The organism is Burkholderia sp. SIMBA_062 (assembly GCF_046534765.1).
GTDB lineage: Bacteria > Pseudomonadota > Gammaproteobacteria > Burkholderiales > Burkholderiaceae > Burkholderia > Burkholderia ambifaria.
In genome coordinates, this window is sequence record NZ_JAWRYD010000002.1 from 1 (window position 1) to 57671 (window position 57671).

Below are 57671 nucleotides of genomic sequence, written 5' to 3' on the forward strand. Positions count from 1 at the left end.
GGCCACCATCCGTCGAATATTCGACGGTGGCGCCCGTTTCGACACCGGTGAGATTCAACGTACCGACATTGGTGATGTGGTCGGTGGCGCTGCTGCCGGAATCGGTGGTGAGCGCGACACCGGGCGCAGCGGCCGAGGTATCGAGCGTGAAGCTGAGCGATGTAGCGGACGATGTGTTGCCCGCGACATCGATCTGTCTAACCTGCACGTCATTCACGCCTTCGACGGCATTGAAGCTGGTGTTCCAGGTATGGCCCCCATCGGTCGAATATTCGACCGTGGCGCCCGTTTCGACACCGGTGAGATTCAACGTACCGACATTGGTGATGTGGTCGGTGGCGCTGCTACCGGAATCGGTGGTGAGCGCGACACCGGGCGCAGCGGCCGAGGTATCGAGCGTGAAACTGAACGACGTGGCCGCCGACGTATTGCCCGCGACATCGATCTGTCTAACCTGCACATTGTTCACGCCTTCGAGGGCACCGAAACTCGTACTCCAATGCGCGCCGTTATCGACGCTGTATTGCACGGTTGCGCCGGTCTCGGTGCCAGTGACGTTCAGTGTGCCGACATTGGTAATGTGGTCCGTGGCGCTGCTACCGGAATCACTTGTGAGCGCAACACCGGGCGCAGCAGCCGACGTGTCGAGCGTGAAACTGAACGACGTGGCCGACGACGTATTACCCGCGACATCGATCTGGCGGACTTGAACGTTGTTCAGCCCTTCGACGGCGCTGAAGCTCGTGTTCCAATGCGCACCGTTGTCGACGCTGTACTGCACAGTGGCGCCGTTTTCGATGCCGGAGAGATTCAACGTACCGACGTTGGTAATGTGATCTGTGGCGTTGCTGCCGGAATCGGTGGTCAACGTAATACCCGGCGACGCGGCCGACGTATCGAGCGTGAAGTTGAGCGATGTGGGAGCCGACGTGTTACCCGCGACATCGGTTTGCCGAACCTGCACGTCGTTCACGCCTTCAACGGCATTGAAACTGGTGTTCCAGGTATGGCCACCATCAGTCGAGTATTCGACAGTCGCGCCCGTTTCGACACCGGTGAGATTCAACGTGCCGACGTTGGTGACGTGGTCGGTAGCGCTATTACCCGAGTCGGTAGTCAGCGCAACACCCGGGGCCGCGGCGGAGGTATCGAGCGTGAAGCTAAACGACGTGGCCGACGACGTATTACCCGCGACATCGATCTGGCGGACTTGAACGTTGTTCAGCCCTTCGACGGCGCTGAAGCTCGTGTTCCAATGCGCACCGTTGTCGACGCTGTACTGCACGGTTGCGCCGGTCTCCACACCAGACACGTTGAGTGTACCGACGTTGGTGATGTGGTCGGTGGCGCTGCTGCCGGAGTCGGTGGTCAACGCAACACCGGGCGCGGCGGCCGAGCTATCGAGCGTGAAGCTGAACGACGTGGCCGCCGACGTGTTGCCCGCGACATCGATCTGGCGGACTTGCACATTGTTCGCGCCTTCCAGCGCACTGAAACTCGTACTCCAATGTGCGCCGTTGTCGACGCTGTACTGCACGGTGGCGCCGGTTTCGATGCCTGAGAGGTTCAGCGTGCCGACGTTGGTGATGTGATCGGTCAAGCTGATGCCGGAATCACTCGTGAGCGCAACACCGGGCGCGGCGGCCGAGCTATCGAGCGTGAAACTGAACGACGTGGCCGACGACGTGTTGCCCGCGACATCGATCTGGCGAACTTGCACATTGTTCACGCCTTCGAGCGCACCGAAACTCGTACTCCAATGGGCACCGTTGTCGACGCTGTATTGGACTGTGGCGCCGGTTTCGATGCCGGAGAGATTCAACGTACCGACATTGGTGACGTGATCGGTGGCGCTGCTACCGGAATCACTCGTGAGCGCAACACCCGGCGCAGCAGCCGACGTATCCAGCGTGAAACTGAACGAGGTCGGGGCCGACGTATTGCCCGCGACATCGACCTGTCGAACCTGCACGTTGTTCAACCCTTCGACGGCACTGAAGCTCGTGTTCCAATGCGCACCGTTATCGACGCTGTATTGCACGGTGGCGCCGGTTTCGATGCCGGAGAGATTCAACGTACCGACATTGGTGACGTGATCGGTGGCGCTGCTACCGGAATCACTCGTGAGCGCAACACCCGGCGCAGCAGCCGACGTATCGAGCGTGAAACTGAACGATGTGGCCGCAGACGTATTGCCCGCGACATCGATCTGCCGAACCTGAACGTTGTTCAGCCCTTCGACGGCACTGAAGCTCGTGTTCCAATGCGCGCCGTTGTCGACGCTGTATTGCACGGTGGCGCCGGTTTCGATGCCTGAGAGGTTCAGCGTGCCGACGTTGGTGATGTGGTCGGTTGAGCTGCTACCTGAATCATTCGTGAGCGCAACACCCGGCGCAGCGGCCGACGTATCCAGCGTGAAACTGACCGAGGTCGGGGCCGACGTATTGCCCGCGACATCGATCTGCCGAACCTGCACGTTGTTCAACCCTTCGACGGCGCTAAAGCTCGTGTTCCAGTGCGCCCCGTTATCGACACTGTACTGAACGGTGGCACCTGTCTCGATACCCGAGAGGTTCAACGTACCGACATTGGTGACGTGATCGGTGGCGCTGCTACCGGAATCCCTCGTGAGCGCAACACCGGGCGCACCAGCCGACGTATCCAGCGTGAAACTGAACGACGTGGCCCCCGACGCATTGCCCGCGACATCGACCTGCCGAACCTGCACGTTGTTCAACCCTTCGACGGCACCGAAACTCGTACTCCAATGCGCCCCGTTATCGACGCTGTACTGTACGGTGGCGCCCGTCTGAACCCCGGTGACATTGAGCGTACCGACATTCGTGACGTGATCCGTCGCGCTACAGCCCGAATCGACCGCCAACGCCACCCCAGGCACCGTCCCGGCAGCCGTATCCAGCGTGAACGTGCACGAAGACACGGCCGACGCATTGCCGGTCACGTCGATCTGCCGCACGAGCACGGTATTCGCTCCTTCGACGGCGCTGAAGCTCGTGTTCCAGTGCGCGCCGTTGTCGGTGCTGTACTGGACTGTCGCGCCGTGCGCCACAGCGCCGACCGACAGCGTCCCGTCCGACGTGATGTTGTCGGTGGCCGACATGCCCGTGTCGTGCGCCAGCGCGACGACAGGAGCGGGCGGCGCAATGTCGACATAGGCGGTCGCCCAGCTCAGCGTACCGTTGCCCAGCCGGATCGCGTATGTGAAGCTGTCCTGAGCGTAGCCGAGCGTATTGAAGCTGTTCGACAACCACGACGCGTCGAGATGGCTCGCGTCATACCCGACCTTGCCGTCGGACGTGATCCAGATGTGCGCGCCGTGCGCGCTGAGATCCGTGCTCACCGATTCCGCCCGGCCCGTGTCCTGCGTGAGCAACGCCGTCTGCTCGAGCGCGACGGTGGTTTCGGTGCCGGAGTCGAGCGAATAGAGCGTCTTGGCCGCGCCGCCGAGATCGTTCGCCATCACGTTCAGGTAGACGGTGGTGAGCGTATTGTCGGTGAGCCCCGTCTGTGCCGACGTAAATACGTCGTTCGTTGCCTGCGGCGTATTGCTGATGGAAACCGCGGTCCCGCTTGAAGTCGTCGCCATGTCGTGCTCCCCATCCTATCTCGTGTTTTGATGTGGGCGCTGCGCCGCCCGATGCGGCGCATGCCCGACGAACTGCAAACCGGTTCTCGTGTCAGCGCTCGCGCAACGCCATTTCCTTGGTCTTGATGACGGGCTTGAGCAGGTAATGCAATACGGTACGGCGCCCGGTGCGGATGTCGACGGTCGCGATCATGCCCGGCACGATGGCGACCGGCTGGCTCCGGCCGCTCGGCTTGCTTTGCCGGGTCCGCACCAGTACGCGGTAGTAGCTGTCCGGTTTCTCGCCGGGACGGTCCGGCACGATCGTGTCGGCGCTGATGTCTTCGACGACGGCGGGAAAGCCGCCATAGATCGAGAAGTCGTACGCGGACAGCTTGACCGTCGCGTCCTGCCCCGGATGCAGGAACGCGATGTCCGCCGGCCGCACACGTGCTTCGATCAACAGCGTGTCGTCGAGCGGCACGATTTCAAGCAGGTCCATCCCCGGCTGGATCACGCCGCCCACGGTGTTGATCTTGATCTGCTTGATCATCCCTTTCAGCGGCGCACGCACCAGCGTGCGCGTGACGCGATCCTCGAGCGCGACGTTGGCCGCACTCAGCGCCGACTGATCGGCGCGCGCGAGATTCAGTTCCTTCATCGCGTCGGCCCGAAAATGCGCGGTCGTTTCGTCGATTTTCTGGCGCGCCTCGCGATAGGCGGCTTCCAGCCGCGGCATCGCGAGCCGCGTCGCATCGAGGTCGCCCTTCATGTCGGTCGCCTGTCGCTCGAGTCGCAGCACCTCGACGTCCGATACCGCGCCTTTTTCCACGAGCGGGCTCGTCAGCGCCAGTTCCTTCGCGACGAGCGCGTAGCTGTGTTGCAACTGCACCTCGCGCGAGCGCTTTTCCGCGAGCTCCTGCCGGTGCTGTTCGGCCTGTTGCCTGAGCACGTCGAGATTGGCCTGCAATTCGCGCTGACGCGACTCGAACAGCGAGCGTTCCTCGTCCAGCAGGCCCGGGTTCGCGCGTGCCAGGGGGGCCGGCACGACGAACGCGGCGCCGTTCGCTTCGGCGCTCAGCCGCGCGATGCGGGCGAGGAGTGCGGCATCCTTCGCCTGTCCTTCCTTGTACGACGACGTGAACCGTGTATCGTCGATGCGCATCAGCGGCTGGCCTTTCTGGACGACCTGGCCGACGCGCACCATGATCTCGGAGACGATCCCGCCCTCCAGGTTCTGCACCACCTGCACGCGGCTGGACGGAATCACCTTGCCTTCCCCGACGGTGACTTCGTCGACTTCGGCGAACGCGGCCCACAGGAGGGCGATGACGATGAACGCGAGCGTCGCCCACAGGATCCAGTGGGTGAAGTAGCGCGGCCCCTCCATCGCGGCCGCGCAGCGTTCGCGCATGAACGCGGTATCGTCGGCGCGCGGCTTCAGCGCGGCGCCGATGCGCCGCCGCAGCGCGTTGAGCGCGGCGATGCGTTGTGTCGTCGGCGCGCCGGCGCCGTCGGGTTCAGCCAGCAGCGACATGGAGCTTTCTCCCTGCAAGCGCCGCGAGGACCTGGTCCTTCGGGCCGTCGGCGACCACGCGGCCCTGATCCATCACGATCAGGCGGTCGACGAGCGTGAGCAGCGACGGGCGGTGCGTGACCAGCAGCAGCGTGCGGCCGGCGAGCTGGACCGACAGACGTGCCTTGAACAGCTCTTCGGAGCGGTTGTCCATCGCGCTGCTGGGCTCGTCGAGCAACAGCACCGGCGGCGACAGCAGCATCGCGCGGGCGATGGCGATGGCCTGGCGCTGCCCGCCGGACAGCGCTTCGCCGCGTTCGCCCACCGCGAGGTCGAAGCCGTTCGGCACACGGTTGACGAAGTCCGCGACGCCGGACACCTGCGCGGCGCGCAACACGGCGTCGTCGTCAGCGCCCGGCGCGCCCAGCACGATGTTGTCGCGCACGGTGCCGTTGAACAGCATCACGTCCTGCGGCACGTGACCGATCCCGCGCCGCAACGCGGCAGGGTCGTACTGACGCAGTTCGACGCCGTCGATCAGCACGTTGCCGGATGAAGGCGGGTAGAGACCGAGGACGAGTTTTTCGATCGTGGTCTTGCCCGAGCCGACGCGCCCGATGATGCCCACGCGCTCGCCCGCGGCGATGCGGAACGACACGCCGTCGAGCGAGACGCCGCTCTGGCCGGGGTAGGCGAAGCCGACGTTGCGGAATTCGATCTCGCCGACGAGTGCCGGCCGATGGACGAAGCGCTGCTCGGCCGGACGCTCGCCGGGCAGGTTCATCACGCCGTCGATCGACGCCAGCGCGCTGCGCGACTGGTGGTAGCGGGTCAGCAGCGACGCCACCTGGCCCATCGGCGCGAGCGCGCGGCCGGTGAAGATCGTGCAGGCGATCAGGCCGCCGGTCGTGAGCCGGTCGTCGCCGATCATGTACACGCCGCACAGGACCACCGCGAGATAGGCCGCCTGCTGCGCGAACATCGCGAAATTGACCGCGCAACCCGACAGCAGGCGCGATTTGAGCCCGAGCCGTGCGATCTCGCCGAGCATTTGCTCCCAGCGCGCCTGCATCGGTCCTTCCGCGCCGTTGACCTTGATCGTCTCGAGGCCGACCAGCGTTTCGATCAGCAGGGCCTGGCGCTGGCTCGCGTGGCGCTGGCTGGCTTGCACGGCCCGCGCGAGCGGCCCCTGCACGGCCACGCCCGCGCCGATCACGAGCGGCAAGGCCAGCAGCGGCAGCCAGCCGAGCCCGCCGCCGACCCAGAACATCGCCACGACGAACACGATCGAAAACGGCAGGTCGATCAGCGCCGCCGCGGTCGCCGACGTGAGGAATTCCCGCACGGCTTCGAATTCCTGGATCTGCGAAGCGAACCCGCCGACGGACGGCGGCCGCGCCGCCATCTGGATGCCGAGTACTTTCTCGTACAGGTTTGCCGACAGGATCACGTCGATCTTCTTGCCGGCCACGTCGATGAAATAGCCGCGCAACGTGCGCATCACCACGTCGAACACGATCACGAGCGCGATGCCGGCCGCCAGCGCCCACAGCGTCTCGAGCGCGCGGTTCGGCACGACGCGGTCGTAGACGTTCATCGTGAACAGCGGCATCGCCAGCGCGAAAAGATTGACCAGCGTCGACGCGAGCATCACTTCCGCATAGATCGGCCACGATTGCGCGACCACACCCCAGAACCAGTGGCGCGGGCGCGGCACGACGCTTTCCGTGTCGCGTGCATCGAATCGGTGGGCCGGGCGCGCGAACAGCACGTGGCCGGCATGGCGTTGCGCGAGTTCGGCCGCGTCGACGGCTTCCTCGCCGATGCCGGTTTCAGGAAGGATCACCTGCAGGGTGCCGCACGCGTTGCGGCGAACCAGCACGCAGGCCTGGCCGTCGTTGAGCAGCAGCACCGCGGGCAGGACCGCATCCGGGATGTCGGGCAACGCGCGCCGGGCCAGTTTGGCCGACAGGCCGGCGCGCGCCGCGGCCCGCACGAACAGGGCCGGGGTGAGGCGCCGGCCGGCGAGCGGCAGGCCGGCCACGAGCGTGTCGACGCCCACCGGCCGGTCGAACAGCCGCGTCAGCACGAGCAGGCAGCCCAGCAACGGATCGTCTTCGATACCCGATCCGTGCGGCAGATTCCAGCCGTGCGCGCCGCACGGCTCCCCGGCCGCGGCAGCGGCTTGTGTGGCGGCGGCCTGCATTACAGCACGCCGCCGGCTTGGTGACGGTCCGACCGGTGCGGCAGCCCACCGCGCGCGCATATTGCCGCCGTCAAGCGCTCCGTCTTGTTCATGCCTCACCCCGATTGTTTATGTGCTGTTGGTCGTTTGTGCGACTGCTTGTGACTGCTTGTGTTTGCGTCGGAGCAACAGCAAGGAGCGGGCCAGATGCGGCGACTGGCGCGCCTGGTGGGGCGGAGGCAGGCATGCGCCGGCCGAGGGTGGTATCCGAATGCCGGTTTGGTTTCAGGGCTGATACGTTGCGCGTGCGCGAGCGCCGTGCGATTCCGTGCCGACGCACCGGCAACGGCGTACTGGAGAAGGCGCGCACGCTACCTCGGATCCGGAAACGCGGTCGGGACGGGGCCGGATCCGGTATCGAAAATGTTTCAGCCGTGAAACGCGTCGGTTAGAGGGGCGTATCGGCGATGTACACATCGGGGCTATGACCCGTCCGTCGGTTCAGCGCCTGGCCACGGTCAATCCACGATCTTGAACACCCGGTTCTTCTCGATCACGCCGGCTTTCGGCAGTTTGCCGTCGTCTTCGGCCTCGGGGCGCAGATGCCGTTCGTCGAGCGTCGGTCCCGTATAGCGGCTGCGCGGCCGGATCACCTTACCCACGCGCAGTTGTTCGATGCAGTGGGCCAGCAGCCCGACGCTGCGCGCGATCGAGAACAGCCCGAAAGCCGCGTCGCGCGGCAACTGAAGCTGCACCGACAGCATCGCGAGCGCGACATCGATGGTCGGCTGCTGGCCGGTGAGTGTCGTCACCTTGTCGATGAAGCGCGCCAGTTCCGCCGGCGGATCGAGCCGCGCGAGCAACGCGGCGGCGCGCGGGTCGCCGTCGGGGTAGAGATGATGACCGAAGCCGGGAATCGGGATCGCGGACTTCAGGTGATGATCGACCACGTGCGCGGCGCCGAGCCGTTGCACGTCGTCGAACACCGCGCGCACGCGTCCTGACGCGTCGCCGTGCAGCGGGCCCGACAGCGTCGCGAGCCCGGTCAGCAGGCACCCCGCGAGCGACGCGCCGGTCGACGCGGTGATGCGCGCGGCGAACGCCGAGCTCGTGATCTCGTGATCGGCGACGAGCACCATCGCGCGACGCAGCAGGTCCGCGCCGCGACCGTCCAGGCCCCAGCCCGCCGCGAGCCGCTGATGGGTCCACGGCAGGCCCGCATCGTCGTGCGCGCCGAACGCGCGCGCGACGATCGCGACGAGTTGCCCGGCCTCGACGTGCAGCGCGCTGTCGAGCCGGCCGAGCGTCGAGTGGCCGTGCGCCGCCAACGTGGCGAGCAGCGTGAACGCGCACTGGCGATCACGCTCGCCGGCCGGCAAGGCAACCGCGGGCGCGTCGAACGTCACGGGCGCGGTGGCTTGCCAGAGCAGCGCGGCCGTTTCCTCGAGCGTGGCGGTATCCGACAGTTGAATGCTGTCGCGACCGCGATACCATGCACGGCCCTTGGCGAAGGTGGTGATGCCACTGGGGATGCACGGCTCGGCGCCGAAGATCGTGCTGGCCGCCAGCGCCGCGCGCTTGCGGCCGACCTGTTTCTTGCGGCACAGCGCGATCACGTCCTCGGTGCGATACAGGCTCTTGCGCGGATCGTCGGGATCCTGCATCACGGCGATGCTGCCGCGGCTCGCATACGCGTAGACGGTCTGCGCCCGCACGCCGAGCCGCCGAGCGGCTTCCGTCAGGGTGATCCAGTTGTGCATGGGGAGTCGTGATGAGGACGCGGCCGGCGCACGGCCGCTTGCGCCGACTATAGACCGGGTTCAGCTCGATGTCATCTCGGCCGGGCGCCGCTCGAGCACCTCGACGAGGATCTCGCCCGGCGCGCGCACAAAGCAGCCGCGCACGCCGGCGCGGATCCGCGTCACCGGCTGGACGATCTCGGCGCCGTGCTCGACCAGGTGTGCGTACGCTGCATCGAGATCCTCGACCAGCACACCGAAGTGATCGATGCCTTGCGCGCGTGCGCCGTCGGGCACGGCGGCCGGGCGCGCGTCGGGCAGGGCCGTGATGAACAGGTTGATGGCGCCGATCCGCAGATCGACGCGGCCGGGGCGCCGCACGATTTCGGCGTTCAGGCAGCGCGCAAACCACGCCGCGGTGGCCTCGGCATCAGCCGAGCAGAGTTGCAGGTGATCCCATTTGAATTCGATCATGATCGTGGGGGATGGGGTTGAGCCGCGGCGGCGGCCGGTCATGGGATGAGACTGCGCTCAGAGCTCGATGCGCGACAGCTTGCCGAGCAGCACGGAGTACGACAGCGTGCCGACGAGGCAGATCGCGCCCATCAGGTTCAGCGCCCAGAAGAAGTTGCCAGTGTGCTGCGTCACGTAGCCGATCATCAGCGGCGTGGTGACGGCCGCGATATTGGCTGCGAGGCTCGTGATGCTGCTGGTGAGCCCGACATAGCGTCTCGGCGCAATCTCGGATACGGCGGCCCAGGACATCGAGCCGATCCCCTGCGCGAAGAACGCGACGGTCAGGATCGCGATCACGAGCGCGTTCGAGTGCACGAAGTTGACCAGCACGATCGACGCGCCGAGGAAAGTGCCGATCACGAGCGGCGCCTTTCGGGACGACGACATCGACACGCCGCGCCGGATGCAAAGATCGGACAAGTAGCCGGCGATCAGAATCCCCAGCGTCGCGCCGACGAACGGCATCGCCTGAAAGAGGCCCACCTTGATCATCGACATGTGCCGTTCCTCCACCAGGTAGGTCATGAACCAGGTTGTGAAGAACACCAGCAGCGTGTTGTTGCAGAACTTGCCGAGACAGATCGCGAGGATCTGCCGATAGCCGAGCAGGCGCAGCGCCATGCGCCAGTCGAAGCGCTCGCGTGCGGTCACGACAGGGCGCCCTTCGGTGATGTACTGAAGCTCGGCCGCGTTGACGCTGCGATGCCGCGACGGATCGCGATAGAGCCGATACCAGACGACACTGAACAGGATCCCGAAGATTCCGGTCGCAAAGAACACCGCGCGCCAGCCGAACGCCGACGAGATCCACAGCAGCAGCCCGGTGAAGAGCGGCGTGCCGATGTACTGACCCATCACATAGACGCTCGTCGCGAAGCCGCGCTCCTGGACCGGGAACCACATCGTTACCGCACGCGCGTTCGACGGAAAGGCCGGCGCCTCCAGCGCGCCCATCGCCAGCCGCGAGCCGAGCAGCATGTGATAGCCGTGCGCGAGCCCCTGCGTCAGTGTCGCCAGCGACCAGCCGACCAGCGACAGCGCATAGGCGACGCGCGAACCGAGCATGTCGGCCAGCACGCCCGCCGGCACCAGCGCGATCGAATAGGCGAGGCCGAACACGGCGAACAGTTCGCCCATCTGCACGCGGGTGAGTGCGAGATCCTTCGACAGCGCCGGTGCGACGATGCCGAGCGCCGAGCGGTCGACGTAGTTGAGGATGGTCGCCACCAGCAGCATCGACAGCACGCCGTAGCGCACGCGCGACCTTCTGGCGACGTCCGCGTGCGAGCCGAACTCGCGCATGACGGAAACCTGTTCTTCTGCGGTTTTCAATGTTGTCTCCTGTCTCCTGATGGGTGGGCCGGCGCGTCGTCGTCATGCGCGCCGGCGGTCGTCCGGTCAGCCGCGCCCGACGTAGGGCATCGCGCTTGCCATGATCGTCATGTTCAGAATGTTGGCTTCGAGCGGAAGGCTCGCCATCTGCACGATGGCGTCCGCCACGTGCGCGACGTCGACGCGCGGCTCGGGCGCGACGCGGCCGTCGGCCTGCGGCACGCCGCTGTTCATGCGCTCGGTCAGCGACGTGGCGGCGTTGCCGATGTCGATCTGGCCGCACGCGATGTTGAATGGCCGGCCGTCGAGCGCGAGCGAGCGGGTGATGCCGAGGACGGCATGCTTGGTGGCCGTGTAGGCAATCGTGTTCGGGCGCGGCGAGTGCGCCGAGATCGAACCGTTGTTGATGATGCGGCCGCCTTGCGGAATCTGGCGCTTCATCTGGCGCCACGCGGCGCGTGCGCACAGGAAGACGCCTGTCAGGTTGGTCGCGACCACGTCGTTCCAGAATCCGAGCGAGTAGTCGTCGAGCGGCACGGCGCCGGCATTGCGGCCGGCGTTGTTGAACAGCACGTCGAGGTGTCCGAACTCGCGTTCGATCCGCGCGAAGCTTTCGTCCACCGACGCCTCGTCGGCGACGTCGGTCGGAATCGCCGCGGCCACCCCGCCGGTTTGCTCGATGATCTCCTTCGTCGCGAGCAGCGGCTCGATGCGCCTGCCGAGCAATGCCACGCCGAATCCGGCTCGCGCCAGCGCGACGGCCGCTGCGTGGCCGATTCCCGTGCCGGCGCCCGTCACTGCCGCGATTTTTTTCCGTACCTGCATTTTCACGACCTCGTCTTCCGTCCGTTGAACATGCAAAAAGCATTGCGCGGCGGCGAATCCCCAGCAATCTTGATTCTTTCAATCAATGTCTACTGCCCCGTCGCGACGGGGCGGCGTCAGGGTTTTCCTGAGTGAGCGGGCACGTCGTGCACGGGCCTGCGCGGGGATGCGCAGCAGGCGATGCAACTGGAACCGGCCCAGGAAGCCGGTAGCGTGATACCCCGCGGACACATTGATTGAATCAATCAATATTGACCCGCGCCGAGCGCGCTTCGTAGGCTGTGCTCCGTTTTCCGACCCAAGGACGAGACCATGCCTGACAACAATCGCCCCCGCCTGCTGGTAGCGCGACGGGTTCCCGCGGCCGTGGCCGCACGTGCCGAAGCCGAATTCCACGCATATGTGACGGACGCCGACATGGATGCGCGTTCCGTCGTCGAATTCTGCAACCGCTACGCGACGCCGGCGGTGCTGATCGGCAAGAAATCCGGGCTGCAGGCCGAGCACATCGCGGCATTGCCGCCGAGCGTGAAGATCATCGCGAACGCGAGCGCCGGCTACGACCACCTGGATGTGGCCGCCGCGCGCGAGCGCGGGATCGTGGTCAGCAATGCGCCCGACGCGCTGACCGATTGCACGGCCGATTTCACGATGCTGCTGATGCTGGCCGCATGCCGGCGTGCCTCGGAGTACGAGCGCATCGTGCGCGCGGGGTGGGGCAAGTCGTTCGGCATGACCGACATGCTCGGCACGCGCGTGAACGGCAAGACGCTCGGGATCGTCGGCTTCGGCCGGATCGGCCGAGCGGTCGCGCAGCGCGCACGCGGCTTCGGGATGAAGATCGTCTATACCGACAGGCAGCCGGCACCGCCCGAGGTCGAGGCGGGCGCCCGCCATTGCGCGGATCTCGACACGCTGCTGCCGCAGTGCGACATCGTCACGCTGCACGTGCCGGGCGGCGGCACGCCGTTGATGACGCGCCGCGCGTTCGGCTTGATGCGCGACGGTGCGGTGTTCGTCAACGCGGCGCGCGGGAGTCTGGTCGACGAGGATGCGCTTTACGACGCGCTGACGTCGCATCGGTTGTTCGGCGCAGGGCTGGACGTCTATCGGAACGAGCCCGATATCGATCCGCGTTTCGCCGCGCTCGACAATGTGTTTCTGTCGCCGCACATGGCCAGCGCGACGATCGAGACGCGCGACCAGATGGGTTTTACCGCGCTCGATAACGTCGCCGCGGTGCTCGACGGAAGGGCGGCGCCAAACGCGCTTTGACGGGCAACGCCTGGGTGTGACGCGCAGCGCGCGCGGAGCATCCATCCCCGATGGTGCGACGCAGCGCTGGGGCTTCCGGTGACCGGAGGCACCCGGCTGTTGGCACGGCGTTACACGGAAGAATCATTTTCCGTCGATGTCGTGGCGCGCCCGCCGAGGTCCGGCCCATGCCGGCCGCGATCGCGCCGGGCCGCGGCGCGCGACGAGTCCCGTGCGACGCCGCGCCAACGGCATCGCATCGTCCGTCGCGACGCTTCCCGGCGGCTCTGTTCCCTTGCGCCACCCGTACGCCGTATCGACGCTGTAACGTTTTTGGCGCGATTTTTCCGTGCGCGGTGCTTGCCATGGCCGCCCGCTGTCCCGGCAGCGTGGTTGCGAGACTGGCACGTTGTTAGCTTGATGCGTTGAGGTGGGAGCGATAGTCACCGTGTTCGTGATCGTCCGACGAATCGATGCGCATGCGTCGCCGGGGACACGTCTGAAACGCGGCCCGTTCGCTCTCCGCCAGCCGATGGCGCCATACGGTCCCACGCCGGCCGCACGATCACGATGTGCGGAACGCGCCGCCAGCAACGTGTTGGACATCGGCAGTCATCACCTCCGCCGGGAGAGCATAATGTTGGCCAAGTCAATTCGAACCCTACGAGCCTTTCTGATCGTCTTCTCCGTTTGCGTGATGACGTTCGCGCCGGGACGGGCAAACGCACTGTCGAACCAGTTGCTGTTGCTGCTGCCGGACAACTTCACGCTGCCTGACCCACGTGTGTCCGCGTGGCTCGATTCCGCGTCGGAGGAGGGGCTGCAGATCTCGCTCATCAGCGATACGCAATTCAAGCAGGGCGGCACGTCGCTGCAGCAGTACCAGGGGCTCATCCTGCCGGACCAGGTGCATACGGTTGCCGACGATACACTCGTGACCGCGATCCAGAACTATGCGCTCAACGGCGGCCGCGTAATGCTCGTCTATGATTTCGGCGTACTGAACGCGGCGGGCTTCTATCCGGCCGGGCAATCGCGATTCAGCTCGATGGCCGGCGTCAACTACGTGCTTTACGACACGCTCGGCGGAAGCATGATCGGCCTCGGCCCGGTGACGGGGATGGGCAGCACGTTGCGCGCGCTGCAGATTCCGCCCGGGAAGTCCATGACATGGTCCGGCTCGACGACCACCGCAACGGCGTTGGCCGCAACCGAGTCGACTGCTTCGACCGGCTCGACGACGAATCAGCCGCTCTTCCTGCAGCCGAGCCCGTCGAACGCTGGCGGGCTCGCCGGTTACAACCATCAGGCCTACTTCACGTACAAGATGAACAACGGCCGCATGAAAGGCGTGCCGCTGGATCTCGGGCGCGTGTGGAAGGGGCACAAGGTCAAATCCGGATCGTATTCGCCGACCTCGACGCAGGTGTCGTCGGTATCGACGGCGGTGAATGGCGCGACGTCGCTCGTGACTGCGTCGCCCTCCGCGACGACGGACGTGCTCGAAGGAATTTCCGGCTACGTATACGGCTTTCTCACCTATCCGAGCTACGTCACGCAAGGCACGTATACCGGCACGACGCTGCTGACCTCGCCGCACTTCGGTCTCGTCGCCGGCTATCAGGCGTATGGAAACGGCGGCGTGATGTTCGTCAACCTGCCGCTCGCGTATCTCGACGGACAAACCGACAGCATGCCGATCCACGGTTTCCTGCGCTACTTCACGACGAACATCGTGCCGATGCCGCACCTGTCGCTGCAGCCGCGCGCACAGGCCGGGATGGTGCTGAACTGGCACTTCTGCGCGCAAGACCAGATCCAGCCGGCGCAGTACCTGAAGAATTTCGGTGTCTGGAACAGCGGCCCGTACTCCATCGTCGTGACGGCCGGCCCGGACGACGTGACGATCGGCGACGGTCTCGGGATCAACCTGACGAACAATACGCAGGCGAAGCAACTGATCTCGTTCCTGCTCAAGCGCGGGCACAAGATCGGCAGCCACGGCGGCTGGGCGCATGACTACTGGGGGGCGAACGCCAGCGAAACGAACGCGAGCACGTTCACGCAATATCTGGTGCTGAATCACAATGCGGTCCAGTCGGTCACGGGCAAGCCGGACGTCGAATGGGCGGCGCCGGAAGGCAACACGCCGACGTGGGCGGTGAACTGGCTCGAATCGAACGGCTATTCGGGCTACTACTTCACCGGCCATACCGGCAATGCGCAAACGCGCGCATATCGCAACGGTTCGCTGCTGAATCCGGGCATCTGGGCGTTTCCGGTCATGCCGTTCGGCAAGTACGCGACGTTCGAAGAGTTCCAGGAGTTCGCGGTGCCGACGGCAGACGTGCAGAACTGGTATCAGTCTCTGATGGATTTCGTCGTCGCGAACCGAACGAGCCGGCTGATCTACATGCACCCGCTGGGCGCGTCGTGGTATCCGAACGTCGTCACGACGTTTCTCAGCCATGCCGCGTCGCTCGCGGCGACCGGGCAGTTCAAGTGGTTCACGATGGACCAGCTCACGCAGTTCGACCGGCGCCGTCTGCTGGTGAACTGGACGGCGACCGATACCGGCACCAGCTGGACATTCAGCGCGACGCATCCGACGAGCCTGCAGGACATGACCTGGCTGTTGCCGAAAAGCACGTACCAGTTGCCGAGCGTGCAAAGCGGCAGCGCGACGGTCGTGAGCACCGATCCGAACAACTGGCTGGTGATCGCGGGCTCGGGCAAGTCGCTGTCGTTCACGAGCGCGAAGGCGCACTGACGCACGTCGGCTTGCTTGCCAACCGGGAAACACCATGAAACGAGCTTCGTTCATGCGTGCGCTGCGCACGCTCGTCTCGGCGAGCGTCGCGCTCACGCTCACGCTCGGCGTGTCGTTCGCGCAGCACGCGCCGCGGGCGCCGCACGCGTTCGCGCGGCCGCCGCTCCATCTGCACGGACCGGCGAAACGGAATCCGGTCGGGCTGTCGCCGCAGCGGATCCGCAGTTTCTACGGGTTCGATCAATTGCCGGCGCGCGGCTACGGCGGCGACGATCAGGTCATCGCGATCGTCGATGCATACGACAACCCGAACGTCGAAGCGGACCTGCGATTGTTCAGCAGCACGTTCGGCCTGTCGCCGTGCGCGTCCCCGCGCTGCTTCACGAAGGTATACGCGACCGCCGACAAGCGTCCGCCGCCGCCCGACGCGCTATGGGCGCTCGAGAGCTCGCTCGACGTGCAGTGGGCGCACGCAATCGCACCGAATGCGCGGATCGTGCTGGTCGAAGCCGCATCGAGTTCGCTCGATGACCTGATGAGCGCGATCGCGCTCGCGACGACGCCGGCTCCCGGCGGCCCCGGTGCGAAAGTCGTGTCGATCAGCTGGGGGAGCCCCGAATTCCTGTCCGAAACGCAATTCGATGGACAGTTCGCCAGCGCGAACGGCGTGTCGTTCGTCGCCGGGTCCGGCGATGGCGGCAATGGTATCGACTACCCGGCCGCGTCGCCGTATGTGTTGAGCGTCGGCGGCACGTCGATCGTGACCGATGCGAGCGGCGCCTATGCCGGCGAAACGGCGTGGGCCGGCAGCGGCGGCGGACAGAGCGCCGTCGAGCCGGAGCCGACGTATCAGTCGAACCTCGGGATACCGTCGGATAGCCTCGGGCTGCGCGGCGTGCCCGACGTCGCCTATCACGGCGACCCGGCATCCGGCTTCGCGGTCTACGATTCGTACGGCTATGCGGGGCAGAGCGGCTGGTTCGTCGTCGGCGGCACGAGCGCGGGCGCACCGCAATGGTCCGCGTTGATCGCGATCGCGAACAGCGTGCGCATCGCGCGCGGCAAGACGACGTTGAACGCGGTGGGCGCGATCCAGACCGTCCTGTACGGGCTCGCGTCGAGCGCCTACGCGACGAACTTCCGCGACATTGTCAGCGGCTCGAACGGCCCGTGCGGCACGCTGTGCACCGCGACAACCGGATACGACTACGTTTCGGGCCTCGGGCGCCCGATAGCCGCCAATCTCGTCCAGGCGCTGATTGCCGCACCTTGAAGCAGACATGCGCGACGATCGCACGATCGCGCGAATAACCGAGTTCTCGGCTTGGGGCAGTCATGGGGTGGGCGCACTGTCCCGATACGAAATCTTGAAGTCCGCATTCCGGCAGCCGGCCGATCAGCCGGCAAACAGGTCGCGTCGTCAATTCAAGCCGTTGCGCTGCACGCCACGGTTTGCGCATGCCGTCCGCCGCTGAATGACCTTGAACCCGTCAGTTCACGCGTCGCCATCGTAATCCGTTCCGTTGCAGCCATCGCCGCTTCCGTCGCGGACACCCGGCGACCGGCTCGCTTGTGCGGCGCGAAAGCGGATATTCCTATAGAACGACTACGCTGTTTCCGGCTTCAGTTTGATTTATATAAAGCCGATAGGGCATACTGCGGAAATCGATCGCTATCGATTGTCGTCAATATCGCGAATATAATGCCGACGGTGTAGTCGACGGCCTTTCGCGTCGACATAAAGGGCTGTTGGGCCACTTCCCACATTTCAAGGAATCCTTTCATATCCATGGCTACCTACCTCGAACTCAAGGCACAGGCAGAAACGCTGGCACAGAAAGCGGAACAAGCGCGGCTCGCCGAACTGGAAAGCCTTATCGCGGCGATGCGTGAGCAGATTGCCGAATATGGCATCACGCCCGATCAACTTTTCGGGCGACGTCGTGCCGCCTCTTCGAGCGCCACCCGCGCGCCGGTCGCACCGAAGTATCGCGATCCGAAAACGGGCGCGACGTGGAGCGGGCGTGGCAAGCCGCCGCATTGGATTGCAGGCGCGAAGAACCGTAACCGGTTTTTGATCGAGCAGTGAAAGGAGTCGACGGTTGAGTCCGGTGCCGTCAACGCTACCCGATGGGAAATACCGGGCGACGTGTCGGGAGCGGACGATCTTTGCGGCCAGGGCGTTGGGGCACGGCGACGTATTTCCGGACGCCGAGTTGATCGTCGAGAATGGATGGGCCATCTTCACCCGGAATGCCGCTGAAGTGTGGAATTGCAGTGCGCGCTACGCCGCTGCTCACTTCGACATTCAGTCCGCCTAGGAAGAGCCGCAAATGAGCGAGCTTGTTCAGATTGCGCCGGGTGTGGTGTTCTCCTCCGATGTGCTTGGCGTCGCGTGGGCGCGCAAGTATCAGCCGGGCGGTGGGGATGCGGCGCGGAATGGAAACATGGAGTCCGCAGACCGACCGGGCCCACCGGCACTGGAAAGCGAACACGGCGCTCGCGCAAGCGTGTCGGGCCAATTGTCGTTGTTGTAGCGAGAACTGCAGGATGGCGGGCATCCTGCGACTGTCTGCCTTTGCATTGCCGCCAACATTTCAACCTCCCGAACGGGTGCCCGACAAGGGCGCCCGTTTCGGGCCGTGAATGCGTGCCGGGCCCGACCCAGTGCCAGTTGCCTCTGCTTCAACGACCAGCCAACCCGAGCCAGTGCGTCGACCCGTTCAACCCGAGTACTGTATTCGACGGATTGCGCCGCATGGTTCGCCGTTGACTCTCACGTTTGCGCACCCGAAGTCCGCAATGCACCGGTCAACTGGAAGGGTTGAACGATCGCGTCGCGCCGTCTGTTCGGATGCTGACGGCGCTTCTGCCCGAGTCGGCGTTGCCGCGTTTGCGTTGAGTGGCCCGCAAACTGCTTCACTGCTCCAGCACGGCCTGCGGTGTATTGCGGAAGCTGATGGCCATACGGTTGTAGGTGTTCATCAGACCGACTGCAATCGTGAGGTCGACGATCTCGCGTTCGTCGAATACGGCGCGCGCTGCATCGTAGGCTTCGTCCGGTACGCCGGTCGCCGCGACCAGCGTGACCGACTCGGCCCATGCCAGCGCGGCACGCTCGCGTTCGTCAAATAGATTGCCGGCTTCCCGCCACGCCTGCACCAGCGCCAGCTTTTCAACCTTCACGCCCTTCTTCAGCAGGTCGCGCGTATGCATGTCAAGGCAGTACGCGCAGTTATTGATCTGCGACACGCGAAGGTAGACGAGGTCGACGAGAACCGGCGACAGCCCGCTCTGCATGACATAACCATACACGCCGCCCAGGGCTTTCGCGCCCGCGGGCGCAATCTGGTTGTAATCGAGACGCTTGCTCATGACGTAACTCCTTGATGAAGGGGATTTACTTGACCGGGGTGGTCAGGACCGTGTCGTTGCTGTCCGCGACGAATACCGCGAGCAATCTGGCGGGCCGCGATTCGCTTGCATTGCGGCTCACGCGATGAACGGCGCCGGGCTCCTCGAAGAAGCTTTCTCCGGCGTGATAGACGCGCTTCGGGCCGTCGTTCACCTGGGACTCGATGTCGCCCGACACGACGTACGCATAGATGAAAGCAGAGCCTGCATGGCGGTGCGCCGGCGATGCCGCGCCGGGTGCGTAGTCGACGACGACGGCGGTCAGCGACTTGCCCGGGATGTTGGGAATCGCATGCTGGAAGTTCGGCGTGACGGTTTCACCGGTGCCGTGTGCCGCGGCCGGCATCGCGATGCAGAAGGCGATGCTGGTGCAGGCGGCAGCTGCAAAGGATTGAAGGTTCATGGTCGTCTGGCTCGTTGATGTTCGCCCATTGTCGTGTTGGACGCGGACACACGAAAGCACCAGGAATGAACATTTTCGTTGTACCAAGACGCAATGGCGGCGCGCTTGCCGGCCCGTCAGTTGCCCGCGCGAATGAGCTCCAGCAGGCGGGAACAGTCGGTGGGAAGCGTGCGTTCGCTCAGGTTCGTCACGCCGAGCAGCAGGCCCTGTTGCCGCGGCGTGCCCGTGTACCACGGCGACAGCGGGACCGGGGCCAGCCCGAACGCGCGTGCCCGCAAGGCGATATCGACGTCCGACACCTCCGCGGGCAGCGTCGTCACCACGGCCATGCCGGCCGTGGCCTGGATTGTGATCGCGTTCGAGCCCTGTTCCCTCAGACAACGAAGCAGGGCCTCCCGGTGCGCTGCGTAGAGACGCTTCATGCGGCGCAAATGGCGAAGATAGTGTCCGTCGTGCATGAACTCGGTGACGGCGTGCTGGATGCACGCTGCCGGCGCGGGCGCGAGGCACGCCGCGATATCGCCGAAGCGGCGCGTCATGTCCGGCGGGACCACGAGAAAGCCAAGACGCAGCGCCGGGCTGATCGTCTTGCTGAAACTGCCGACGTGCAGAACCCGTCCGTCCTGATCGATCGACGCAAGCGCGGGCGCTGCCCGGCCGGTCAGCTGCAGCTCGCTCAGGTAGTCGTCTTCGATGATCCACGCATCGTTTTGCCGAGCCCAGGCGAGCAGTGCAATCCGCCGGGAGAGCGACATCGTCATCCCGAGCGGCGCCTGCTGGCCGGGCGTGACCACTGCAAGCGCCGCTTCGTTCGCCTGCCGGATGCCTGCATCCACATCGAGTCCGTCGGCGTCCACCGGCACGGCCGTCACGGTCATGCCAGCCAGCCCGAGCGCGGTACGCGTGAGCGGAAAGCCGGGGTCTTCGATCCACGCTTGCCGGCCTTCCATTCCGAGGCCGCGAATCGCGAGGCCCAGCGCGCCGGAAAAACCGGTCGTGACGAAGACCTGCGAGGGACTGCAACGAAGACCGCGGGCGACACCCAGATAGGCGGCGATTTCCCTGCGCAAGTCCGGCTCGCCGCGCGGATCGGGGTAGCCGACCGGCGCCGCGGATGCCCGACGCGCCGCACGCGCCTGGATGCGTGACCATAGCTTGAACGGAAACGCGTCCTGTGACGGTACGCCCATTTGAAACGCGCGAGGCGCCGTGCCGAACGCGTCGAACAGATCCGCAAGAGGCGGCGCTTCCGGCGACCAGCCGGCTGCGATCGGCACAGCGGGGCGCTCCGCTACGCGGGTGCCGGCCGCCCCGAGACCGATCGCGAACTGCTCGTCGATCAGACGCTCGTAAGCGGCGCGTACGGTGCCCCGCGAGACGCCGAGCTGGGCGGCCAGATCCGACCACGAAGGTAGCCGCGCGCCCGAAGCAAGCTTGCCGGACTCGATCGCGTCGCGGATCGCGCTGTAGATCTGCGCGGACAGCGACGTGCGTCTGGAGTGATCCAGGCCAATGGAGAGCGTCGTCATGTGTCGATGGTGCATTCGAATGTGTCGATCTTGGGACTGTTTCATGCCCGGAGAGAAGCGTAGCTTTTCTCCGTGGGCGCAGCCAATCGGTCCCGGCCCGAATCCTACGCCATGGGGCAGCCGTCGGGTTCGGGCCGGGTCAAGCGAGCCACACGAAATCGAGCGAACAGAAAGGAAGATACCGTGCAGACGAATGGATCGATCAACGCCGTGATCCCGGACAGCCAACTGGCGCGCGAGGTCATGCAACTCGTTCGCGATACCGAGGGCGATTTGCTGTTCAACCACTCGACTCGCGTCTACCTTTGGGGTGCGTTACTCGGCGCACGAAACAACATGGTCTTCGATCGCGAGTTGCTCTACGTTGCGGCCATGTTTCATGACATCGGGTTGACGCCGATCTATCACGAAAGCCAGCTTCGCTTCGAAGTGGACGGCGCCAATGCGGCGCGCGATTTCCTGCGAAACCATCGCATCACCGAGGCGGACATCGAGAAGGTGTGGACAGCCGTTGCTCTCCACACCACGCCGGGCATTCCGGAGCACATGCACGGAGAAATCGCACTGGTGCAAGCCGGTGCGGGAATGGACGTGGCAGGGCGTGGCTTCGAGCAGTTCACCGACGAACAACGCGCGGCGGTGGTCGACGCCTATCCGCGCGGCGCCGACTTTGCCAACAAGATGATCGATGCGTTCCACGACGGCATGAAGCATCGCCCGGGCACGACGTTCGGCACCTTCAACGATGACTTCCTGGCGCACAAGGATCCGGGATTCGTCCGAGTCGACCTGTGCAGCATCATATTGAATTCGAGCTGGGGCTGAGCTTGCTCCGCTTTGGGTACGAGCTCATCGGTGTGGCCGAATGCCCGCTGAGATCTGGCCCGGATAATAGTCGGACGAGAGCGTGCCGGCGCTGACGCGCATGGGCGCCCGCATAAAAAATCGGGTGCAAAAACCGCCATCACCCCCTTGAAATTTTCCGCAGAATTCGTATCTTAAGTGTCGCTCAGGCAGACGCGCGGGCCGCTTTACTCCGCGCGCTGCGTGTTTCGATTTGTTTGCCAGCAGTGTGGCAGGCCAACTGGAGCGCGTAGGCCCGTTCGCCTCCATGCTGCATCAAGGAGGATGTGATCATGAGCGATCTCTACTTCGGAACCGACCTCTTCAGCGAGTTCGACCGCCTGCAGCAGCAGATGGCGCAACTCTTCGGCGGTTTCCCGTCCAGCATCCGAGCAAGCCGTTTCGGCACTTTCCCGCAGGTCAATATCGGCGCGACAGACGATTCGATCGAGATCGTCGCGTTCGCGCCCGGCGTCGAGGCCGGCGCGTTCGATGTGTCGATCGACAAGGGGCTGTTGACCATCAGCGGCGAGCGCAAATCGTCCCAGCCCGACACGGAAAGCGAGCGGCGCACCTATGCGCAGGAGCGCTTTAGCGGGATGTTCCGGCGCGTCATCGAGCTGCCCGAAACCGCTGATCCCGACAAGGTTCAGGCGCGCTACGAAAACGGCTGTCTGTCGATCAGCATCGGCAAGCGCGAATCGTCCAAGCCGCGCGCCATCACTGTCCAGTAATACGAGGAGCCGATCATGAAAGACACTACCCAGCTGGCGGAACGGGATTCATCTGCCGTCGCCCGTCGCGGAACCGGACAGCCCGCGCGCCGCGTGACAATCGTGCCGGCGGTCGACGTCTACGAGGACAGCCAGGGCGTCACGCTGTGGGCCGATTTGCCCGGCGTCACGAAGGACAAGCTCGACGTCAAGGTTCACGACAGCAGCCTCCTGATCGAGGCCGAGGCAATGGTGCCGACGCCGCAAAACCTGCGGCTGCAGCATGCGGAGGTCCGTGAGCCGCATTTCGCTCGCACGTTTACGCTGTCGGCGGACTTCGATACGTCCAGGATCGAGGCGAGCCTCCAGGATGGGGTGCTGAAGCTGACGATCCCGCGCCGCGACGAAGCGCGTCCACGACGCATCGAAATCAAGACCAGCTGATGCGTCAGCCGCCGCGGTGCAGCGCGGGTGCCTCGCTCGCTACCCGATGGGCTGACCGCGGCTCAAACCAGATTGAAGCTGAATCGGAGCACGCCATGAACACCGATCCGAAAAAGTGGAACCCCTTCAAGTTTCTTCGCGGCGCTGCCCGCAAGTCTGATGCGGACGGCCCGGAAAACGCATCGGCAAGCGAGCAATGGCGGGCCTCGTGGCCCGACATTTCGCGCTTGTTCTCGCGCGAATCATGGAGTGCGATGGAGGAATTCTTTCATGACCCGTTTGCCGGCCGCGGCGCGCTCGAACGCTGGTTTGGCGACTTCAGTTCATCGCGTTTCCAGCCGCGCATCGACGTCGTCGATGAAGGGCCGGTGCTGCGCGTGACCGCCGAATTGCCCGGCATGGAGCGCGAAGATCTGAAGGTGAGCGTCGAGGATGGGGCGATCGTGCTGCGCGGCGAGAAAAGGCAGGACGTGCACAGTGAGGAAAACGGCTGCTACCGGCTGGAGCGCGCGCACGGAAGCTTCACGCGCACGATCCCGATGCCGGAAAACGCCGACCCCGAGCACACGTTGGCAAAGTTTGACAACGGTGTCCTCACGTTGACCGTGCCGAAATCGGAGCCAGCCAAGTTCACGAGCCGCACGATCGATATCGGCTGATGTGACTCCCGTGCTTCGGAACCGACGCGTTCGGCTCACTCGTCCGCCATCAGATGACGAATCACGAGTGCCGGATCGGCGATATCCAGAATCAGTCGGCGCAGGATGCGCCGGCGCATGTGTTCCTCGTCGAGTATCCAGGGCGCGCCCTTTTCGCTGAGATAACGGGTGAGGGCGTCCTGGTGATCGGCGTTTGCGGGCAGGTTCAAGCGGACCGCCAGCAGTCCAGCCACGACGTCGTCGATATCGACGTCCAGCGGTTTCGAATCGATGTTCAGCTTCAGTTTCATGGCCGCTCCACCATAAAAAGCGGCGCCGCATGACAGGAACAGTTTGCGGCGCCGAACGCGTTGCGCCGGCCGCGACTGCCAGCCGGCGTGTGCAAGACCCGCGGGTCAGTACTCGAGCTCCGGTGCGGCTGCCTGCGCAGGCCTGTCGTCCTTCGGCGCATCGGCAACCGTCGCATCCGTGGTCAGGATCAGCCCGGCAATCGATGCGGCGTTCTGCAGTGCAGCCGGCCGCTGCCGACCGCGACGACTTCACCCTGCTCGGGCTTTTCCGCAGCCGAGTCGGGAATCACGATGCCCGAGGCCGTCGTCGCTGCGTCTCGATTCGCTTGACGATTACCCGGTCGTAGAGGGGACGAATCTGCATTCTCATCTCCTGAGCGATTAAAGGTTCACGAAAAAGGAATCCGGTTGCCGGGCGTTCTGGCGTAAAAATCGCCGCCGGGCAGCCGCACCACTGGCTGGCGGAAAGCGAAATAGAGGCGCTCATCGCGGGCTTCAAGAGCGCGGAAAGAGCCTCTTTGTAACAAGTTGTTTCATCGCGGCAGCAGGAGGCGACGGACCGTGCCGAGGCGGTAAACCGGGCGGCCGCGTTCATCCGCGCGACGAGGCTCAGGCGGCACCGGACAGGGCGGCTGTCGTCCGCCATCGGCGTCGAGCGTGTCGTCCGGCTCGTCGAGCGTGCGCCAGGAGTATTGCGAAGAGCGGGGTATTCACCTGTGCGGCCGCCGTGACCGTGACGGCAAAGAGCGGCATGCGCCCGCTGTCCATCTGTTCGCGAAGCGTATCGAAAAGGACCATGAAGCCTCCCGGGTGACATGTTGCAGGGCCTCTTGAAATTTCCGTTGCTTGCGCTATTTTATGCATCGCTCAGGCAGTCGCGATAAGCGCTGCGTGTTTCGATTTGTTTGTCGGCGGAGCTTTTCCACGGACGGGCGAACTGGAGCGCGTGGTCCGGTTTGTTGTTCGTGAGAGGCCCCGGTTTCAAGGAGCCAGTCATGAGCGATCTTTTCTTCAGCACAAATCTGCTGGGCGAATTCGACCGCCTGCCCCGGCAGATGACCAGCGTCCTTGCGGGCTTTCCCGCGCGCCTGCGCGCGATGCGCAACGCATTCTTTTCTCCACCTCGGCCGCACCGACGACAGCGTCGAGATCACCGCGATCGCTGTCGGGGCTCGACCGTGCAGCGACCGATGGTTCGCTTGACAAGGGGGTGCTGACGATCAGCGACGTGTGCAAACCCGCCAAAGTAAGCGACATGCACCATCGGCGCCGGCTGTCTCGATCACACCGGCTCGGCGGCGCGCTTCCTTGCGCGAGTGCGCCGCGGCGCATGGCGCCGCCGCCGTTCTATCGGCCTGCACGACGCGTCATTTTCTGCACCGTGCCCCTGCATTGGGACGATGTCTTATGGGAGACCGACATGCTCAGCCCACACGAATTTGCGACCTTGATGCTGGTTCGCCAGGCGCCGGACCAGATCGATATGAATCGCGCCGAACTCGACGCACTGTTGGAGCGCCAATTGGTCATGCTCGAACATTGCGCCGTGGGTGCACGCCGCGCATACCTGACCGAGAAGGGCAAAACGTTCCTCGATGCGCTGCACCCGAGCGACACACCACGCCGCAGCCGGCAGACCGCTGACAACGGCGGATGACGAAGCATGGAGGCGGCTTTCATGCGCGGTAGCCGCACGACGGCTTGTGGTACTACGTGCTGAGTGATCGACTGCGCGATCTCAACGACAAGCTTTTGGTCGCGCGTCGGGCTAGCGGCGGCGACAGCCGACGTGGTGTGTCCCGCGCCGGCGCCATGCGCAATGCATTGCAGGAGGTGTCCTATGCAAACGGACAATGTTATCGAGTATCACGGCTGCGAGGTCCGGCCGGTGGTAACCGTCACCGGACATGGCCGCTACGCAGCATCGGCCATCGTCACCGACCGGGCCGGGGAAACACGCACGCTCGGCGTGGATGGGGACTTCGGCAATGCGCAGGAAGCGCGCAATGAAGCGCTGGAGCTTGCCGTCGCATGGATCCAGCAGCGCTCGGTCGTGTCGGAGCGGTATGTCCGACGGACCTAGCGTGCCGGTGCGAAACGCGGCCCACCAGACGTTCTACGCATCGACATCCGCACGAACCACGATATCGAGCCGATGCAGTCGCGCATATAAGCCGAATGTGCTCACCGGGTACGAATCGCCGATGAAACGACCGGAAAGGAGGGGTTTATAGGCAAATACGACTGGATGTTGGCGAGCATACTTGAGATCCCAATGACTAAACCGGGCTCGTCCATGGTGACCCTGAATATGCAAGCGATCGCGTGCGGCAAGACGATTCATGTTGTGCTGATGGCTGATGCCGGGAGTGCCAACATTTTCGTGATGGACAACGAGAACGGCTCCCGTCAATCGCAGAACATGAAGGTTCGCCAGTACCTCGACGCGGGCATGACTGACGAGGGTGTTGCCCGCCATGTGCTCAGTGTCGTCGTGGCGGCGATCGAACGTCGTGGTCACCGATGGGCGCACTGAACTTCTGCTTGCTCGTTGACGTTGATCAACCTGTACGAGGCTCGCGTTCGCGGTGAATGCAAACGACCGTCGGCGACGTGCTCCCCGTTGATGCCGCGATACGGTTCAATTCTCAAGGTCCGATGCGCGTTCCTGCGCTGCTTCTGCGGCAGCACGGCTCGCGGCAACCGGCCAGGGAGGGGCAAATGCTCTTCAATTCGACGCGATTCCGAATCGATCCGACGCCGCGCAGGGCTGATGGAGAATTCATCGCGCATGTGAGGATCATCACGATCCAGGCGGACGGCGATGAGAGAGAAGTGCACTCCAGCGGCGATCTGGCTGGCTTCGATGTGCGTGATGATGCAGTTGCGTATGCAACGAAGTGGGCGGAGGAATGGCTGGCCGCTCAATTTGGCTGAACTTGAGGAACGGTGGCGCCGCTTCTTCGGCCATCGCGGCGCGCTACTGTCGCGGCCGCTTCATTTGCGGAAGCTCGAATCCTGGATTCGCTGAAGGCGTACCAAAAGCTCATCCATCTGGAGTTCGAGAACCTTGTTTCGCTCGAATCGCATGCGGAGTTTGTTGAGCTTGACTCGCCAGTACGCGGGATCATTGACGGACGATCGGTTGACGAACGCATGTTGCGTCTTCTCAAGCAATCCGATCGATCGCCTGATATTGGCCAGCTCGTGCTCTACATCGCAGTACCAGCTCATGATTACCACCTTCCATTCGGGATTTGAAATTTTTGTTCGCTGAGCTGCGAAAACTCGTCACGAACTCGTGGCGCTCGTGGCGACGACCCGTGAGGATGAGCCCATTCTTCCCGGAGCGCGAACGCATGGCAGGGGACGCGAAAGGGACAACGACACGTGCGAGAGAGGGGCGGGGCGGGGTGAGCAGTCAAGCCGCTTACGTGCACTCGGGCAAATTCATCATACGCGCATCCACCCTGGCGTGCGGGTCTTATTTTTTGCCGCTGTGATGCGGCGTTCGGCAGGAAATTGGGCTCAATGGGTGGCGTAGCTTCGGGGCGAGAATTGTTGATGCGGCGCACGTCGCCGTGGTGGCCTGGATCCAACGTGTCGGAAAAGATGTCGAACGCGTCTCGGTACCCACTCGAGATCCACGGCAGCTACCCGGGTTTTAATAACTGCGCAGCGCGATTCAGCCCGACGCGCGGTTCCAACTCGACGCACGTGTATCCGAAAGCGTGCGCTGGATATCCGGACGCGGCTCCGGAACAGGAGCAACGCCTCCGTCGGCTTCCATTTCGACCGCCTTTTACGCGTCTTTCAGCCAGGGCATTTCCACGGGTGACACGACCAGTTGCCGGAATTCGCGTTTCAGATCGAAGATGAACCCGACCAGGATCATGGAGTCGGCGTAAGGAATCGGAAAGACATGCGGATTTTCCGGAGTACGCAGCGGGCGCTCGGGTGTGTCCGCTGTCGCCGCGGCGTTCTCGCGAACGCTTTCCAGTTCGTCGGCCATGGCCAGGCCACTGACTTTCAGCACACGGCTACGCAGGTCGCTAAAAGGCTCGATGCGCGCAGCGTCTTCGTGGTATTCGGGCACTTCGTAAATGAACCAGGACATTTTCGTCTCCCATGAGAAGGGGCGCTATTCTAACGCTGCGCGACGACCCACCGAAAATCGACCATGTTGTGCGATGGCCGCGGTCGCTGCGAGGCAGTCTACCAGCGTCCATTTCTGACGACGCGGGCCGCCGCCGCCGCGCCGGAAGCGTTACCTTGCACACGACCGTGAGCCCACTTTCGCGTCATCCAATCTGAACTTGCAATGCCATGCCGCGACGGCCGGGTTTCGACATTTGCAGGGCGACGTGCCAGCAGATTCCGCACTACTGGTCGTCGGAAACGCTGTCCGAAGGGCGCTACAGGATCGTGTTCATTCACCAGGGCACGGTGTGGGTGAGCGGGCCGGCAGAAGACATCTTCGAACGCCCGCAGACGGTGGCGTCGACGCGGTTCCTGGGCAGCGTCCGCAACGCGGAAGCGGTGGCGCGCTGATCCGCGCATGCCTGCGGGGTGCTGACATCGTCGCCCGGATCGTCGACAATCCGGCGTGTGCGCCGCGCCCGCGCGCACCAAGCCGCCCGGGAGACGCTTCCATGTCCGGAATATCCATCCGATCCGCCGGCCTCGCCGATGCGCAGGCGATCGCCGATTTTCACGTCAAGGTCTGGCGGCATACCTATCGCCATCTCGCGCCGGCGCAAGCGCATGCCGTCCTCGACTCGGACTATCGCGGCAGGAAATGGCGAGAGAAGCTGACGTCGGACGATGGCGACCAGTTGGTGCTCGTGGCGGAAATCGACGGCACGATCGTCGGAATCGGCGCGGCCGGCGCGCCCTCGGAGCCGATCTTCGGCGGCCGTGGCGAGATCAAGTTCCTGTATGTCGACCCCGGGTTCAAGCGTCGCGGCATCGGCCGCACGCTGCTCGCCCGGCTCGCAACGCATTTGCAGAAGATGCGGTATCCGGGCGCGGCGTTGAGTGTCGTCAACGGAAACGACGCCGCGATCGCCTTTTACGCGTCGCTGAACGGCCGGTTGGCGGGCGAGTATGTCGATCCGGGGCCGATCTGGCGATCGCACAACATCGTGATGGTATGGGACGACCTGGCGAGTCTCGCTACCTGAGTCCGCCTGCAGCGCGCTCGCGCGTCACGCCAGGCACGCGCGCAACCACGTCGTGAACGCGGTCACGAGCGGCGAATCGGCCAGCTCGTGACGCGTGACCAGATAGTAGGCGTGACGCGACGGCACCGCCGCGCTGAACGGCCGCACAAGCGTGCCGTCGAGCAGGTCGTCGCGCACGGAGAGGCTGTCGCCGAGCGCGACGCCTTGCCCGTGCACCGCGGCTTCGACGCCGATGTGCGCGTTGCCGATTTCCAGAATGCGGATGCCCCGCAGCTTGTCCGCGTTCGCTTCCGCCAGCCAGCGCGTCCACGAGCCCGCATGCTCGCAGAACAGCGTGCGTCCCGCGAGATCCTGCACCTTGCGGATCGCATCCGGCCCGTTCATCAACGCCGGGCTCACGACCGGGAACAGCGCCGGATGCGCGAGCAGCTCGACGCGCCGGTTTCGCCAGTTGCCTTCCCCGTAGCGAATGCACACGTCGACGTCGGGCGAGTAGGTCTCGCGATCGTCGTTCGACGGAATCACTTTCAGGTGGATCCCCGGATAGCGCTCGAGAAAATCGCCGATGTGCCGGGCGAGCCAGCGCGACGTCAGCGACAGCGGCGTCGACACAACGAGATCGCCGGCGGCTGCCGGCGAATCGAGCCTGACGGTGGCGTTCGCGATCATGTCGAACGCGGCGCCGACTGGTTCCAGCAACGCCTCGCCTTCGAGCGTGAGTTTCACGCGGGCTTTTGATCTGACGAATAGGGCGACGCCGAGCGTGCTCTCGAGAATCCGGATCTGATGGCTGACCGCGCTCGCGGTCACGTGCAGTTCGTCGGCGGCGGCCGACACGGTGCCGCACCGGGCGGCAGCCTCGAACGCACGAAGCGGGTTCAGCGGGGGCAGACGGTTGCGCATCGGCGGGCGCGTCGCAGGCGACGGTGCTGAGAAAAATTTCATTAAAGCGGATTCAATTTCTCGCTACAACAAAAAAAATTGAATGCCTACAGTGGAGGCAATCCAACCGAGTCGAGGTCGACCGCAATGAGCCTTACCGAACCGATCGAGCGCCTGTGGGGCGGCCGCTTCCAGTCGAAACCGTCCGACGCGCTGCAGAACCTGTCGCGCTCCGATCCGAGTTTCTTCCGTCTCGTGCCGTACGATCTGGCCGGCTCCCGCGCGCATGCGCGCGAGTTGAATCGCGCCGGCATCGTGAACGACGACGAACTCGTGCAGCTGCTTACCACGATGGACGGCATCGCGCGCGACCACGCGGCCGGTGCGATCGCGCCGTCACTCGCCGACGAGGACGTGCACACCTTCCTCGAGCGCGTGCTCACGCAGCGGCTGCCGGCGCTGGGCGGCAAGCTGCGCGCCGGGCGCTCGCGCAACGACCAGGCGGCGAACGACCTGCGCCTGTACCTGCGCGACAAGGCACGCCAGCTCGTGCGCGGCGTGCTCGACCTGCAGGACGCGTTGATCGGCCAGGCGAGCCGGCACGTCGACACGGTAACCGCGGGATTCACCCACCTGCAGCCCGCGCAGCCGATCGTGTTCGGCCATCAGTTGCTCGCGCACGCGCAGTCGCTGTATCGCGACGTCGACCGCCTCGTCGACTGGGACCGCCGCACCGCGCGTTCGCCGCTCGGCGCGGCCGCGCTCGCGGGCTCGGCGATCTGCGTGCGGCCCGAAATGTCCGCGCAGGAACTCGGTTACGACGCGCCGTGCGAGAACTCGATCGACGCGGTGGCCGCGCGCGATCACGTCGCCGAATTCGTATTCGTCATGAGCATGCTGGCCGTGAACCTGTCCCGGCTGTCGGAAGAAGTGATCCTGTGGACGTCGCGGCAATTCCGCTGGGTGGAACTCGACGATGCCTATGCGACCGGCAGCTCGATCATGCCGCAGAAGAAGAACCCGGACATCGCGGAACTCGCGCGCGGCAAGGCGGGACGCCTGATCGGCAACCTGACGGGCCTGCTCGCGACGCTGAAGTCGCTGCCGCTCGCGTACAACCGCGATCTCGCGGAAGACAAGATCGCGGCGTTCGATTCGATCGACACGCTCGAACACGTGCTGCCCGCGATGGCGGGGATGATCCGCACGATGCGCGTGAACGTCGACGAGATGCGTCGCCAGGCGCCGCTCGGCTTCACGCTCGCGACCGAGGTGGCGGACTGGCTCGCGCTGACGGGCGTGCCGTTCAGCGAGGCGCACGAGATCACCGGCACGCTCGTGCGCGCGTGCGAGCGCGATGGCATCGAGCTGGCCGACGCGAGCGTGGAACAGTTGCAGGCCGTCGACACGCGCCTCGCGCCCGCGGTGCGCGCGCATCTGACGCTCGACGCGGCCGTCGCCGCCCGCGGCGGTGCGGGCGGCACGTCACCCGCGCGCGTGCGCGAGCAGATCGACCGCCTGAGCGACGCGATCGAACGCCAGTCCGCATGGGCGGCCGACTACCGGGGGCCGTCATGCTGAGCGCATCCGAATCGGGCCGTCTCGACGACACGCCGGAGCCGGCCGCCCGCGCCTCGGACGACATCGCCGGGTTCGTGCGCGTGCGCCGGCGCTACTGGGGCCGCTATGTCGCGTCGATCGCGATCATTGCCGCGCTCGCGTATGTGGCGGTCGCGTTCGCACGCGGACAGATCGAGTGGCGTGTCGTCGGCCAGTTCCTGACTGCACGCTCGATCCTGACGGGGCTCGGCAACACGATCGTGATGACCGTCCTCGCGATGACGCTCGGCATCGTGCTCGGGGTCGTCACGGCGGTGATGCGGCTGTCGTCGAACCCGGTGCTCGGTGCGATCGCGCAGGGTTACATCTGGTTGTTCCGCGGCACGCCGGTGATTCTGCAACTGCTGCTGTGGTTCAACCTGGCGCTGGTGTTTCCGACGCTCGGCATCCCGGGTATCGCCGAATACCGGACCGTCGACGTGATGACGCCGTTCCTCGCGGCGGTGCTCGGGCTCGGAATCAATCAGGGGGCCTATACGTCGGAAGTCGTGCGGGCGGGGCTGCTGTCGGTCGACACGGGCCAGTACGAGGCCGCGAAATCGATCGGCATGGCGCGCCTGCAGGCGCTGCGCCGGATCATCCTGCCGCAGGCGATGCGCGTGATCGTCCCGCCGATCGGCAACGAACTGATCGGCATGGTCAAGCTGACGTCGCTGGCGAGCGTCGTGCAGTACGCGGAGATGCTGCACAACGCGCAGAACATCTATTACGCGAACGCCCGCGTGATCGAGTTGCTGATCGTCGCGGGCATCTGGTATCTCGCGGTCGTCACCGTGCTGTCGCTCGCGCAGGCCCGCGTCGAGCGGCGTTTCGCGCGCGGCGCGGGCAGGGCGGCGGGCCGCAAATGAACGACACGACCCTCAACCCTCGGGAGAACGTCATGACGAACGCGGTCGTTCGCGCGGTCGACGTACGCAAGTCGTACGGCGATTTCCAGGCGCTGCACGGCATCACGCTCGACGTCGAGCCGGGCGAAGTGCTGTGCATCATCGGGCCGTCCGGCTCGGGCAAGAGCACGTTCCTGCGCTGCATCAACCAGCTCGAGACGATCAGCGCCGGCGCGCTGTGGGTCAACGGCGAACTGGCCGGCTACCGCCGCGCCGGCGATCGGCTCCACGAACTGTCGGAGCGCCAGGTCGCGCGCCAGCGGTTGGCGACGAGCATGGTGTTCCAGCGCTTCAACCTGTTTCCGCACAAGACGGCGCTCGAGAACGTGATCGAAGGCCCGGTGCAGGTGCTCAAGCGCCGCCGCAGGCAAGCGGAGGAGGAAGCGCGCGCGCTGCTCGCGCGCGTCGGGCTCGCGCACAAGTGCGACGCGTTTCCGGTCGAGCTGTCCGGCGGCCAGCAGCAGCGCGTCGCGATCGCGCGGGCGCTCGCGATGCATCCGCAACTGATCCTGTTCGACGAACCGACGTCGGCGCTCGACCCCGAACTGGTCGGTGAAGTGCTGGCCGTGATGCGCGACCTCGCGAAGAGCGGGATGACGATGATCGTCGTCACGCACGAGCTCGGGTTCGCACGCGAGGTGGCCGACCGCGTGGTGTTCATGGACGGCGGCCGGATCGTCGAGAGCGGGCCGCCCGACCAGGTGCTGTCCGCGCCCACGCATGCGCGCACGCGCGAGTTCATCTCCGCGGTGATTGCATGACCGGGCCGGGCGCCCCGTTTTGCAGCGCCCCAACGATCGAGCCCGTCGACGCGCGCGGCATCGTCCCCATTCCTCTACATGACAAGGCGACACCCATGAAAGCATCCGTCCTGACCCGCACGCTGGCCGCCGTCGCATTCGGCGCACTCGCGCTTCATGCATCGTTCGCCGCCGCGCAATCCGCAAGCGCGAAGCGCACGCTGAACGTCGCGATCGTGCCGAACTATCCGCCGTTCGAATACAAGGATCCGGCGACCGACAAGCTGGCGGGCTTCGACGTCGATCTCGGGGAGGCGCTCGCCGCGAAAATGGGCGCGAAGCTGAACTGGGTCGAAACGAGCTTCGACCAGATGATGAGCGCGGTCGCGACGCAGCGCGTCGACATGATCCTGTCCGGCATGACCGACCTGCCGACGCGCCGCGATGCGGTGACGTTCGTCGACTACATCGAGACCGGCCCGCAGTTCTATACGCTGAAGACGCGCGCGGGCGAGTTCGCGCAGATGGGCGCGCTGTGCGGCAAGCGCGTCGGCTCGAGCCGACGCACGTCGTTCCCCGACAACACCACCGCGTGGAGTGCCGAGAACTGCGTGAAGGCCGGCAAGCCGGCGATCATCGTCGTCGGTACCGATGGCTCGTCGGACGCGCGGATGCAGTTGCGCCAGAACCGCATCGACGCGGCCGTGCAGGGCGGCGAGACGCTGCCGTACCAGAACAGCCTCGAGCAGAACGCGTATGCACCGGTCGGCAAGCCGTTCCTGTCGCAATACACGGGCATCGGCGTCGCGAAGAGCAATACCGCGCTGAGCGGCGCGCTGACGACGGCGCTCAACCAGCTGATCGCGGACGGCTCGTACCAGAAGCTGCTCGCGAAGTGGGGGCTTCAGGAGCATGCGGTGGCGAAGGCGATGATCAACGGCACCCACTGAGCGAGTGATGACGGATCTGGCTCCCCGCTGGCCGGACGGGAAGCGCGCGTGCGTCGCGCTGGCGTTCGATCTCGACGGCCCGACCGGCGACGCGATGCTGAACGGGTCGATCTGGCGCAACCCCGCGTATTTCACGCTCGGCAGCTACGGGCCGTGGCGCGCGCTCGGACGGCTGCTCGACGTGCTCGCGTCGTTCGGCCTGCCCGCGACGTTCTTCGTGCCCGCGTGGGTCGCGCGGACCTGGCCCGCCCAATGCGCGGCAATCGTCGAACGCGGCCACGAGATCGGTTATCACGGTGTCCGGCACGAAGCGTTCTGGACGCTCGAGCCCGGGCGGCAGCGCGAGATCATGGCGCAGTCGGCCGACGTCTTCGCGCGCACGCTCGGGGTGCGGCCGGTCGGGTTCCGCACGCCGTCCGGCGACTGGAGCGACGCGACGGTCGCGGTGCTGCGCGAAGCGGGCGTGCGCTATTCGAGCTCGATGCGTGGCGACGACCGGCCGTACCTGCTGCCCGGCGCGGACGGCGAGCCGCCGCTCGTCGAGATTCCCGGCCGCTGGGAGACCGACGATTACGCGTCGCTTGCGTATCACCGCAACCCCGACTATCCGGCCGGGCTCGACCGGATCGCCGGCTACGAGGCGACGCTCGACAACTGGACGCGCGAATTCGACGGGATATACCGCGAAGGGCTGTGCCTGACGACGCTGCTTCATCCGAAAGTCTGCGGCAAGCCGGGGCGCATCGCGCTGCTGGAGGCCTGGCTCGGCCACATGTGCGCGCAGGACGGCGTCTGGTTCGCGCGCTGCCGCGACGTGGCCGACTGGTGGCTCGCGCAGCACGCGCAACGCGCGCAACCCACGCACCGGAGCAACATGTGAACACACCTTGTACGTGGCCGGGCGGCGCGCGATGCGCGGTCGCGATCACGGTCGACTTCAACGACATTCATGGCATCCAGACACGCGAGCCGCGCATCGTCGGCCGGGAAAAATCGCTGTCGGTGTGGCGCTACGGCGCGACGCGCGGCGTCGACCGGCTGCTCGCGGCGTTCGACGAATTCAGCGTACCGACGAGCTGGTTCGTGCCGGGCCGCGTCGCGCAGACGCATGGCGACGCCGTGCGTGCGATCGCCGCCGCCGGGCACGAGCTTGGCGTGAGCGGTTTTCGCTGCGAGGATTTCGACGCACTGCCGCTTGCCGCGCAGATCGACGCTTGCCGCGCCGGGCGGGCGGCGCTCGCGGACGCGACCGGACACTGCGCGGAAGGTTTTCGCTCGTTCACCGGCAACTGGGCCGCAGGCTTTGCCGACTTTCTCGTGGCGGAAGGCTTCACGTGGTCGTCGTCGTGGCGCGGCGACGATTTGCCGTACCTGCATCCGGGCGCCGACGCAGGCGCGGCCGGCCTGCGGCTCGTCGAGCTGCCGCTGCACTACGAACTCGAGGACGAGCCGTACTTCGAGTTCAACCTGTCGCCGCCGGTGCCGGCCGGTCAGCCGCGCATCGCCGCGTACCGCGACGTGCTCGACAACTGGCGGCGCGATGTCGATGGGTTTCGGCGCTTCGGGCTGTGCTGCGTGCTGCGCCTGCATCCCGAGATCATCGGCACGGCCGGGCGGATCGACCTGCTGCGTGCGTTGCTCGCGCACCTGCGCGACGCGGGCGACGTCTGGTTTGCGACCGGGCGTGATGTTGCGCGCTGGTGGCGCGAGCACGTGAGCGACAACGAGCCGGACCATCCGGTCGATGTGTTTGCACGCTGCGTGGCAGACGCGTCGGCGCGATGACGATGGATACCGACACGCGCGCCACGCGGCTCGCGACGTTTGTCGCGCAAACGCCTGCCGCCGCCGTGCCTGACGATGTCGTCGCAAAGGCCACGCGTCATGTGCTCGATACGTTCGGTGCCGCACTGGCTGGAACCTCGGCCGTCGAGACGCGCAGCGCACGTGCGCTCACCGGCGCTGTCGCGCGCGACGGCGCGTCGCTGTGGGGCACGCAGTGCAGGGCAAGCGCGCGCGACGCCGCGTTCGTCAACGGGATCGCCGCACACGCGCTCGAGCTCGACGATGCCGGCGGCTGCGATCATTCGGGTGCCGTCGTGCTGCCGACCGTGCTCGCCGCGTTGTCATGCGCGGGCCGCCCCGTGACCGGCCGGGAATGCGTGACGGCAATCGTGCTCGGCTACGACGTCGGCCGGCGCGTGCTGGAAGCAGCCGGCGGCTACTCGGCTCACAACGGTGCCGGCTGGCACTCGACGCTCAGTTGCGGCGTGTTCGGCGCGGCGGCCGCGAGCGCACGCGTGCTCGGGCTCGACGCCAAGCGCACGCGCGACGCGCTCGGCCACGCGGCAAGTTTCTCCGGTGGCCTGTGGGGCTTCATCCACGACGGCTCCCAGACGAAGCGGCTTCATGCCGGCCGGGCCGCGGAAGGCGGCGTGCTCGCGGCGCTGCTGGCGCGCGAAGGCGTGAGTGGCCCGGCGAGGGTGTTCGATGACGTGTGGGGTGGCTTCTTCAACACGTTCGCCGCGCAATCGCATGCACCCGGCGCACTGACCGATGGCCTCGGCGCGCACTGGAAACTGATGCGCTGCTCGATCAAGCCGCACGCGTCGTGCCGCAGCGCGCATGCGGCAATCGACGCGGCGCTGCAGCTCGCGGACGGTCACACGTTCGAGGCCGGCGAGATCGAGCGGGTGGTCGTGCGGGCGAGCGCGTTCGTGGCCCGGATGTGCGGCGGCCGCGACCTGTCGACGCTGTCGTCGGCGCAGATGAGCCTGCCGTACGCGGTGGCGGCGGCGCTCGCGTACGGCGACACGGGGATCGGCGTTTATCGCGACGACAGGCGTACGGATTCGCGCGTCACGGCGTTGCTCGCACGTATCGCGATCGAGGTCGATCCGGCGCTGGGCGATCTCGATGAGCCGACGGTGAGCCTGCATCGCGCGGACGGGCGGCGGGAATCGCGGCACGTGCCGATCGCGCTCGGCGATCCTCGCAATCCGCTGTCCGATGCGGCGCTGCTCGCGAAGTATCGTGCGCTGGCGGGCATGGCGCTCGAGCATGCGCAGGTCGATGCGTTGAGCGACACGTGTCTGTCGCTGGCGCGGTTGGCGGACGCGCGGGTGCTGAACGCGCTACTCGCGGGGGATGCGGAACGCTGATCGTCACCGAGTGAAAAGCTTTGTCGGCCGATCGTCCGCCTGCAGGCGCAGGCGGTCGATCGACACTTGCCCGTGATTCGCCCGGGCGGCGCGTGACCGCGAAGCGACATGCCGCCACGCGATCTCCGGGCGTTCAACGCACCCACACAAGCGCGGTCAATTCACCCCGACCGCACTCCACGCGCGCGCGACCGTTGCGCTTTCGACCGAGTTCGCGCCATACAGGTCGTTCGTTGCCTGGATCGACGCACGCCGTGCGTTCGGGTAGCTCGAGTTGGCGTTCAGATACACGGTCAGTGTCCGGTACCAGATCTTGCCGGCTTTCTCCCGGCCCAGGCCACTGAAGGTCGTGTCGCCATTGCAGACCAGCTGCGTCCTCGACAGGCCGGTATCGGTGGACGGTACCGCCGGGCCTTCCGACAGCAGGTAGAAGAAGCGATTGCCGACACCCGACGTGAAATGCGGATCGTGGCGCGGATTCGACCACGAGAAGCCACCGGACGGGTAGCAGCTGAACGACCGGCCGTCGAGATCCTGCTTGTACATCTTGCGCAGGCCGCCGCTCGTCACGCGCGCGCCGATCACGTAATTGCCGGGATCGTTCGGGTTGTTCGCGTAGAACTTCACGAGCGTGCCGAAAATGTCGGACGTCGATTCGTTCAGGCCGCCCGCGTCGCCCGAATAGTTCAGGTTGGCGGTGGCCTCGGTCACGCCGTGACTCATCTCGTGCCCGGCGACATCGACCGAAACGACGGGTTTCGGCAGGCGGGTGCCTGGATCGCCGTCGCCGTACACCATCACGCGCGACGACAGCCATGCCGCGTTCGCGCCGGTCGTGCCGCTGCCCGTGTTGAATACGACGTGAGCGTAGCTCCTTACGCCTCGGCCGTCATTGAAGATGCCGTTGCGGTTGTGCGTTGTCCGGTAGTAGTCCCAAGTCAACGCGAGCCCGTAGTCGATGTCCGCGGCGACCGTCTGCCGGTCGGTCGTCGTGTTGTTGCCCCACACGTTCGTGCTGCTCGTGAAGATCGGCAGGTCGGTTGCTTGCTCGACGTCGTCCGAGCTCAGGCCGCGGCCATCGTAGACGGAGCCGCCGCCGCGGCTCGGATCGAGCATCCGGTAAGCGTTCGTGCCGGTCTGGTCGGTCGTGAGCGCCAGGTTGCCGTAGTACAGCGAGCGGCCGGTGCCGGTCGCGGCGGCGGTCTTGATCAGGTCCTGGGCGTCGAGCACGGTGCCGGTGCGCGCATCGATGTAGTACAGCACCGCATCGCCGTGCGCATCGGTCGCCTTGCCGTACACGCGCACCGCGTAGGCCAGTGTCGGCGTGACGTCGCGTGCGAACACGACGAGCTCCGCATCATCGACGCGACGCACGTTCGAGTCGAAACGCGCGGCCGCGATGTGCGTGGCCCTGGCCGCGCCGACGTCGGGCGCGTTGCGTACCACGGAGCGGTTTCCGACCTTGCCGATCGTGCCGGCGAGATTGATCGGTGCGAGCTGGGTCTGGCTCGCCTGTTTCAACTGCCCTCGGTTCGAATGGACGACGACGTCGCCGCCTATCACGGGCAGGCCCGCGTGGAAGCGATCGAAGCGCACGTGCTCGGTGCCATCGGGATCGACGATCACGTCGCGTACCTGGAACTGATCTCCGTCCGTCGGCGCGCTTGCTTGCGGCCCCGCGAACTTCAACGTGCGTGCTGTGCCGCCGGTAGCCAGACTGAAGGCGGACGGATTCTGCTGGATCAGTTGCAGCGCCTTGTCGACCGTGGCCGACGGGTCGCCGGCCTGGGCAAAAGCGCTGAGACTCGCGATGGTAATCGCGGCGATGGGCAGCAGACGAGACAATTTCTTCATGTAATCCCCCGGATTATGAATGGGTGATGTGCGAGGAATGAATCAAGTGAAGACGTTGATATAAGACGTGTCGCGAACCGCAGAGGCATGCTAGGAGGTCGTTTTTATAATTACAAGATATTTTCAGGGAGATTGATTTTTCATGTCGAAGGCGTTCATCAAGTCATGATTTGGTGAGGAAGATGAAATGATTCGATTGACACGTTCCGACGTGGCGGTGAAGTTGCATCGATGGATGCGCGATTGGGGAGCTTTGCGATGCCTGGGGGGCGAGGGAGGGCATGCGGGCGGGTAGAGCCGGCGACGGTGCGGGTTCCGAAAGAGATGCTCGGCGTTTAAAAAAACCGGCATACAAAATATCCAAACAATTATTTCGATTATGAATTTAATCGAAAAGGCGGGGCTGTCTCGTTTGGTTTTCATATTTACGAAACAGTGATTGGGATTATTGGCCGCCGGGGGGGGCATTATTTATTGATTTTCATGAGGTGGGGATGTAATGCTTGAAGTCATTGCCCGGCGTGAACGGGGGTGATGTGTTTTATCGAAATATAGAAATATCGGATTATGTGATGCGTGCTGGAGAGCCTGCCAGGCTGCGCCGGCCCGGCAACCACGACCGCCGCGAGGTAAGCGAATCATGAGAATCACCGTACGTGACGCTGTGGCCGCCGATATGCCGGCGCTGCGCGAACTGTTCCTGCGCTCGCGCCGGGAGGCCTTCGTCTGGCAGCCGGCCGGCGCGTTCCGGCTGGCCGACTTCGACGCCCAGACGGACGGCGAGCGGCTGAGGGTCGCCGAGGACGACGGATGACGCGTGTCGAGCGGGATGCGGTCGCGCGGCTCGACGCGGCGATCAGCCTGAATCTCGGGCCGGATTTCCGGCCACCGTGGGCGCGAGCAGGCGCGGCGTAAGGCGGAGGGGCGACCGGCTGGGTGCGGTCGCCTTGCCGAAAGCCGCCCCGACCACCATGCCAGGCGCGTCCTGACGAACGACCTCGAACCTGTCCGGTCCGCGCATCGTCACGTGTTCCGTGCCGTTGCGGCCATGGCAGCCGGCTTCCGCAGGGATCGCTACGGCATCAACCGATCGAGCAGCGGCGACCGGAAGATCCGGCTCGGGTCGTAGCGTTCGAGGGTCGCGCGCGCCGCATCCCAACTGCTCGACGGCGGCTGGCCGTCACGATGCAGGTTCGGGATCGTGGTCGCGAGCATCGTGCCGTCCTGCCACGCGGCCGTGTCGGTATAGCCCCAGCCCTTCGACCATTCCGGGCGCAGCGTCGCATACGAACCGGTGTAGTTCGCGAGCATCCATTGCTCGATCTCGCGATAGAAGCGATCGGCGCCCGGCGTGGCCGGTAACGTCAGGACATCGAACCATACGGCGATGTCCCATTCGGGGTGGTCGGGGCGCGGCTTGAGCGCAGACAGCGTCGGAACGACCGCGCCGGCGCCGGCATCGGCCGGCTGGTCGAGACCGGTCACACGGATCTCGACGGGACCGTTGATCGGGTACTCGCCGCGTGCCTTGTACGCGTCGATGCGATTCTGATAGAACTGCACGAATTCGCTGATCACGCGCTGCACATCGGCGCGCCGCGCCAGTATCGCGTAGCCGTTCGCGGTGACGCGCAGCGTCGTCGGCCGAATGTACTGCAGCACGGTGCGCGACCAGCCCCAGATGTCCCCGCTCAGCGTGAGCGCGAGGCCGGCGGTCGTGATGGCCAGCTGCGTCTGGCCGAACAACGGCGTCAATGCCCCTTCGCCGCCGATCACGATCCGCTTGACGAGATCCGAGATGGACTGCGAGATCGAATCGGAGAACGGATAGTTGTATGGCTGCGTGACGGCGCGCGACAGGAGCGGCTTGCTGGGCGTCGGCGTCCAGACCTTGAGCCACGGGCTGGTCGTGAACGGGAACCAGATCGCTTCCATCCGGCCCGAGCGATCGAGAAACGACGCGATCGTGCGGCCCGGCGTGCCGGCCGGCGCAAACAGTTCGGAGGACGGAATGTCGACGAAGCTCTGGCAGCGCAGCCGCTGGTTCGGGCCTGCAATCAGCGTGACTTCGACGACGAACGCCATCCCGATGTGCGCGAGGAACGCGCCGATCTCGGGATCGCTGCGCTCGAACCGGCGCAGCACGTATTGCTGCCGGGCCGGATCGAACACGACCGCGGTTAGCGCGACCACGAGATTGCTCAGCGAGCCGTAGGTGTGACCCGGTTGCAGGGTCTCGCCGGCCGCCGGTACGGCGGTGCCGTGCGCGTCGATCGCGAGCGCACCGCCGAGCGTGATGCCGCCCGGCGCGGGCGCGGCGATCACGCCGAGCCCATATTGCTCGAGCGTCGCGAGCAGCGCCTCCAGCGAGACGCCCGTTTGCGCGGTGACGCGCGCCGGATGCGCCGACGTGTCGACGGAGACGGCCGTGAGCGACTGCGTCGTATCGAGCAGCACGAGGTTTGCCGCGCCGGCGCTCGGGTCCAGCGTCAGCGGCGACCAGTTGTGCATGTAGCCGCGCGGGCGTATCCGGTAGCCGTTCGCGCGCGCCCAGTTGACTGCCGCGACGACGTCGTCGGCGGAGCGCGGCGCGGCGGTCCATACGTCCTGCACGGCGATCTCGCCACTCCAGTTCTGGAACGCCTGCTTGTAAAGCGGGATATTGGCCGGGAAGCCGGGCGGTGTCGCGCCGGCCGTCCGTGCGTGCGCCGCAATCTGGTAAAGCGGGGTCCAGCCGGTGATGACGCCGGCCGCCGCGAGCTTCGCCATGCCGGCGAGGAAGGCGCGGCGCGGCGCAGGTTCGTCTCGGAAGTCGTGACTCATGGTGTGCTCCAATTTTTCGGAATTGTTTTGCGGATTGGAAAGACGACAAGTGGCGCGTTGAGACTCATGCGGCAATTCGGGCAGCCGTGGCGCGCGGGAAGCGTTGCGCGTTGGCGGGCCAGGATTGACCAGGACGGTGCGTTCGGCAATGCGCGGCCGCGCATCATCACGGATGTCTGAAAGGAAATCGGAAAACCGCCGGGCGACTTCTTCAATTGGCCGTCGGCCTGTCCTGCCGGCAAACGGATAGGGAGATTCGCTTGAATAGCGCGTGACGAAGCGCTAGCCGCGACGATCGACAATAGATGAATTGCGCGTGAATATTAATTTACATGTTTCGTTTTTTTAAATAAACTGGCTCGTAGTTTAAAATCGATTGACGATACATTATTTATTCCGCGGAAAGCGTAACAATTTATTGCTCGGGCGGCAAGCGGTGGAGTTGACAAATTCCGCGCCATTCAATATGGAAATTTTATGACGGCCAATGACTTCGCCATTTGTGGATATTTTGCAACGCCGGTGTCGGCGGCGCTGAAAATGATGTTCGTGGCGATTTTTATCGCTTGCAGGTGTAATCAATGGCGCGCAGCCGCAGGCCGATGACGGGAATTATGCTTTGCCAGCACACATATCACATTGATCGTTGAGAAAATCGAAACAATGACCGGAAGGCAATGCCTGAAGCCACATCAGTGAGCGAGAAGAGTATGATGAAAATCAACAATTCGTCTCTCGAATAAGGCATTCGGATGAAAATCCGTGGTATGCGGCGTCTGAGTAATTATTACCAAATTTCGTGGTAAATGGATGTTGATTTATCCGGAAAACTTATAATCGAACCCCTGGTGCCGCTCGCAGATCGATCGATTTCCGGATCGCGCGCGGTATGACTAAAAAATGGATGTCACGGTAACTGCAAGGATTTTAAATCGTCGCTATCATACGCGGCTGGGATATGCAGGGATCAAATTCAATGGAAAGAATCGTTTCGTTTTCTGATCATGATTTTTGTTGAATCCAACGGGAATAAAGTCCGATCCGGGCTGACGCCGAGTTTTCCGATTCAGGGATTCAGCGCGTCCGCCGGCATGGTGCTTTCATCCAGTAACGCTCATTGACTGAAATGGATGTTTCAGCTTTTTGCAGCGCTCGCCGGTAAGGATCGTCCATCAATGCGACGCCGCCCGCATGGCGCCGTCCTGTACGGAGGAAACATCGTGCCTGTTTCATGCTTGTCATCGAGCTGTTCGACCGTCGGTGAAGAGGCTGCGCTCGTCGCGCCTGAAGGTCGTTCGCACGAGCATGGCGTCCTCTGGATCGCGGGCTGTGCATGCTTGCCCGGCGGCCCCGGCCCCGCCCGCGATCCCGCATCGAGCTGAACAGAAAACGGCGCGCCGCCGTTTCGCGTGAGCCGAACGCATCGGCGCGCGATGGCGGCGGCGCGTCACCCGCCAAAAGAGGCGCGCGACGAAGCGTGACGAAATGCGTGCCGCGCAAACCGCGCCGGCTCGCCCGCGCTGGCGTTGCGTCGCCGTCCTCAAGCACGCACAACAAGGAGAGTCAGATGGTCGCGATGTTCGCGAAGCTCGGGAAGGTGATCTCGAGCGCCGGCAGTGAGTGGTTCGCATCCGACATGCATGCATTGCTGGTCGAATCGATTCCGCTCGCGATTACCCGGATGACGGAATGGACACTCGACGAGCCGGCGGGCGAAGTCGTCCGCGTACAATCGCTCGGCGCGTTTGGCGCGCCGGGCGACGACGGGCGCGGCGGCGGGCCGGCCGCGCACGGCGAGCGGGAACCGTCGGCGCATCCGCTGTCGAACCGGATCCTGGCTGCCTGCGACCGGCAGCTCATTCACATCAATCCGCTGATGCGGCGCGGCAATGGCGGCGAAGTCGCGCCGCCGCGCGCGCCGGGCGGCGGATTTCAGTGCCATCTCGTGTCGGGCAAGGCGAATCGCCGCTACGTGATCTCGCTGCATCGAACGGCATCGCATCGCGACTTCTCGTTGCAGGAGATGTCGTTCCTGAAGAGTTTCGCCGATACGCTGCTGCCGCTCGTCGAGTGGCATGCGTCGACGCGCCGGCACGGCGAACTCGACTGCGCGGCGGCGCCCGGTGCGACGCCGGCCATGCCCGGCGTGGAAGCGTTGCGCCACGAGTTCGAATCGCGGCTCGCGCGCGCGGCGGTCATGCTGTCGGCGCGCGAAAGGGAAGTGTGCCTCGGCCTGCTCGCGGGCAAGATGTTGCGCGAAATGGCCGGCGAGCTCGGTGTGAAGGAAAGCACGGCCGAGACGTACATCAAGCGCGCCGCGGTGAAGCTCGGCATCAGCGGCCGGCACGGGCTCAGGAAATGGATGATCGACGACTACGTGCCGTGCGCGTCGGCGGCGTGATGCCGTCACGCCAGGCGCGGACGTCGATACCCGGCGCACGCCGCCGGCCGCCCGCCGCACGCCGCCCGCCGACGTGCCGGAATGGCTGCCGCGCGTGCCCGCGCCGCCGCTCGTCGTCGCGGGCGATGACGGCGATGTCACGGGGTGCGGCAGTTCGGTCTGCGTCGCCGGCCGTTGACGTATAGCTCGATCCGGTTTCGTTCAAGCCGGCGCGCGACGGCAGCGGCAAGCCGGCGGCCGCCATCCGGTGTCGTTTCGCGCGTCGCCTGCGTAGGCAGCACGCGCGTTCGGGCCGCGAGCCTTCAGGTTCCGATGCACGGCGCCGCGCAGTCGCGCCGCGCGCTTAGCGTGCCGTCCCCGCCGGCTTCCGTCGCGGCGCCGGCCGTCTCGTCGAGCATCCAGCGCGTCAGGCCATGACGCCCGCCGAAGCCGAGCTTGACGGCTGCCCGCTTCAGATAGGTCTCGACGGTGCTTTCGCGCAGCGCGAAACGCACGGCGATGGCGGATACCGTGTCGCCGGCCAGCAGCGCCGTGCATGCCTCGATCTCGCGCGCGGACAACTTGACGCCAGCTTGCCGCAAACGGTCGGCGAACCGCCGCGCCACGCGCTCCCGGCCCGATTGCGTCGCCGGCGGCGCGGCGGGGGTCGCACGGGCGACCGGCGGAGCCGAATCGAGCGCCGCGACATGGCTCTCGACGATCGGAAACAGCACGTGCGAGAACTCCTTGAGGAAGCTCCCCTCATGCGGCGAGAAATCGTCGAACGTGTTCGTGCGATACAACGAGATCACGTAATAGTGGCCCCGCTTGCGGGTCACCAGGTGGAATTGCACGCGATGCGGCGGCACGGTCTGAGCCTGCATGAGGAAGAAGCGGTCGAGCAGCGCGTGGGTGGGGGCGTGGCCCGCGAGCGTGTCGGACACGTACAGTCGGCTCGTGTCCAGGCGCGGCGGCATCTGCGGCCCGTGACAGGCAGCGGCCGGGCCGGCCTTCGTGAGTGCCGCGCCGACCGCGCCGAGGCTGCGCACGCCGAGATCGCCGTCAGGCGCGGCGTCGGCCGAGAACGCCGAAATGCGGATCTCGTCGACGGGGACCGCCGCGCAGATCAGGCTGTACATCGTGCGGGGAAAGCGTCGGCTCCCGCTGGTCGAGATCGCTTCGCCGACGTGTGCGAACAATCTGCTGAACTCCATGAAAGGATTCCTGATGAGACGTTGAAGCTGCGCTTGGCGCGCATGGTTGCCGACATGATTTAAACACCCTGTTGGGAACGCGTCTGTAACGGATAGCCGGGACAGCCGATGAATCACGGCGCGGCAACGCGCGCACCGTGTCCGCATCCGTGTCGCGGCTCATCCTGCGACTTCGGCTTGCACGGCACACATGGCCGTATCGGAGAAGATGCGGCCGCTATCCAGGCGAATGACGCGATCCGCCAGCTTGAAATACTGATCGTCATGGGTGATGATCACGACGCATTTCCCGCGGGATTTCAGATCGGGAACCAGCACTTCATAGAAAAATCGCTTGAAAACCGGATCTTGATCGGCGGCCCATTCGTCGAGGATGTAAATCGGACGATCCTCGATGTACGCGCACAGCAACGCCAGTCGCTTGCGTTGCCCTGTCGATAAAGCCTTGGTCGTCGAGTACGTGTTGCCGTTGATCTCGACCTTGCCCCCCAATTTCAGGGTGTCGAGGTATTGCCGGGCAAGTTCGATGCTGCCATTTTCCCCATCCGGCCCGATGATGCGATTGAACAAATGGAAGTCGGTGAATACGGCGGAAAACAGGTTTCGGTAGCGTTCCCTGGCATCGTCGTCAATGACTTTTCCATCGAGGGCAATATGACCCTCGGTAGGCGCATAGAGGCCGCTGAGCACCTTGCCCAACGTGCTCTTGCCGCTGCCGTTTCCACCGATGACATAGACGAGCTCTCCGGCATGAATCGTCATGTTGATGGGGCCAAGCACGAAGTCGGCCGACGACTCGTTGTCACGGTAGTTCATCTTCACGTCTTTCAACTCGATGAGCTTCCATGGTTTCGCCGATGACGATTCCCCGGCGCCCGCAGCGGACGGTTCCTTGTATGAATCCTGCGTGTCGTCGAGCAGAAAGCCGAATTCCGCCAGCCGGGCGAGCGCGGTCTTGCCTTCGGCCACGATCGGCAGAATATTGATCAGCATGGTCAGGGGACCCATCATGTACAGAACGGCCAGAATGCTCGCCGTGAGTACGGAAGGGTCCACGACGCCGAGCGAAGGTACGCCGAAAAGCAGGAATCCGAGCAGGACCGCTACCGTGATCTGGCCGACGCTGTCGCCGCCCATGAACCAGAAGCGTTCTATGTAATTGAATCCTGCCACGCGCTTCGATGACAATTCGATCGCGGCCCGGGTGAACCAGCGCCGCCTGGCCCTGTTGAGCTTGAGCTCCTTGATGCCGAACACGAGGCCATGTGTGTATTCATTGAACTGGACAAATTCATCGCGCACCCGCTCCGTGAAATTGACCGCCTTTCGATAGAAAAACAGATACAGCACCAGGCCGACGATGGTCAGGACGATCGTCGAAGCGAAAACGATCCACGAGAGATAGGCGAGATAGACGATGCTGCATATCAAGACGACGGATTGAACGATGATCGTCGGCAGGGTGAGCAGGGTCTGGCTCAGTTGCGGAATGTCCTGGGTCAGCAAGGTCAGGACTTGCGGGGCGCCGCGCCTGTCGATTTCATCCAGCGGCGTCGCCAGGATCCTTTTGCACAGGTTGACGCGCAATCTCGTCATGACTTTCATGCACGCATAGGACGGCATCACGGCAGCGCTGCTCCTGCATAGCACTGCGACGACATTCACCGCAACGAACAGCAGCAACAGCGTCTGTCGATCCTCGCCGTCATGCAGCACCCTGCTGATCAATCCGACGCCCACGATCGACGCGATGCCGCTGACGAGGCCCGTGAGGACCGTGCCCAGCGTCAACCAGGGATGACTGCGCCACATCAGGGTGGCGGCCGAATGCCACGGCGGCGATTTATTTTGAGCGGAATCCATGAGTTGCCAATATGACTCAGTTGATCAGGTGGCTGAGTTCGACATTGTTTGCCGCTGATCTCAACCTCGACGAGGTTTCGTGCTTGCCCAGGAACGTGATGCTTTCGACGATTTCCAGCGGCGAGTCGGAAAACAGGATGCAGCACTTCAGCAAGCGCTGCGCACGGTCCCAACCGACGCTCGATGAATCGGCCGCGCTGCGCAACGCAGCCTCGACCGACGCGACTGTCCAGCTGGGGTTATGTGTCAGCCGCGACTCGATCAGTCGAAGAAACTGCAGGAGCGTGCGGGGATTCCTTTCTATGCTGTACATAAGCACGTAATCCACCCGCCGTTTCTTCGTGATCAACGGAAAAATCAGATCGAGCACGTCGGCGGTCGATTCGCATTTCCCGTAAGCGAGCGAAATGGCCTCGCCGAGCTTGCAGTCCCGGTGGAGCGAATCGAGCGCGGACTTGACGAACTGCGCTTCGAGGTCGACGGTGGTGATTTTCATGATCTTCAATGGCCTGTCGAAATAGGGATCGCAGCGAGCGCCGGCCGCGGCAATTACCAGCCGTCCGGAATCGGAAGGGAATAGGTCAGCGGCTTTTCCGGCATGACTTCGTCCATGATGTCGGAGTAACCGGACTCCTGTCCGACCAGATTGGGTTCGAAGCAGTAGCAATTGAACGTCTGCTGCAGCACGAGGTTGTTGCGGTCGTTGATCGCCGGCGGGTTTTCGTTGATCGCAATGAATGCGTCGTAAAGCGAGTCCCTGACGACGTACGCATGCGCGGTGAGCGTCTCCACGGTCTTGACGATGTTCGGCGCGACGGGAATGGGGGGCGTGAAGTGATAGGCGCCCAGAAACAGCATGTGCCAGTCGTTCGGCAGCTGCGCGATGAACTCGGGGAAGCGCGCGGCGAAGTCGGGGTCGAAGAACGCGTCGTCCTCGAAGATCAGGACTTCGCTCGCGCCGGCGGCCTTGGCCTGTTTCACGGCGGCGAGATGGCTCATCGTGCAGCCGTAGTCCTGCGCACGCATATGGCTCAACGATTCCGGTACGGTCACCTGCCGCGCGTCGACGGCGGACAATCGTTCCACCGTGAGGATGTTCTGTTCTGCGAATTTCCTTTGCATGGCTTCCCAGCGGTCGGGACGCCGGTCCAGATTGATGCAGACCTTGCGGGCGAAGGTGTTGTCGATCGTCGGTGTCGATTTCATGAGGGCTTTTTTTCCAGGAACTGATTGACGTGGGTAGCAAGAACGCCGGCGTGCGGATCGAGCAGCATGGTCAGGTGGTCGCCGGGTACGTCCGTCACCTCGACGGGCAGCGCCGAAAAGCGGGACCAGCCCCAGGTCGGGTCGAGGCGAAGCTGCGCGATCTCGGGCGACGGATCGTAGTCGCCGGGATCCCGCTCGGTGCTGCGGAACAAGGCGATCGGCACGGGAAGCGCGGTGGCTTGCGGCGCGTAGCGCGATTTGAAGTTGGCCTGATAGACACGCAGATACGCGCGCACGCGGTCGCGTCCGGCATCCGCGAACCAGTTGCCGCGGTCGCCGATTCTGTCGAGGATCAGGCCGGCCTGGCCGTCGGGGTCGAGCGCGACGAGGTCCGCTCGCGTCACCTCGAGGTCGGTCCCGAGGAAGGTGCCGATTTCATGAGCGATCGCGACCAGCCATTCGGTGTCGTCCCAGTCTTGCCAGTAGGTTGCGGCCGAGCTGTCGACGGGGGCCGACGCGTCGAAGATCGCCAGCAGTTTGACGACGGCGCCCTTGGCGACGAGCTGCCGGCTCATTTCGAGCGCCACGTGCGCGCCGAACGAGTGGCCCGCCAGGTAGTACGGACCCGCGCCCACCAGCGGCCAGATGCGTTCGATATGACGGGCCGCGATGTCTTCCACGCGGGTGAGCGGCAGGCAGGCGCCGTCGAGGCCGAGCGCTTCGAGGCCGAGCACCGCGTGAGCTTCGCTCAGGTGGTTCGCGAGCGGGTGGAAGTAGACCACGTTCCCGCCGGCGCCCGGCAGCAGGAAGAGCGGCGCGGCGGGACCGCCGTCCCGGATCGTCACGAGTCCGCCGGCAGGGGCGGACGGCGCTTGCCTGGCCAGTGCCGCCGCCAGTTTCTCGATCGTCGGATTCTCGAAGAGACAGGAAATGGGCAGCCGGCGATCGAACGCCTTTTCGACATTGGCCATCAGCTGGATCGCGATGATCGAGTGCCCGCCGAGGTCGAAATAATTGTCGCTGACCGTGATGTCGTCTCTTTTGAAGATCCGCTGCCAGATCGCCAGCAACGTGCTTTCGTCCGCCGTCGGCGCGACGGCGCGTGCCGTCGTGGCCGCACCGGCGGCGGGTTGGGCGGGTTCGGCGGCAGCGGCGGCCACGTCGCGCGGCGCGCCCGGCCGGCCGCCGGCGGCCTGCGCCGGCGCATCGGCGAGCTGGCCGGTCAGTTGGGCCGGATCGTCGGCGAAGCGTTCCAGCAACGCGCGGAGGGTGCCCAGCATCTGCCGCACCGCGTCGGGGGCGACGCGGTGCGCGTCGTGCGAGATATGGAACGCGAGGCGGCTATCCGGGTGTACGGTCAGGGTCAGCGGGTAATTCGATTCCGCGAACGCGCGGGTGTCGCGGATCTCGATGCCGTCCGGCCCGAGATCGGGCGCGGCGGCAACCGGGAAGTTCTCGAACACCAGCAGGCTGTCGAACAGGCTGTCGCGGGCGGGCAGTTCGCTCCATGACTGGATATCGACCAGCGAACTGTACGAATGCGGCTCCATCGCCGTCTGGGCTGCGTGGACCTCCGCCAGCCACTCGACGAACGGGCGCTCCGGCGCGATGCGCACGCGAAACGGCAGCGTGTTGATGAACAGGCCCACGATCGACTCGACGCCGTCGAGCTGCGGCGGGCGGCCGGACACGGTGACGCCGAAGACGACGTCGTTCGTCCCGGCGTGGCGCCGCAGCACCAGCGCCCAGACCGCGCGTATCAGGACGTTGAGGGTGAGGCGATGGGTGCGCATGAGCGCTTGCAGCCGGGTGGTCAGGGCCTCGTCCAGCACGAATTGCTGGGTCCTGAGCCTGTCCTGCCGCGCGGCGTCGCCGGCGATCTGCCGGGCCGGATTGGCCGCGATCGGCGTGGCGGCATGGAACCCGGCCAGCTCGGCGCGCCACCAGGCTTCGTCGACCGAACGAGGATGACGCGCGAGCCAGTCGATGTACCTGCGGTATCCCGGCGCCGACGACGCGACCGCGGGCGTGCCGGTGCGGGCGAGCGACAGGTAATCGTCGAACACTTCCTTCATCAGGGTGGCGGTGCTCCAGCCGTCGAGAATGATGTGATGCGCGCTCCAGCAGAAACGATGGCGTGCGTCCGCTTCCTGAATCAGCGTGCAGCGGAACAACGGCGCCCGATGCAGATCGAAGCCGCGCCGCCGGTCGTCGGCGAGGAACGCATCGAAATCCTGCGCGCGGCGGGACGCATCGCGGTGTCGCCAGTCGAGGAACGTCCACGGCAGGTCGAGCGTATGCAGGACGGTCTGGGCGGGATGGTCGCGATCGGCCCACGCGAACGCGGTGCGCAACACGGGATGGCGCGCGAACGCGTTGGCCCAGGCTTGCCGCAGCGCCGGCACCTGGAGCGGACCGCTGACGACGAAGCTGAATTGCTGGAAGTAGGCGGCAGGGTCCAGTTCGTACAGCGAATGGAACAGAATGCCTTGCTGCAAGGACGACAGCGGGTAGGTGTCTTCGATGTTGTCCCACTCGGTGTCGGGAACCGACGCCACGAAGTCGAGCAACCGGTCCTTGAAGTGCGCGGCCAGGTTTTCGACCGTCTGCCGCTGGTGGAGACGCTCGCCGTAGCGCCAGTCCACCTGAAGCTTGCCGTCGGACACGGCGGCGACGATCTCGAACGCGTGCGTGCGCTGGGACCGCTCGGCGCGCAGCGAACCGAGGTCTTCGGCCGCCGGGCGCCAGCCGTCGGACTGCTGCAACACGGTATCGAGCTGCCCGTGATAGTTGAACAGGATATCGGCCTTCGGCAGCGCGGCGAGGCTGTCACGCACCGCATCGTCGGGGCTCAGGTAGCGGAGCAGCGCATACCCGAGGCCGTCGGCCGGAATCCGGCGCAACTGTTGCTGCCCGGCACGCAGCGCTTCCTCCGGCGTGTGCAACGCGTCGGCCTCGAGCACGATCGGGTGGATGGAGGTGAACCAGCCCACCGTTCGGGTGACGTCGATCGGCGCATCCGACACGTGGCGGCCGTGACTTTCGAGATCGATCCGGGTGCGGGCGTTGCCGGTGGCCATGCTGCACGCTTGCGCGAGCGCGACGAGCAGGACGTCGTTGATGCGGGTGTCGTAGGCCCGCGGCAGCCGGCGCAGCAACGCCGTGGTGTCGGCTTCGTCCAGCTCGAATGAAACGGATGCCGCGTCGCCGACCGCATTGTTGGCCGCTTTATGGGCCGCGCCCGCCCCCGCGGCCGGATAATCGACCGGCATGGGCTCGACGTCCTGCGAGAGGAGCGCTTGCCACCGTGGGGCCTCGTCGCCGATGGCCGGCGAGCGCGCCAGTTGCTGCAGATGCAACGCCCATTCGCGGAACGAAGTCGTCTTCCCGGGCAACGGCCGGCCGTGGTACGCGGCATGCAGGTCCTCGAGCAGCACGCGCCATGACACGCCGTCCACCGCAAGGTGATGGATCGAGACGAACAGGCGGGCGAGCGGTTCGTCGGCAAAGCAGAAAAGCCGGGCCGCCAGCAACGGGCCATGCGTGATGTCGATACCGCGTTCCGCTTCCTCGGCGGCGGCGCGCATCGCTGCGATGCGCTCGCCGGGCTCGCCTGCCAGCACTTCCTTCGCGAAGAGCGCCGGCATCTCGCCGGCGGCGACGACTTCCTGAGTCCAGTGGCCCGCGCTGCGCGAGAAACGCAGGCGCAACGCATCGTGATGTTCGTAGACTTGCCGGAACGCGTCGGCGAGCCTCGACGCGTCGATATCCGCCGGCACTTGGATCAGGACCGTTTGATTGTAGTGCGACGGCGTATCGATCTCCTGTTCGAAGAACCAGTGCTGGACCGGTGTGAGCGGCGCGTCGCCCAGCGGGCTGACGTTCGACGCGTGCGCTGCCCGTTCTTCAGGCGCGGCGGCCAGCTGCGCGACCGTCTGATACTGGAACAGCTGTTTCGCCGTCACGCGAAGTCCCGCCTGATTGGCGCGCGAGATCACCTGGATGCTCAGGATCGAGTCGCCGCCCAGCTCGAAGAAATTGTCGTGGATGCCGATGGACGGCAGTTGCAGCACGTCTTGCCAGATCGACGCCAGCAGGATTTCCCGCGGCGTGACGGCCGGCGCGTGCGGCTGGGCCGCGTCGACCGTGTCCGCCGGGACGGGCAGCGCCTTGCGGTTGATCTTGCCGTTGGGCAGCATCGGCAGGGATTCGAGCGCGACGAACTTCGACGGCACCATGTAGTCCGCGAGCTTGCCGCTCAGATAGCCGCGAAGATCGGCGAGGTCCGGCGAGGCGGTCGCGACATAGGCGATCAGGAACGTCCGGGCGCCGTTGGTTTTCGCGATCACGACACAGTCGTCGACCGACGGATGCTCGCGCAGCGCCGCCTCGATTTCACCGGGTTCGATGCGCAGGCCGCGCAGTTTGATCTGATGGTCGATGCGGCCGAGGAACGCGATGTTGCCGTCGGGGCGGTAGCGCGCGAGATCGCCGGTGCGGTAGAGGCGTGCATGCGGGTCAGCGGAGAACGGATCGGCGATGAACTTCTCGGCGCTCAGTTCGGGTTCGCCATGGTAGCCGCGCCCGACCGGCGTGCCGCCGATCAGCAGCTCGCCCGCTACGCCGATCGGCACGGGCTGCAACTGCGCGTCCACGATGTAGACGCGCGTATTGGCGATGGGCCGGCCGATCGGCACGACGCGGTGCGGGTCGTCGCGCCGGCATTCCCATGCGGTCACGTCGACGGCAGCCTCGGTGGGGCCGTAGAGGTTGAACAGCCTGACGTCCAGGCGCGCGAGGCAACGCTGCTGCAGATCGTATGGCAGGGCCTCGCCGCTGCACACGACGCGGCGCAGCGACGTGCAATGCGCGTCGAGGTCCGGATGATCGAGAAAGGCGCGCAGCATCGAGGGCACGAAATGGACCGTGGTGATCCGTTCGCGCTCGATGAGTTCGACCAGGTAGTCGGTCTCGCGCTGGCCGCCGGGGCGGGCGAACACGAGGCGCGCGCCGGTGATGAGCGGCCAGAAGAATTCCCAGACCGACACGTCGAAGCTGAACGGGGTCTTTTGCAGTACGGCATCGTCGGCGCCGAGGGTGTACGCGTGTTGCATCCACAGGATGCGATTGGTGATGGCGCGATGGGTGTTGAGCGCGCCCTTGGGCCTGCCGGTCGAACCGGAGGTGTAGATCATGTAGGCAAGGTTGTCGCCGCTCAGCGCGGGCGCGGGATTGGACGCGGGCGCGGCATCGAGGTCGAGCGTGTCGCGATCGATGACGATCACGCGGGCGTCGGTGTCGGGCAGCGCGTCAAGCAGATGGTGCTGGGTGAGGAGCCAGCGCAACTGCGCGTTGTCGATCATGAAGCGCACGCGCTCGGCGGGGTAATCCGGGTCGACGGGGACGTAAGCACCGCCGGCCTTGAGGATCGCGAGCAGCGCGACGATCATGTCGAGCGAGCGTTCCATCGCGACGCCGACGAGGGCATCGGCGGCGACGCCGAGCTCGATGAGGCGATGGGCGACGCGATTGGCGCGCAGGTTGAGTTCGGCGTAGGTGAGCGCGACGTCGTCGTAGATGGCGGCGACGGCATCGGGCGTGCGCTCGGCCTGCTGTTCGAACAGCCGGTGCAGCGGTTGCGCGGCGGCGTCGCCGAAATCCGTCTCGGTCCGGTTCCACTCGACGGTCACTCTCTCCCGCTCCGCATCGCTCGACAGCGCAAGCGCGCTGAGCGGCCGGTCCGGATCGGCGATCACGGCATCGAGGAGCGTGCGGAAGTGTTCCGCCATGCGATCGATCGTGTCGGCGTCGAACAGGTCCAGGTTGTATTCCAGCGAGCCAGCGAGCCCGTGGTCGGCATCCTGGATGTGGAGCGTGAGGTCGAACTTTGCGGTGTGGGTCTCCACCGACACCGGCGTGGCCACGAGACCGGGGAAGTTCATCGCATCGGGCTGCGCTTTCTCGTACGCGAACACCGCCTGGAAAACGGGCGTGCGGCTCAGGTTCCGTTCGAGCTTGAGCGAGTCCACCACCTGCTCGAACGGAATTTCCTGGCGACTGTAGCCGTCCAGCGCGACGCGCTTCACGCGCGCCAGCAGTTCGCCGAAGGTCGGATTGCCCGACAGGTCCACGCGCAGCGCGAGCATGTTCGCGAAGAAGCCGATCAGCGGCTCGGTCATGCTGGAACGCCGATTGGCGATGGGCGAGCCGATGACGAGGTCTTGCTGGTTGCTGTACCGCGACAGGAGCAGCGCATACGCGGCGAGCACGACCATGTACGTGCTGGTGCCGGACGCGCGCGCGATCGCGCGCAGGCCGTCGGCGCGTTCGGCGTTCAGCTGGAACGGCAGAACCGCGCCGTGAAAACGCTGGATGGCGGGCCGGGGGCGATCGGTGGGCAGTTCGATCAGGTCCGGCGCATCCGCGAGCGCCGCGCTTACGAGCGCCAGTTCCCGATGCGTGTCGGCCGACGCGAGGCGTTCGTGCTGCCAGGCGGCGTAGTCCGCGTACTGGACGGCCAGTTCCGGCAGCGACTCGCCGGCATAGAGCGCGGCCAGTTCGCGGATGAGGATGCCTGACGACCACGCATCCGAAATGATGTGATGCATCGTGATGCCGAACACATGCAGGCGCGCGTGCACGCGATACAGCACGACACGATAGAGCGGCCCGGTGGCGAGATCGAATGGGCGGTCGGCTTCCTCGGCGAGCAGCGCGAGCGTGTCGGACTCGCTCGCGACGCCGACGACGTCGAGCGCGACCGGCGCCGGCGGGGCGATGCGTTGAACCCCCAGGCCGTCGACGGCGGGAAACGTGGTGCGCAGGATCTCGTGACGCCGGCTGATTTCAGACACGGCGGCACGCAGGCGCGCGACGTCCAGATCGCCGTCGAAACGCAGCGCGCTCGAAATGTTGTAGGTGGCCGACGGGCCTTCCAGTTGCGCGAGGAACCACAGGCGCTGCTGCGGAAAGGACAGCGGCAGGTCGTTCGCCCGCGAGCGGGGCGGGATGTTGCCGGCCATCGAACCGGCGCGGGGCGACGACGCCTCGATCAGGTCGGACACCGCGCCGATGGTCTGGAGTTCGAAGATGGCGTCGATGCCGATCTCGACGGAGAAGCTCCCCCAGATCCGCGAGACGAGCTGCATGGCCTGCAGCGAATCCCCGCCGTAGTCGAAAAAGCGGCCGGTGAGATCGACGGCCGGATTGTCGAGCACGTCGCGCCAGATGCGCACCAGCTCGAGCTGGATCGGCGTGGCGTCGAGGCTGGCGGCGTCGGTCGCGGCGGCGGGCTCCATGGCGAGGAGCGCCGGGCGATCCAGCTTGCCGTTGGCGTTGAGCGGAAATTCGGCGATCGGGAAAATGTCGGACGGGACCATATAGTCCGGCAGCTTCCCGGCCAGGAAGGCCCTGAGGTCCGCGACGTTCAGGTTCGCGGAACCCTTGACGTAGGCCGCCAGCTTGCGCACCCCGTGGGCGGATTCGCGCAGCATGACCGCCGCGCCGACGACCTCCTCGTGCGCGGTGAGCGCGGCCTCGATCTCGCCCAGTTCGACACGGTGCCCACGGATCTTGACCTGGTCGTCGACGCGTCCGTAGCACTGGATCCGTCCGTCGGGCAGCCATCGGCCGATGTCGCCGGTGCGATAGATGCGCGCTTCGCCGGGAAACGGATGCTCGACGAATTTCGCGGCGGTGACGTCGGGCCGCTGGTGATAGCCGCGCGCGAGGCCGTCGCCGGCGATGCAGATTTCCCCCGGCACGCCGATCGGGACCGGCCGCAGCGCGTCGTCGAGCATGTACACGCGAGTATTGGCGATGGGCCGGCCGATCAGCACCGTGGGCGGCGTGTCCTCGACGCGCTCGACGATGCAGCCGACCGTCGCCTCGGTGGGACCGTACTCGTTGTAGATGTCGATCGCGGGATCGATCTTCCGCAGCGTCGCGATGTGCTGGGGCGTCAGTTCCTCGCCGCCGACGATCACCTTGCGCACGCCGGAGCGTGACAGGTTCATGTATTCCAGCAGGTGAATGTGGGTGGGCGTGAGCTTGAGGGTGTCGACGCCGCTGCCGGGCTGGAACATCCGGGCCAGGATGGTGTCGATGCTTTCCGACTGCGGATAGATGCGCAGCGATTTGCCGCGCACCAGCGGGCAGAAGATATTGGTCAGCGTGAAATCGAAGCACAGCGAGCTGTACAGGCCGAAACTGCCGGTCGTGCTTTCCGGAAAGTAATACGCGGCGGCCCACGCAATGTAGTGAGCGAGGTTCCGGTGTTCGAGCAGGCAGCCTTTCGGTCGCCCGGTCGAGCCGGACGTGTAGATCACGTAAGCCAGGTTCGCCGGCTCGGCGCGGCAAGGCGGATTGTCCGGCAGCGGCGTCCAGTTGGGGAGTTCCTGATCCAGCAGCAGCGTGACGCCGGAGAATTCGTACCACTGCGCGAGCTGGCTCGATTGAGTCACCAGCAGCGACAGGCCGGTGTCGCCGAGGATGTGATTGATCCGTTCGGCCGGATACGCCGGATCCAGCGGAACGAACGCCGCGCCCGCCTTCAAGATGCCGAGGATCGCGACGATCATCCATTCGGAACGGTCGAGCATGATGCCGACCAGCGATTCCGGCCCGACGCCATGGTGGTCGCGCAACTCGTGCGCCAGGCGGTTGGCCTGGGCGTTCAGGTCGGCGTAGGTCGTGAGCGAACTGTCGGTGACGAGCGCCGGCGCCGCGGGCGTGCGGGCGACCTGCGCTTCGAACATCTCGACGACCGTCGGATGGCTCGGTCCGGCCGTCGCGGTTTCATTGAAGGCAGCCAGCATCCGGCGCGCTTGCGGCGGGATCGCTTCGATGTCGCCGACCGGCTTGTCGAGGTGTTCGAATTCCTCGAGCACCG

Annotated in this window: 46 protein-coding genes and 3 pseudogenes (1 of these 49 running past the window's edge); 25 read left to right on the forward strand and 24 right to left on the reverse strand. The window is 65.3% G+C overall.

What is annotated here, in order from left to right; genetic code table 11:
- The 7 genes from SB786_RS01875 to SB786_RS01905 form a co-directional block, all read right to left on the reverse strand.
- Window positions 1-3607: beta strand repeat-containing protein (locus SB786_RS01875; protein WP_410725925.1), on the reverse strand; the 3607-nt coding region annotated here is incomplete at its 3' end.
- Between the two features lie 91 nt (window positions 3608-3698).
- Window positions 3699-5123, reverse strand: a complete 1425-nt coding sequence (locus tag SB786_RS01880) for an HlyD family type I secretion periplasmic adaptor subunit (RefSeq protein ID WP_410725926.1) — start codon at window positions 5121-5123, stop codon at window positions 3699-3701.
- Entirely contained in the window at window positions 5107-7308 is a 2202-nt protein-coding gene (locus SB786_RS01885) for a type I secretion system permease/ATPase (protein ID WP_410725927.1), read from the reverse strand. The genes SB786_RS01880 and SB786_RS01885 overlap by 17 nt, the downstream gene beginning before the upstream one ends.
- 497 nt (window positions 7309-7805) lie before the next feature.
- Complete coding sequence (locus SB786_RS01890; protein WP_410725928.1) at window positions 7806-9047, reverse strand: citrate/2-methylcitrate synthase; 1242 nt, start codon at window positions 9045-9047, stop codon at window positions 7806-7808.
- A 60-nt stretch (window positions 9048-9107) separates the two neighbouring features.
- On the reverse strand, window positions 9108-9500 hold the full coding sequence (locus tag SB786_RS01895; RefSeq protein ID WP_126224618.1) for a VOC family protein: 393 nt from the start codon (window positions 9498-9500) through the stop codon (window positions 9108-9110).
- 57 nt (window positions 9501-9557) lie between these two features.
- Window positions 9558-10844 (reverse strand): MFS transporter, encoded by a 1287-nt coding sequence (locus tag SB786_RS01900; protein WP_410726174.1) that lies wholly within the window; start codon window positions 10842-10844, stop codon window positions 9558-9560.
- A 96-nt stretch (window positions 10845-10940) separates the two neighbouring features.
- Complete coding sequence (locus SB786_RS01905) at window positions 10941-11699, reverse strand: SDR family oxidoreductase (RefSeq protein WP_410725929.1); 759 nt, start codon at window positions 11697-11699, stop codon at window positions 10941-10943.
- Window positions 11700-12011: 312 nt separating this feature from the next.
- On the opposite strand from SB786_RS01905, the gene SB786_RS01910 reads away from it, so the two are divergent.
- From SB786_RS01910 to SB786_RS01925, 4 genes are all read left to right on the forward strand, one after another.
- A complete protein-coding gene (locus SB786_RS01910) occupies window positions 12012-12974 on the forward strand; it encodes a 2-hydroxyacid dehydrogenase (RefSeq protein ID WP_410725930.1) in 963 nt (320 codons plus the stop codon).
- 616 nt (window positions 12975-13590) lie between these two features.
- Window positions 13591-15723, forward strand: coding sequence for a hypothetical protein (locus SB786_RS01915; protein WP_410725931.1), 2133 nt, complete (start codon window positions 13591-13593; stop codon window positions 15721-15723).
- A 34-nt stretch (window positions 15724-15757) separates the two neighbouring features.
- Window positions 15758-16996, forward strand: coding sequence for a peptidase S8/S53 subtilisin kexin sedolisin (locus tag SB786_RS01920; RefSeq protein WP_410725932.1), 1239 nt, complete (start codon window positions 15758-15760; stop codon window positions 16994-16996).
- Between the two features lie 516 nt (window positions 16997-17512).
- Window positions 17513-17812: an H-NS family nucleoid-associated regulatory protein gene (locus SB786_RS01925; RefSeq protein ID WP_410725933.1), complete on the forward strand. Its 300-nt coding sequence runs from the start codon at window positions 17513-17515 to the stop codon at window positions 17810-17812.
- Window positions 17813-18642: 830 nt separating this feature from the next.
- On the opposite strand, the gene SB786_RS01930 is transcribed toward SB786_RS01925, so the two are convergent.
- From SB786_RS01930 to SB786_RS01940, 3 genes are all read right to left on the reverse strand, one after another.
- Window positions 18643-19098 carry a carboxymuconolactone decarboxylase family protein gene (locus SB786_RS01930; protein WP_410725934.1) on the reverse strand — a complete coding sequence of 152 codons (456 nt, stop codon included), beginning with the start codon at window positions 19096-19098 and terminating at the stop codon, window positions 18643-18645.
- Window positions 19099-19123: 25 nt separating this feature from the next.
- Window positions 19124-19540, reverse strand: a complete 417-nt coding sequence (locus SB786_RS01935) for a cupin domain-containing protein (RefSeq protein ID WP_410725935.1) — start codon at window positions 19538-19540, stop codon at window positions 19124-19126.
- 116 nt (window positions 19541-19656) lie between these two features.
- Window positions 19657-21069: a PLP-dependent aminotransferase family protein gene (locus SB786_RS01940; protein WP_410725936.1), complete on the reverse strand. Its 1413-nt coding sequence runs from the start codon at window positions 21067-21069 to the stop codon at window positions 19657-19659.
- A gap of 243 nt (window positions 21070-21312) precedes the next feature.
- On the opposite strand from SB786_RS01940, the gene SB786_RS01945 reads away from it, so the two are divergent.
- The 4 genes from SB786_RS01945 to SB786_RS01960 all read left to right on the forward strand — a co-directional run bounded on the left by SB786_RS01945 (window position 21313) and on the right by SB786_RS01960 (window position 23728).
- Window positions 21313-21894: an HD domain-containing protein gene (locus SB786_RS01945; RefSeq protein ID WP_410726175.1), complete on the forward strand. Its 582-nt coding sequence runs from the start codon at window positions 21313-21315 to the stop codon at window positions 21892-21894.
- Between the two features lie 311 nt (window positions 21895-22205).
- Entirely contained in the window at window positions 22206-22646 is a 441-nt protein-coding gene (locus tag SB786_RS01950; protein ID WP_410725937.1) for an Hsp20/alpha crystallin family protein, read from the forward strand.
- A gap of 15 nt (window positions 22647-22661) precedes the next feature.
- Window positions 22662-23069: an Hsp20/alpha crystallin family protein gene (locus tag SB786_RS01955; protein ID WP_410725938.1), complete on the forward strand. Its 408-nt coding sequence runs from the start codon at window positions 22662-22664 to the stop codon at window positions 23067-23069.
- Between the two features lie 95 nt (window positions 23070-23164).
- Window positions 23165-23728 (forward strand): Hsp20/alpha crystallin family protein, encoded by a 564-nt coding sequence (locus tag SB786_RS01960; RefSeq protein ID WP_410725939.1) that lies wholly within the window; start codon window positions 23165-23167, stop codon window positions 23726-23728.
- 35 nt (window positions 23729-23763) lie between these two features.
- Here the strand turns inward: SB786_RS01960 and SB786_RS01965 are convergent, their stop codons facing one another.
- From SB786_RS01965 to SB786_RS01980, 4 genes and pseudogenes are all read right to left on the reverse strand, one after another.
- Complete coding sequence (locus SB786_RS01965; RefSeq protein WP_166723123.1) at window positions 23764-24018, reverse strand: hypothetical protein; 255 nt, start codon at window positions 24016-24018, stop codon at window positions 23764-23766.
- A gap of 105 nt (window positions 24019-24123) precedes the next feature.
- Window positions 24124-24240 (reverse strand): annotated as a pseudogene (locus tag SB786_RS01970) (molecular chaperone); the annotation flags it as partial.
- Window positions 24240-24382 (reverse strand): annotated as a pseudogene (locus SB786_RS01975) (co-chaperone GroES); the annotation flags it as partial. The pseudogenes SB786_RS01975 and SB786_RS01970, both read right to left, overlap by 1 nt.
- 169 nt (window positions 24383-24551) lie before the next feature.
- Window positions 24552-24704 (reverse strand): annotated as a pseudogene (locus tag SB786_RS01980) (diguanylate cyclase); the annotation flags it as partial.
- A 309-nt stretch (window positions 24705-25013) separates the two neighbouring features.
- Between SB786_RS01980 and SB786_RS01985 the strand changes: the two are divergent.
- The 5 genes from SB786_RS01985 (at window position 25014) to SB786_RS02005 (ending at window position 26955) form a co-directional block, all read left to right on the forward strand.
- Window positions 25014-25235, forward strand: a complete 222-nt coding sequence (locus SB786_RS01985; protein ID WP_410725940.1) for a hypothetical protein — start codon at window positions 25014-25016, stop codon at window positions 25233-25235.
- Between the two features lie 203 nt (window positions 25236-25438).
- Window positions 25439-25675 carry a hypothetical protein gene (locus SB786_RS01990; protein ID WP_410726176.1) on the forward strand — a complete coding sequence of 79 codons (237 nt, stop codon included), beginning with the start codon at window positions 25439-25441 and terminating at the stop codon, window positions 25673-25675.
- A gap of 183 nt (window positions 25676-25858) precedes the next feature.
- Complete coding sequence (locus tag SB786_RS01995) at window positions 25859-26101, forward strand: hypothetical protein (protein WP_410725941.1); 243 nt, start codon at window positions 25859-25861, stop codon at window positions 26099-26101.
- A 213-nt stretch (window positions 26102-26314) separates the two neighbouring features.
- Complete coding sequence (locus SB786_RS02000) at window positions 26315-26554, forward strand: hypothetical protein (protein ID WP_410725942.1); 240 nt, start codon at window positions 26315-26317, stop codon at window positions 26552-26554.
- Between the two features lie 185 nt (window positions 26555-26739).
- Window positions 26740-26955 (forward strand): hypothetical protein, encoded by a 216-nt coding sequence (locus tag SB786_RS02005; RefSeq protein WP_410726177.1) that lies wholly within the window; start codon window positions 26740-26742, stop codon window positions 26953-26955.
- Between the two features lie 60 nt (window positions 26956-27015).
- Here the strand turns inward: SB786_RS02005 and SB786_RS02010 are convergent, their stop codons facing one another.
- Together SB786_RS02010 and SB786_RS02015 are read right to left on the reverse strand one after the other, a co-directional pair.
- Window positions 27016-27252, reverse strand: a complete 237-nt coding sequence (locus SB786_RS02010) for a hypothetical protein (protein ID WP_006759522.1) — start codon at window positions 27250-27252, stop codon at window positions 27016-27018.
- Between the two features lie 568 nt (window positions 27253-27820).
- Window positions 27821-28135, reverse strand: coding sequence for a hypothetical protein (locus SB786_RS02015; protein ID WP_006751133.1), 315 nt, complete (start codon window positions 28133-28135; stop codon window positions 27821-27823).
- Between the two features lie 209 nt (window positions 28136-28344).
- Between SB786_RS02015 and SB786_RS02020 the strand changes: the two genes are divergently transcribed.
- Window positions 28345-28569 carry a hypothetical protein gene (locus SB786_RS02020; protein ID WP_410725943.1) on the forward strand — a complete coding sequence of 75 codons (225 nt, stop codon included), beginning with the start codon at window positions 28345-28347 and terminating at the stop codon, window positions 28567-28569.
- A gap of 101 nt (window positions 28570-28670) precedes the next feature.
- Window positions 28671-29201, forward strand: coding sequence for a GNAT family N-acetyltransferase (locus tag SB786_RS02025; protein ID WP_410725944.1), 531 nt, complete (start codon window positions 28671-28673; stop codon window positions 29199-29201).
- Window positions 29202-29225: 24 nt separating this feature from the next.
- Here the strand turns inward: SB786_RS02025 and SB786_RS02030 are convergent, their stop codons facing one another.
- Window positions 29226-30104: a LysR substrate-binding domain-containing protein gene (locus tag SB786_RS02030; RefSeq protein WP_410725945.1), complete on the reverse strand. Its 879-nt coding sequence runs from the start codon at window positions 30102-30104 to the stop codon at window positions 29226-29228.
- A gap of 126 nt (window positions 30105-30230) precedes the next feature.
- On the opposite strand from SB786_RS02030, the gene argH reads away from it, so the two are divergent.
- From argH to SB786_RS02065, 7 genes are all read left to right on the forward strand, one after another.
- Window positions 30231-31664, forward strand: a complete 1434-nt coding sequence (gene argH, locus SB786_RS02035) for an argininosuccinate lyase (RefSeq protein WP_410725946.1) — start codon at window positions 30231-30233, stop codon at window positions 31662-31664.
- Complete coding sequence (locus SB786_RS02040; protein ID WP_410725947.1) at window positions 31658-32551, forward strand: amino acid ABC transporter permease; 894 nt, start codon at window positions 31658-31660, stop codon at window positions 32549-32551. Before argH ends, SB786_RS02040 begins: the two co-directional genes overlap by 7 nt.
- On the forward strand, window positions 32548-33351 hold the full coding sequence (locus SB786_RS02045; protein ID WP_410725948.1) for an amino acid ABC transporter ATP-binding protein: 804 nt from the start codon (window positions 32548-32550) through the stop codon (window positions 33349-33351). The genes SB786_RS02040 and SB786_RS02045 overlap by 4 nt, the downstream gene beginning before the upstream one ends.
- A 95-nt stretch (window positions 33352-33446) precedes the next feature.
- The gene (locus SB786_RS02050; protein WP_410725949.1) at window positions 33447-34280 is read left to right on the forward strand and encodes an ABC transporter substrate-binding protein; all 834 of its coding nucleotides are present in this window, start codon (window positions 33447-33449) and stop codon (window positions 34278-34280) included.
- Between the two features lie 7 nt (window positions 34281-34287).
- Window positions 34288-35160 carry a polysaccharide deacetylase family protein gene (locus SB786_RS02055; RefSeq protein ID WP_410725950.1) on the forward strand — a complete coding sequence of 291 codons (873 nt, stop codon included), beginning with the start codon at window positions 34288-34290 and terminating at the stop codon, window positions 35158-35160.
- On the forward strand, window positions 35157-36065 hold the full coding sequence (locus tag SB786_RS02060; RefSeq protein ID WP_410725951.1) for a polysaccharide deacetylase family protein: 909 nt from the start codon (window positions 35157-35159) through the stop codon (window positions 36063-36065). Before SB786_RS02055 ends, SB786_RS02060 begins: the two co-directional genes overlap by 4 nt.
- Window positions 36062-37441 carry an MmgE/PrpD family protein gene (locus SB786_RS02065; protein WP_410725952.1) on the forward strand — a complete coding sequence of 460 codons (1380 nt, stop codon included), beginning with the start codon at window positions 36062-36064 and terminating at the stop codon, window positions 37439-37441. Before SB786_RS02060 ends, SB786_RS02065 begins: the two co-directional genes overlap by 4 nt.
- Window positions 37442-37597: 156 nt before the next feature.
- On the opposite strand, the gene SB786_RS02070 is transcribed toward SB786_RS02065, so the two are convergent.
- Complete coding sequence (locus SB786_RS02070; RefSeq protein ID WP_410725953.1) at window positions 37598-39295, reverse strand: M4 family metallopeptidase; 1698 nt, start codon at window positions 39293-39295, stop codon at window positions 37598-37600.
- A gap of 640 nt (window positions 39296-39935) precedes the next feature.
- Here SB786_RS02070 and SB786_RS02075 point away from each other — a divergent pair.
- Window positions 39936-40109, forward strand: a complete 174-nt coding sequence (locus tag SB786_RS02075; RefSeq protein WP_410725954.1) for a hypothetical protein — start codon at window positions 39936-39938, stop codon at window positions 40107-40109.
- Window positions 40110-40369: 260 nt separating this feature from the next.
- Here the strand turns inward: SB786_RS02075 and SB786_RS02080 are convergent, their stop codons facing one another.
- Complete coding sequence (locus tag SB786_RS02080; protein WP_410725955.1) at window positions 40370-42118, reverse strand: cholesterol oxidase substrate-binding domain-containing protein; 1749 nt, start codon at window positions 42116-42118, stop codon at window positions 40370-40372.
- Window positions 42119-42595: 477 nt separating this feature from the next.
- Between SB786_RS02080 and SB786_RS02085 the strand changes: the two genes are divergently transcribed.
- Window positions 42596-42724, forward strand: a complete 129-nt coding sequence (locus SB786_RS02085) for a hypothetical protein (protein ID WP_410725956.1) — start codon at window positions 42596-42598, stop codon at window positions 42722-42724.
- 961 nt (window positions 42725-43685) lie between these two features.
- Complete coding sequence (locus SB786_RS02090) at window positions 43686-44519, forward strand: response regulator transcription factor (protein ID WP_410725957.1); 834 nt, start codon at window positions 43686-43688, stop codon at window positions 44517-44519.
- 302 nt (window positions 44520-44821) lie between these two features.
- On the opposite strand, the gene SB786_RS02095 is transcribed toward SB786_RS02090, so the two are convergent.
- The 5 genes from SB786_RS02095 to SB786_RS02115 all read right to left on the reverse strand — a co-directional run.
- Window positions 44822-45712, reverse strand: coding sequence for a helix-turn-helix transcriptional regulator (locus SB786_RS02095; protein WP_410725958.1), 891 nt, complete (start codon window positions 45710-45712; stop codon window positions 44822-44824).
- Between the two features lie 159 nt (window positions 45713-45871).
- Window positions 45872-47575 (reverse strand): cyclic peptide export ABC transporter, encoded by a 1704-nt coding sequence (locus SB786_RS02100; RefSeq protein ID WP_410725959.1) that lies wholly within the window; start codon window positions 47573-47575, stop codon window positions 45872-45874.
- A gap of 16 nt (window positions 47576-47591) precedes the next feature.
- Entirely contained in the window at window positions 47592-48071 is a 480-nt protein-coding gene (locus SB786_RS02105; protein WP_410725960.1) for a hypothetical protein, read from the reverse strand.
- A 53-nt stretch (window positions 48072-48124) separates the two neighbouring features.
- Window positions 48125-48781, reverse strand: a complete 657-nt coding sequence (locus SB786_RS02110; protein ID WP_410725961.1) for a glycosyltransferase family 25 protein — start codon at window positions 48779-48781, stop codon at window positions 48125-48127.
- On the reverse strand, window positions 48778-57671 hold the 3' portion of the coding sequence (locus SB786_RS02115) for an amino acid adenylation domain-containing protein (RefSeq protein ID WP_410725962.1). It continues 634 nt past the right edge of the window; 8894 of the gene's 9528 nt are visible here — the last part of the coding sequence; the start codon falls outside the window, past its right edge; it ends in the stop codon at window positions 48778-48780. The genes SB786_RS02110 and SB786_RS02115 overlap by 4 nt, the downstream gene beginning before the upstream one ends.

Coding starts and splice junctions, on each gene's coding strand:
- SB786_RS02020 (WP_410725943.1), top strand. CDS start 28,345: ATGCCGCGACGGCCGGGTTTCGACATTTGCAGGGCGACGTGCCAGCAG.
- SB786_RS02000 (WP_410725942.1), top strand. CDS start 26,315: ATGGTGACCCTGAATATGCAAGCGATCGCGTGCGGCAAGACGATTCAT.
- SB786_RS01885 (WP_410725927.1), bottom strand. CDS start 7,308: ATGCAGGCCGCCGCCACACAAGCCGCTGCCGCGGCCGGGGAGCCGTGC.
- SB786_RS02045 (WP_410725948.1), top strand. CDS start 32,548: ATGAACGACACGACCCTCAACCCTCGGGAGAACGTCATGACGAACGCG.
- SB786_RS02105 (WP_410725960.1), bottom strand. CDS start 48,071: ATGAAAATCACCACCGTCGACCTCGAAGCGCAGTTCGTCAAGTCCGCG.
- SB786_RS01965 (WP_166723123.1), bottom strand. CDS start 24,018: ATGAAACTGAAGCTGAACATCGATTCGAAACCGCTGGACGTCGATATC.
- SB786_RS01890 (WP_410725928.1), bottom strand. CDS start 9,047: ATGCACAACTGGATCACCCTGACGGAAGCCGCTCGGCGGCTCGGCGTG.
- SB786_RS01945 (WP_410726175.1), top strand. CDS start 21,313: ATGCAACTCGTTCGCGATACCGAGGGCGATTTGCTGTTCAACCACTCG.
- SB786_RS01880 (WP_410725926.1), bottom strand. CDS start 5,123: ATGTCGCTGCTGGCTGAACCCGACGGCGCCGGCGCGCCGACGACACAA.
- SB786_RS01920 (WP_410725932.1), top strand. CDS start 15,758: ATGAAACGAGCTTCGTTCATGCGTGCGCTGCGCACGCTCGTCTCGGCG.
- SB786_RS02110 (WP_410725961.1), bottom strand. CDS start 48,781: ATGAAATCGACACCGACGATCGACAACACCTTCGCCCGCAAGGTCTGC.
- SB786_RS01905 (WP_410725929.1), bottom strand. CDS start 11,699: ATGCAGGTACGGAAAAAAATCGCGGCAGTGACGGGCGCCGGCACGGGA.
- SB786_RS02030 (WP_410725945.1), bottom strand. CDS start 30,104: ATGCGCAACCGTCTGCCCCCGCTGAACCCGCTTCGTGCGTTCGAGGCT.
- SB786_RS02100 (WP_410725959.1), bottom strand. CDS start 47,575: ATGGATTCCGCTCAAAATAAATCGCCGCCGTGGCATTCGGCCGCCACC.
- SB786_RS01995 (WP_410725941.1), top strand. CDS start 25,859: ATGCAAACGGACAATGTTATCGAGTATCACGGCTGCGAGGTCCGGCCG.
- SB786_RS02080 (WP_410725955.1), bottom strand. CDS start 42,118: ATGAGTCACGACTTCCGAGACGAACCTGCGCCGCGCCGCGCCTTCCTC.
- SB786_RS01950 (WP_410725937.1), top strand. CDS start 22,206: ATGAGCGATCTCTACTTCGGAACCGACCTCTTCAGCGAGTTCGACCGC.
- SB786_RS01955 (WP_410725938.1), top strand. CDS start 22,662: ATGAAAGACACTACCCAGCTGGCGGAACGGGATTCATCTGCCGTCGCC.
- SB786_RS02010 (WP_006759522.1), bottom strand. CDS start 27,252: ATGAGCTGGTACTGCGATGTAGAGCACGAGCTGGCCAATATCAGGCGA.
- SB786_RS01985 (WP_410725940.1), top strand. CDS start 25,014: ATGAGCGATCTTTTCTTCAGCACAAATCTGCTGGGCGAATTCGACCGC.
- SB786_RS01915 (WP_410725931.1), top strand. CDS start 13,591: ATGTTGGCCAAGTCAATTCGAACCCTACGAGCCTTTCTGATCGTCTTC.
- SB786_RS02090 (WP_410725957.1), top strand. CDS start 43,686: ATGGTCGCGATGTTCGCGAAGCTCGGGAAGGTGATCTCGAGCGCCGGC.
- SB786_RS02015 (WP_006751133.1), bottom strand. CDS start 28,135: ATGTCCTGGTTCATTTACGAAGTGCCCGAATACCACGAAGACGCTGCG.
- SB786_RS02005 (WP_410726177.1), top strand. CDS start 26,740: ATGCTCTTCAATTCGACGCGATTCCGAATCGATCCGACGCCGCGCAGG.
- SB786_RS02055 (WP_410725950.1), top strand. CDS start 34,288: ATGACGGATCTGGCTCCCCGCTGGCCGGACGGGAAGCGCGCGTGCGTC.
- SB786_RS01910 (WP_410725930.1), top strand. CDS start 12,012: ATGCCTGACAACAATCGCCCCCGCCTGCTGGTAGCGCGACGGGTTCCC.
- SB786_RS01895 (WP_126224618.1), bottom strand. CDS start 9,500: ATGATCGAATTCAAATGGGATCACCTGCAACTCTGCTCGGCTGATGCC.
- SB786_RS01900 (WP_410726174.1), bottom strand. CDS start 10,844: ATGCGCGAGTTCGGCTCGCACGCGGACGTCGCCAGAAGGTCGCGCGTG.
- SB786_RS02095 (WP_410725958.1), bottom strand. CDS start 45,712: ATGGAGTTCAGCAGATTGTTCGCACACGTCGGCGAAGCGATCTCGACC.
- SB786_RS01940 (WP_410725936.1), bottom strand. CDS start 21,069: ATGACGACGCTCTCCATTGGCCTGGATCACTCCAGACGCACGTCGCTG.
- SB786_RS02085 (WP_410725956.1), top strand. CDS start 42,596: ATGACGGCCAATGACTTCGCCATTTGTGGATATTTTGCAACGCCGGTG.
- SB786_RS02025 (WP_410725944.1), top strand. CDS start 28,671: ATGTCCGGAATATCCATCCGATCCGCCGGCCTCGCCGATGCGCAGGCG.
- SB786_RS01935 (WP_410725935.1), bottom strand. CDS start 19,540: ATGAACCTTCAATCCTTTGCAGCTGCCGCCTGCACCAGCATCGCCTTC.
- SB786_RS01930 (WP_410725934.1), bottom strand. CDS start 19,098: ATGAGCAAGCGTCTCGATTACAACCAGATTGCGCCCGCGGGCGCGAAA.
- SB786_RS01960 (WP_410725939.1), top strand. CDS start 23,165: ATGAACACCGATCCGAAAAAGTGGAACCCCTTCAAGTTTCTTCGCGGC.
- SB786_RS02050 (WP_410725949.1), top strand. CDS start 33,447: ATGAAAGCATCCGTCCTGACCCGCACGCTGGCCGCCGTCGCATTCGGC.
- SB786_RS02065 (WP_410725952.1), top strand. CDS start 36,062: ATGACGATGGATACCGACACGCGCGCCACGCGGCTCGCGACGTTTGTC.
- SB786_RS02040 (WP_410725947.1), top strand. CDS start 31,658: ATGCTGAGCGCATCCGAATCGGGCCGTCTCGACGACACGCCGGAGCCG.
- SB786_RS02070 (WP_410725953.1), bottom strand. CDS start 39,295: ATGAAGAAATTGTCTCGTCTGCTGCCCATCGCCGCGATTACCATCGCG.
- argH (WP_410725946.1), top strand. CDS start 30,231: ATGAGCCTTACCGAACCGATCGAGCGCCTGTGGGGCGGCCGCTTCCAG.
- SB786_RS02075 (WP_410725954.1), top strand. CDS start 39,936: ATGAGAATCACCGTACGTGACGCTGTGGCCGCCGATATGCCGGCGCTG.
- SB786_RS01925 (WP_410725933.1), top strand. CDS start 17,513: ATGGCTACCTACCTCGAACTCAAGGCACAGGCAGAAACGCTGGCACAG.
- SB786_RS01990 (WP_410726176.1), top strand. CDS start 25,439: ATGCTCAGCCCACACGAATTTGCGACCTTGATGCTGGTTCGCCAGGCG.